The sequence below is a fragment of the Microbacterium sp. RG1 genome, from assembly GCF_005347485.1.
Lineage (GTDB): Bacteria > Actinomycetota > Actinomycetes > Actinomycetales > Microbacteriaceae > Microbacterium > Microbacterium binotii_A.
Window position 1 is genome coordinate 285,927 of sequence record NZ_CP034121.1, and the last position, 56,508, is coordinate 342,434.

56 protein-coding genes, 1 tRNA gene and 1 riboswitch (2 of these 58 running past the window's edge) are annotated in these 56,508 nt (G+C 70.0%); of the genes, 37 read left to right on the forward strand and 20 right to left on the reverse strand.

Annotated features, from left to right (window positions below):
* Both EHF32_RS01280 and EHF32_RS01285 read left to right on the forward strand, forming a co-directional pair.
* Positions 1-618, forward strand: partial view of a tyrosine-protein phosphatase gene (locus tag EHF32_RS01280; protein ID WP_137416441.1) — the 3' portion only. 102 nt of this gene lie to the left of the window's left edge; 618 of the gene's 720 nt are visible here — the last part of the coding sequence; the start codon falls outside the window, past its left edge; its stop codon occupies positions 616-618.
* A gap of 53 nt (positions 619-671) precedes the next feature.
* Positions 672-1,136 (forward strand): SIP domain-containing protein, encoded by a 465-nt coding sequence (locus EHF32_RS01285; protein WP_137416442.1) that lies wholly within the window; start codon positions 672-674, stop codon positions 1,134-1,136.
* Between the two features lie 116 nt (positions 1,137-1,252).
* Here the strand turns inward: EHF32_RS01285 and EHF32_RS01290 are convergent, their stop codons facing one another.
* From EHF32_RS01290 to EHF32_RS01305, 4 genes are read right to left on the reverse strand one after another with little or no spacing between them, the layout of a single operon-like run.
* A complete protein-coding gene (locus EHF32_RS01290) occupies positions 1,253-1,699 on the reverse strand; it encodes a Fe-S oxidoreductase (RefSeq protein WP_238343759.1) in 447 nt (148 codons plus the stop codon).
* Entirely contained in the window at positions 1,696-2,514 is an 819-nt protein-coding gene (locus EHF32_RS01295; RefSeq protein ID WP_137416443.1) for an arginase family protein, read from the reverse strand. Before EHF32_RS01295 ends, EHF32_RS01290 begins: the two co-directional genes overlap by 4 nt.
* A gap of 52 nt (positions 2,515-2,566) precedes the next feature.
* On the reverse strand, positions 2,567-3,361 hold the full coding sequence (locus EHF32_RS01300) for a PspA/IM30 family protein (protein ID WP_137416444.1): 795 nt from the start codon (positions 3,359-3,361) through the stop codon (positions 2,567-2,569).
* A 33-nt stretch (positions 3,362-3,394) separates the two neighbouring features.
* Positions 3,395-5,407: a TPM domain-containing protein gene (locus tag EHF32_RS01305; RefSeq protein ID WP_137416445.1), complete on the reverse strand. Its 2,013-nt coding sequence runs from the start codon at positions 5,405-5,407 to the stop codon at positions 3,395-3,397.
* A 124-nt stretch (positions 5,408-5,531) separates the two neighbouring features.
* On the opposite strand from EHF32_RS01305, the gene EHF32_RS01310 reads away from it, so the two are divergent.
* The 6 genes from EHF32_RS01310 (at position 5,532) to EHF32_RS01335 (ending at position 9,898) form a co-directional block, all read left to right on the forward strand.
* On the forward strand, positions 5,532-6,368 hold the full coding sequence (locus EHF32_RS01310; RefSeq protein ID WP_137416446.1) for a DUF3097 domain-containing protein: 837 nt from the start codon (positions 5,532-5,534) through the stop codon (positions 6,366-6,368).
* 21 nt (positions 6,369-6,389) lie between these two features.
* On the forward strand, positions 6,390-7,118 hold the full coding sequence (trmB, locus tag EHF32_RS01315; protein ID WP_137416447.1) for a tRNA (guanosine(46)-N7)-methyltransferase TrmB: 729 nt from the start codon (positions 6,390-6,392) through the stop codon (positions 7,116-7,118).
* A 1-nt stretch (position 7,119) separates the two neighbouring features.
* On the forward strand, positions 7,120-7,959 hold the full coding sequence (locus EHF32_RS01320; RefSeq protein ID WP_238343760.1) for a CPBP family intramembrane glutamic endopeptidase: 840 nt from the start codon (positions 7,120-7,122) through the stop codon (positions 7,957-7,959).
* A 31-nt stretch (positions 7,960-7,990) separates the two neighbouring features.
* Positions 7,991-8,055, forward strand: a riboswitch (guanidine-III (ykkC-III) riboswitch).
* Positions 8,056-8,064: 9 nt separating this feature from the next.
* Positions 8,065-8,388 carry a DMT family transporter gene (locus EHF32_RS01325; protein ID WP_137416448.1) on the forward strand — a complete coding sequence of 108 codons (324 nt, stop codon included), beginning with the start codon at positions 8,065-8,067 and terminating at the stop codon, positions 8,386-8,388.
* A gap of 193 nt (positions 8,389-8,581) precedes the next feature.
* Positions 8,582-9,778, forward strand: coding sequence for a hypothetical protein (locus tag EHF32_RS01330; protein WP_137416449.1), 1,197 nt, complete (start codon positions 8,582-8,584; stop codon positions 9,776-9,778).
* Between the two features lie 47 nt (positions 9,779-9,825).
* A tRNA-Arg gene (locus EHF32_RS01335) sits at positions 9,826-9,898 on the forward strand.
* Between the two features lie 380 nt (positions 9,899-10,278).
* On the opposite strand, the gene EHF32_RS15955 is transcribed toward EHF32_RS01335, so the two are convergent.
* From EHF32_RS15955 to EHF32_RS01355, 5 genes are all read right to left on the reverse strand, one after another.
* Positions 10,279-10,434 carry a hypothetical protein gene (locus tag EHF32_RS15955; protein WP_202876829.1) on the reverse strand — a complete coding sequence of 52 codons (156 nt, stop codon included), beginning with the start codon at positions 10,432-10,434 and terminating at the stop codon, positions 10,279-10,281.
* A complete protein-coding gene (locus EHF32_RS01340; protein ID WP_202876830.1) occupies positions 10,431-10,886 on the reverse strand; it encodes an HD domain-containing protein in 456 nt (151 codons plus the stop codon). The genes EHF32_RS15955 and EHF32_RS01340 overlap by 4 nt, the downstream gene beginning before the upstream one ends.
* A 105-nt stretch (positions 10,887-10,991) precedes the next feature.
* Positions 10,992-12,326 carry a serine/threonine-protein kinase gene (locus EHF32_RS01345; RefSeq protein WP_137416450.1) on the reverse strand — a complete coding sequence of 445 codons (1,335 nt, stop codon included), beginning with the start codon at positions 12,324-12,326 and terminating at the stop codon, positions 10,992-10,994.
* Between the two features lie 3 nt (positions 12,327-12,329).
* Positions 12,330-12,593, reverse strand: a complete 264-nt coding sequence (locus EHF32_RS01350) for a DUF6458 family protein (protein WP_137416451.1) — start codon at positions 12,591-12,593, stop codon at positions 12,330-12,332.
* A gap of 191 nt (positions 12,594-12,784) precedes the next feature.
* Complete coding sequence (locus EHF32_RS01355) at positions 12,785-13,549, reverse strand: SGNH/GDSL hydrolase family protein (protein ID WP_238343761.1); 765 nt, start codon at positions 13,547-13,549, stop codon at positions 12,785-12,787.
* Between the two features lie 90 nt (positions 13,550-13,639).
* Here EHF32_RS01355 and EHF32_RS01360 point away from each other — a divergent pair, with 90 nt between their 5' ends.
* The 9 genes from EHF32_RS01360 (at position 13,640) to prfA (ending at position 25,065) form a co-directional block, all read left to right on the forward strand.
* On the forward strand, positions 13,640-14,437 hold the full coding sequence (locus tag EHF32_RS01360; RefSeq protein ID WP_137416452.1) for a transglutaminase-like domain-containing protein: 798 nt from the start codon (positions 13,640-13,642) through the stop codon (positions 14,435-14,437).
* A 58-nt stretch (positions 14,438-14,495) separates the two neighbouring features.
* Positions 14,496-16,160, forward strand: coding sequence for an arginine--tRNA ligase (locus EHF32_RS01365; protein WP_137416453.1), 1,665 nt, complete (start codon positions 14,496-14,498; stop codon positions 16,158-16,160).
* A 1-nt stretch (position 16,161) separates the two neighbouring features.
* Entirely contained in the window at positions 16,162-16,971 is an 810-nt protein-coding gene (locus EHF32_RS01370) for an LmeA family phospholipid-binding protein (protein WP_137416454.1), read from the forward strand.
* Between the two features lie 119 nt (positions 16,972-17,090).
* A complete protein-coding gene (lysA, locus tag EHF32_RS01375; protein WP_137416455.1) occupies positions 17,091-18,488 on the forward strand; it encodes a diaminopimelate decarboxylase in 1,398 nt (465 codons plus the stop codon).
* Entirely contained in the window at positions 18,485-19,807 is a 1,323-nt protein-coding gene (locus EHF32_RS01380; protein WP_137416456.1) for a homoserine dehydrogenase, read from the forward strand. Before lysA ends, EHF32_RS01380 begins: the two co-directional genes overlap by 4 nt.
* A 1-nt stretch (position 19,808) precedes the next feature.
* On the forward strand, positions 19,809-20,894 hold the full coding sequence (thrC, locus tag EHF32_RS01385) for a threonine synthase (protein WP_137416457.1): 1,086 nt from the start codon (positions 19,809-19,811) through the stop codon (positions 20,892-20,894).
* Complete coding sequence (gene thrB / locus EHF32_RS01390) at positions 20,891-21,835, forward strand: homoserine kinase (RefSeq protein WP_137416458.1); 945 nt, start codon at positions 20,891-20,893, stop codon at positions 21,833-21,835. Before thrC ends, thrB begins: the two co-directional genes overlap by 4 nt.
* Before the next feature lie 177 nt (positions 21,836-22,012).
* Positions 22,013-23,962: a transcription termination factor Rho gene (rho, locus tag EHF32_RS01395; protein ID WP_238343762.1), complete on the forward strand. Its 1,950-nt coding sequence runs from the start codon at positions 22,013-22,015 to the stop codon at positions 23,960-23,962.
* A gap of 26 nt (positions 23,963-23,988) precedes the next feature.
* Positions 23,989-25,065: a peptide chain release factor 1 gene (gene prfA / locus EHF32_RS01400; RefSeq protein WP_137416459.1), complete on the forward strand. Its 1,077-nt coding sequence runs from the start codon at positions 23,989-23,991 to the stop codon at positions 25,063-25,065.
* Positions 25,066-25,075: 10 nt separating this feature from the next.
* On the opposite strand, the gene EHF32_RS01405 is transcribed toward prfA, so the two are convergent.
* The 3 genes from EHF32_RS01405 to cysK all read right to left on the reverse strand — a co-directional run bounded on the left by EHF32_RS01405 (position 25,076) and on the right by cysK (position 28,094).
* On the reverse strand, positions 25,076-26,473 hold the full coding sequence (locus tag EHF32_RS01405; RefSeq protein WP_137416460.1) for an amidase: 1,398 nt from the start codon (positions 26,471-26,473) through the stop codon (positions 25,076-25,078).
* Positions 26,474-26,580: 107 nt separating this feature from the next.
* Entirely contained in the window at positions 26,581-27,156 is a 576-nt protein-coding gene (gene epsC / locus EHF32_RS01410; RefSeq protein ID WP_137416461.1) for a serine O-acetyltransferase EpsC, read from the reverse strand.
* Positions 27,156-28,094, reverse strand: a complete 939-nt coding sequence (gene cysK, locus EHF32_RS01415; protein ID WP_137416462.1) for a cysteine synthase A — start codon at positions 28,092-28,094, stop codon at positions 27,156-27,158. The genes epsC and cysK overlap by 1 nt, the downstream gene beginning before the upstream one ends.
* A 97-nt stretch (positions 28,095-28,191) precedes the next feature.
* Here cysK and prmC point away from each other — a divergent pair, with 97 nt between their 5' ends.
* The 18 genes from prmC to EHF32_RS01505 all read left to right on the forward strand — a co-directional run bounded on the left by prmC (position 28,192) and on the right by EHF32_RS01505 (position 46,861).
* A complete protein-coding gene (prmC, locus tag EHF32_RS01420; protein ID WP_137416463.1) occupies positions 28,192-29,097 on the forward strand; it encodes a peptide chain release factor N(5)-glutamine methyltransferase in 906 nt (301 codons plus the stop codon).
* A 66-nt stretch (positions 29,098-29,163) separates the two neighbouring features.
* Positions 29,164-29,862 carry an L-threonylcarbamoyladenylate synthase gene (locus EHF32_RS01425; protein WP_137416464.1) on the forward strand — a complete coding sequence of 233 codons (699 nt, stop codon included), beginning with the start codon at positions 29,164-29,166 and terminating at the stop codon, positions 29,860-29,862.
* Positions 29,859-31,025: an MraY family glycosyltransferase gene (locus EHF32_RS01430; protein WP_137416465.1), complete on the forward strand. Its 1,167-nt coding sequence runs from the start codon at positions 29,859-29,861 to the stop codon at positions 31,023-31,025. Before EHF32_RS01425 ends, EHF32_RS01430 begins: the two co-directional genes overlap by 4 nt.
* Positions 31,022-31,519, forward strand: coding sequence for a hypothetical protein (locus EHF32_RS01435; RefSeq protein WP_137416466.1), 498 nt, complete (start codon positions 31,022-31,024; stop codon positions 31,517-31,519). Before EHF32_RS01430 ends, EHF32_RS01435 begins: the two co-directional genes overlap by 4 nt.
* Before the next feature lie 114 nt (positions 31,520-31,633).
* Positions 31,634-32,458, forward strand: coding sequence for a F0F1 ATP synthase subunit A (gene atpB, locus EHF32_RS01440; protein ID WP_192900672.1), 825 nt, complete (start codon positions 31,634-31,636; stop codon positions 32,456-32,458).
* Positions 32,459-32,498: 40 nt separating this feature from the next.
* Positions 32,499-32,735, forward strand: a complete 237-nt coding sequence (gene atpE / locus EHF32_RS01445; protein WP_137416467.1) for a F0F1 ATP synthase subunit C — start codon at positions 32,499-32,501, stop codon at positions 32,733-32,735.
* 28 nt (positions 32,736-32,763) lie between these two features.
* Entirely contained in the window at positions 32,764-33,324 is a 561-nt protein-coding gene (locus EHF32_RS01450; RefSeq protein WP_137416468.1) for a F0F1 ATP synthase subunit B, read from the forward strand.
* Positions 33,324-34,115 (forward strand): F0F1 ATP synthase subunit delta, encoded by a 792-nt coding sequence (locus tag EHF32_RS01455; RefSeq protein WP_137416469.1) that lies wholly within the window; start codon positions 33,324-33,326, stop codon positions 34,113-34,115. The genes EHF32_RS01450 and EHF32_RS01455 overlap by 1 nt, the downstream gene beginning before the upstream one ends.
* 62 nt (positions 34,116-34,177) lie before the next feature.
* Positions 34,178-35,818, forward strand: coding sequence for a F0F1 ATP synthase subunit alpha (gene atpA, locus EHF32_RS01460; RefSeq protein ID WP_137416470.1), 1,641 nt, complete (start codon positions 34,178-34,180; stop codon positions 35,816-35,818).
* An 18-nt stretch (positions 35,819-35,836) separates the two neighbouring features.
* Positions 35,837-36,742: a F0F1 ATP synthase subunit gamma gene (locus EHF32_RS01465; protein WP_137416471.1), complete on the forward strand. Its 906-nt coding sequence runs from the start codon at positions 35,837-35,839 to the stop codon at positions 36,740-36,742.
* Positions 36,743-36,759: 17 nt separating this feature from the next.
* Entirely contained in the window at positions 36,760-38,214 is a 1,455-nt protein-coding gene (gene atpD, locus EHF32_RS01470; protein ID WP_137416472.1) for a F0F1 ATP synthase subunit beta, read from the forward strand.
* A gap of 2 nt (positions 38,215-38,216) precedes the next feature.
* Positions 38,217-38,477: a F0F1 ATP synthase subunit epsilon gene (locus EHF32_RS01475; protein WP_137416473.1), complete on the forward strand. Its 261-nt coding sequence runs from the start codon at positions 38,217-38,219 to the stop codon at positions 38,475-38,477.
* A 64-nt stretch (positions 38,478-38,541) separates the two neighbouring features.
* Positions 38,542-39,291 (forward strand): YaaA family protein, encoded by a 750-nt coding sequence (locus EHF32_RS01480; protein ID WP_137416474.1) that lies wholly within the window; start codon positions 38,542-38,544, stop codon positions 39,289-39,291.
* Between the two features lie 119 nt (positions 39,292-39,410).
* Positions 39,411-40,250, forward strand: a complete 840-nt coding sequence (locus EHF32_RS01485) for a DUF5684 domain-containing protein (protein WP_137416475.1) — start codon at positions 39,411-39,413, stop codon at positions 40,248-40,250.
* Positions 40,251-40,397: 147 nt separating this feature from the next.
* Positions 40,398-41,168, forward strand: a complete 771-nt coding sequence (locus EHF32_RS01490) for a PP2C family protein-serine/threonine phosphatase (protein WP_192900673.1) — start codon at positions 40,398-40,400, stop codon at positions 41,166-41,168.
* Positions 41,169-41,256: 88 nt separating this feature from the next.
* Complete coding sequence (locus EHF32_RS01495; protein ID WP_137416477.1) at positions 41,257-44,034, forward strand: FtsK/SpoIIIE domain-containing protein; 2,778 nt, start codon at positions 41,257-41,259, stop codon at positions 44,032-44,034.
* A gap of 32 nt (positions 44,035-44,066) precedes the next feature.
* Positions 44,067-45,605 carry an APC family permease gene (locus EHF32_RS01500; protein ID WP_137416478.1) on the forward strand — a complete coding sequence of 513 codons (1,539 nt, stop codon included), beginning with the start codon at positions 44,067-44,069 and terminating at the stop codon, positions 45,603-45,605.
* A 14-nt stretch (positions 45,606-45,619) separates the two neighbouring features.
* Positions 45,620-46,861 carry a saccharopine dehydrogenase family protein gene (locus EHF32_RS01505; RefSeq protein WP_137416479.1) on the forward strand — a complete coding sequence of 414 codons (1,242 nt, stop codon included), beginning with the start codon at positions 45,620-45,622 and terminating at the stop codon, positions 46,859-46,861.
* Here the strand turns inward: EHF32_RS01505 and EHF32_RS01510 are convergent.
* Complete coding sequence (locus tag EHF32_RS01510; RefSeq protein ID WP_137416480.1) at positions 46,842-47,831, reverse strand: asparaginase; 990 nt, start codon at positions 47,829-47,831, stop codon at positions 46,842-46,844. The genes EHF32_RS01505 and EHF32_RS01510 overlap by 20 nt on opposite strands.
* Before the next feature lie 47 nt (positions 47,832-47,878).
* On the opposite strand from EHF32_RS01510, the gene EHF32_RS01515 reads away from it, so the two are divergent.
* Positions 47,879-48,352 (forward strand): OsmC family protein, encoded by a 474-nt coding sequence (locus EHF32_RS01515; protein ID WP_137416481.1) that lies wholly within the window; start codon positions 47,879-47,881, stop codon positions 48,350-48,352.
* A gap of 66 nt (positions 48,353-48,418) precedes the next feature.
* On the opposite strand, the gene glpK is transcribed toward EHF32_RS01515, so the two are convergent.
* From glpK to EHF32_RS01530, 3 genes are all read right to left on the reverse strand, one after another.
* Positions 48,419-49,930 (reverse strand): glycerol kinase GlpK, encoded by a 1,512-nt coding sequence (gene glpK / locus EHF32_RS01520; RefSeq protein WP_137416482.1) that lies wholly within the window; start codon positions 49,928-49,930, stop codon positions 48,419-48,421.
* An 85-nt stretch (positions 49,931-50,015) separates the two neighbouring features.
* Positions 50,016-50,774, reverse strand: a complete 759-nt coding sequence (locus EHF32_RS01525; RefSeq protein WP_137416483.1) for an MIP/aquaporin family protein — start codon at positions 50,772-50,774, stop codon at positions 50,016-50,018.
* A 120-nt stretch (positions 50,775-50,894) separates the two neighbouring features.
* The gene (locus EHF32_RS01530; RefSeq protein WP_137416484.1) at positions 50,895-52,604 is read right to left on the reverse strand and encodes a glycerol-3-phosphate dehydrogenase/oxidase; all 1,710 of its coding nucleotides are present in this window, start codon (positions 52,602-52,604) and stop codon (positions 50,895-50,897) included.
* A gap of 114 nt (positions 52,605-52,718) precedes the next feature.
* Between EHF32_RS01530 and EHF32_RS01535 the strand changes: the two genes are divergently transcribed.
* Positions 52,719-53,756: a sugar-binding transcriptional regulator gene (locus EHF32_RS01535; protein WP_137416485.1), complete on the forward strand. Its 1,038-nt coding sequence runs from the start codon at positions 52,719-52,721 to the stop codon at positions 53,754-53,756.
* On the opposite strand, the gene dhaM is transcribed toward EHF32_RS01535, so the two are convergent.
* The 4 genes from dhaM to EHF32_RS01555 form a co-directional block, all read right to left on the reverse strand.
* Positions 53,699-54,436: a dihydroxyacetone kinase phosphoryl donor subunit DhaM gene (gene dhaM / locus EHF32_RS01540; protein ID WP_137416486.1), complete on the reverse strand. Its 738-nt coding sequence runs from the start codon at positions 54,434-54,436 to the stop codon at positions 53,699-53,701. The genes EHF32_RS01535 and dhaM overlap by 58 nt on opposite strands.
* Entirely contained in the window at positions 54,433-55,071 is a 639-nt protein-coding gene (dhaL, locus tag EHF32_RS01545) for a dihydroxyacetone kinase subunit DhaL (RefSeq protein WP_137416487.1), read from the reverse strand. Before dhaL ends, dhaM begins: the two co-directional genes overlap by 4 nt.
* A 7-nt stretch (positions 55,072-55,078) precedes the next feature.
* A complete protein-coding gene (gene dhaK / locus EHF32_RS01550) occupies positions 55,079-56,074 on the reverse strand; it encodes a dihydroxyacetone kinase subunit DhaK (RefSeq protein WP_137416488.1) in 996 nt (331 codons plus the stop codon).
* A 96-nt stretch (positions 56,075-56,170) separates the two neighbouring features.
* Positions 56,171-56,508 carry the final stretch of a lysophospholipid acyltransferase family protein gene (locus EHF32_RS01555; RefSeq protein ID WP_238343862.1) on the reverse strand. The gene runs 388 nt beyond the window's last position, so 338 of the gene's 726 nt are visible here — the last part of the coding sequence; its start codon lies off the right edge, out of view; it ends in the stop codon at positions 56,171-56,173.

Below are 56,508 nucleotides of genomic sequence, written 5' to 3' on the forward strand. Positions count from 1 at the left end.
TCCGGCAACCTCGCGCGCCTGGATGAGCGGACTCGTCGCCGCATCTCCGAGCTCGGCCTGAGGCGAATCGTCGACCTGCGCGACGACGACGAGGTGCGCGCCGATCCGACGTCTCTCGGGCCGGACGGGCCGGTGACCGTGCGTGTGCCGCTGTTCCTCGGATCCGTCGCATCCTTCTTCGCCGAGGACGTCAGTCTCGCCGAGATGTACGACCGGCTCATCGACGACGCCGCACCCGCGCTCGCGACCGTCGCTCGATCGGTGGTGGAGGAGCACCCCGTCCTCGTGCACTGCACGGTGGGCAAGGATCGCACCGGCGTCTCGATCGCGCTGATCCTCGCGGCGGCGGGCGTCGACGCGGATGCCGTGGTCGCCGACTATGCGCGCACCGCCGCATCCCTGCCCGCCGCGCGCAACCGTCAGGTGGTGGCATGGCTGCGCGCGGCCCATCCCGAGGCCCGCCACGCCGTGGAGCTCGCCACGGCGTCACCGGCTCCCGTCATGCGGACTCTGCTGGGCCGGCTGCAGGCACAGTACGGATCGGCCCGCGACTACCTCTCCGCCGCGGGGGTCGGCGACGCCGAGCTCGTCGAGCTGCGCCGCATCCTCATCGCGTAGTGGTCAGCCAAGGTGAGGCATACCTTCCTTGGGAGGCGTATACTCGCCTCATCATGCCCGAGAACGACGTCCACAACGCGAACGCGTGCCGTGCGTCCAAGCACGCCCGCGCGCAGCATCTGGTGACCGCTGACGAGTCGTCGCTCGACGACCTCGAGATGCTGCTCGCGACGCTGCCGATGTGTTCGACCGGTCGGGTGTTCGTCGAGGTTCCGGACGCGGCGCACGTCGCCGAGATCCGGGTGCCTGCGCGCATGACGATTACGTGGTTGACGCGCGACAGCCGCTCCGGCGCGCCCGGCACCGGACGCTCGTGCGCGCCCGGCGAGGCGCTCAGCCGGGCGGTCGTGGCCTGGGCCGACGAGATGCTCTGCGACGACGACGGATGCGGCACCGCGGTCACCCTGCTCGGTGGCTACCTCGGCACCGCCGACATCTTCGACCACCTGGTCGAGCGCCGCGGCATCGATGCCGCCCGCATCCACACGCCCGCGCGCTTCGGCCTCGCCACCGCCTGAGCGCCCCCGCTTCCGCGGCGCGGCGCCCCTCTGCGCAGGAGAAATCCCCTCGACAGGATGATCGGCGCGGAATCATCCTGTGGGAGGGATATCTCCTGTCGAACGGATGCGGGGGGTCAGCGGGGGATGTAGTTGCCGTCGGCGAGGCCCGCTTCGATCTCGAAGCGGTTCTGCAGCGGATCGCGTCCGGCGAGGCTGTAGAGGATCGGCATCAGCATCCCGAACCGACGCCACTGACGCTCGTGCACGGACTCGTGCGCGAGCAGCCTGTCGTCGATGCGGCCGTCGCCGGTGAGGAAGCAGTGGCCAACGCACACCCCGCCGCGCGGGAACGCCCATGACGGCATCCCGCGGAACACGAACAGGCGGCCGCGCCGCTCGACGCGTCCGCGGCTCCAGAGCGTTCCCCAGATCCACCCGACCGCGCATCCGTAGGCGTAGCCCAGCGCGCTGATCGGCGAGTCAAGGAGGAAGGACGGGATCCAACGCTCCACCGCACGAGATCGCGCCACGGCGCGGTCGGCGCGTTGCTGCCACCCGGCGGGCGGACGTGCGGCGCTCACGCGAGGGCTCCGACCAGTCGCAGCAGAGTCCCCATGTCCTCGCTCGCGGCGGCGGGGGATGCGGGTGCGAACCCTGCGAGCGAGGAACCGGCCAGCGGCACCTCCTCGCGCAGCGCCTTCAGCGCCGTCACCAGTTCGGCCAGCGAGGCGCCGAAGGGCTCGGAATCTTTCACGCCGGGCATCTCGGCGGGATCGAGTGCGTCGACATCGACGTGGACGTGGACCGCGTCGACGCCGAGTCGCTGAACGGTCCGGGCAAGAACCGTGGGATCGGAGAGTGCTGCCGCATCGATCACGGTGAGGGAGTGCGCATCGATGTACTCCCGTTCGGCCTCGTCGACGGCGCGCGCAGCGACCAGGACGACGTCGGCCGCGGCGACGGTGCCCGCAGACAGAGCGAGATCGGGAGCGCCTTCTCCGAGCACGGCGCGCAGCGCCATCCCGCCGAACGCGTGCGAGCCGGAGGATTCCGGCGTGTGCAGATCAGGGTGGGCGTCGACCCAGACGACGGCGATGCGACCGACGCGCGCCGAACGCTCGACGGCTGCGACGCCGACGGCGCAGTCGCCGCCCACGGTGAGCGCGCGCTCATCGGATGCGGCGAGAGCCTCGCGCAGGTCGTGCTGCACCTGGCGCAGCGCGCTGTAGCGATGCACACCGGTGCCGAGCGCCTCGCCCGCTCCGAGCGGGACCGGCACGCTCGTGCACGCCGCACGCGGCAGATCGCCCGCGATGGCCTCTGCGCCGTCGACGAGCTGCATCGCGCGCGCGGAGGGCGAGCCCTGCCACACGGGCGTGATGAGGAAGCGTGTCATCTCGACTCCCGGATGGGGGAGGGGCCGCGCTCGGCGCGGCCCCTCCGTCTTCTCACTGCTGGTGCTGCTGGGGCAGCTGCTGCTGCTGACCGAGCTCGTCGCCGGCCGCTCCGGCGCCGAGGGCGCCCTGCGCGGACCCGCCCGCCTTCAGCGCGGCCAGGCGCGCCTCGACCTCGGTCAGCTCACCGACGTCCTCGAGGCTCTCGAACTGCGCGTCGAGGCTGGATGCGGCGAGCTCTGCCTTCCCCGCGGCCAGCGCTTCCTGCCGACGGATCTTGTCCTCGAAGCGGCCGAGCTCGCTCGTGGGGTCGAGGACGTTGACGCTCTTGATCGCGTCATGCACCTTGTTCTGGGCCTCGGCGACCTTCGCACGAGCGAGCAGCTCGCTCCGCTTGGAGCGAAGCTGCTCGAGCTTCTGCTTCATGCCGTTGAGGCCGTCCTTGAGCTTGTCGACGACCTCGGTCTGTGCCGCGATCTGCGGAGCGGAGGCCTTGGCCTCGTTCTCCTCGGAGATCTGACGCTGCAGGGCGATCTTCGCGAGGTTGTCGAACTTGTCGGCGTCGGTCGTGTTGCCGGCGCGGCGCATCTCGTCGGCGCGGCGGCTGGCGGCGAGCGCCTTGCTGCCCCACTCGGCCGCGGCCTGCACGTCCTCCTGGTGGTCGCGCTCGAGAAGACGCAGGTTGCCGATCGTCTCGGCGATCGCCGCTTCCGCGTCGGCGATGTTGTTCGTGTAGTCGCGGACGAGCTGGTCGAGCATCTTCTGCGGATCCTCGGCCTGGTCGATCATCGCGTTGATGTTCGCCCGGACGAGGGTGGAGATGCGTCCGAAGATGGACTGCTTGGCCATCGTGTTTCCTTTCGTCGTGGTTCGTGAAGTCCGTCAGAATCTGCCGCCGCTGCCGCCGCGGGAACCGCCGCCGCCGAAGCCTCCGCCGCTCCCGCCGCGCGAGCCGCCGCCGAAGCCACCGAAGCCGCCACCGCCGAAGCCGCTACCGCCGAAGCCACCGCCGAAGCCGCCGAAGCCACCGCGCCGTCGACCGCCGCCGAGGGCGGAGCCGATGATGATGCCGCCGAGCATCGCGCCGAAGTCGCCCCCGCCGGCGGATCCGCCGCCGAAGCCGGAGACGTCCGACTGGGCGGCGGAGATGGCGTCGGCTGCCAGGCGCGCGGCGCGCGAGGCCGCATCCAGCGCTTGTTCGGGCGCCACCTGCGCCTGCTGCTCAGCCAGGGCGAAGGATGTGCGGGCATCGGCGAGGCGGGTGCGGGCGGTCGCGCCGACCGCGCCGCGACGCGACGCGATGAAGTCCTCCGCGGCCCCGATCTGGGCCTGCGCGTGGGCGAGAGTCGGCGGCAGAACCTGCCGGGCGTGCTCGGCGCGGGCCGCCGCGTCGCGAGCGGATCTCAGCAGTGCGTCGAGTTCGTCGTCGACCCGCTGCAGCGCCGCGAGGGCAGCCACCGGGTCTTCGTCTGCTGCGTCCAGTTGTGCGCGGGCGGCCGCGGAGGCGGCGGCGAGCCGTCCGTCCGGGTCGGGCAGGGTCTCGGCCGCGGCGATGTCGCGCGCGAGTTCGGCGCGGAGCGCGGGGATCTCCGACCGCGCGGCGGCGAGACGATCGCCGTGCGCGCCCACCGCATCCGCCAGCTGGCGTGCCTGAGCGAGCGCCTGCTCGGCCGCGCGCAGCGCGACAGCGGCTTTGCCGGTGTCTCCGGCCGTGACCGCGGCGTCGGTCGCGGCAAGCTGAGCGTCGGCCAGCGCGAGCCGGTCGGCAGCCTGCGCCGCGTTGTCGACGATGGTGCTCAGTGCCGCGGCGGGGTAGGAGGCGGCGAGCTGGGCGAAGCGCTCCTGCGCGGTCTGAAGGGCCGCGGCCGCCTCGGCGCGCGACGACCGGAGTCGTCCCCGGGTGGCAGGGAGATCCTGCTCGATGCGGCGGAGGTCGGCGAAGGCGTCCAGCTGCGCCGTCACCCGTGCGCCGGCTGCGGACGCGAGCTGCAGCGTCTGCTCGTGCCAGGCGCGCACCTGTTCGTCGGTGTCGGGGATCTCATCGTCCAGCTGCTGGCGCACCGTGAAGGCCTGATCCAACTCCGCGCGCGCCGTTGTCAGAGCCTCACGCAGACCTCTCGTCGCCTCCTCGCCGAACTGCGCGGCGGCGAAGCCGTGCTCCTGTTCCGCCTCACGGAGGGCGTCGTCGGCTGAGACGAGAGCCGCGGCCGCGCGCGTGCCGAGATCCTCGGTGCTTTCCGCGGGGCGGGATGCGGCACGCCGGCGAGCCGCGCGGACCACGAAGTAGGCGGCCACGGCCACCAGTGCCACGACGGAGATGACGATGATGACGACGCCCACCGCGCCGCCGGAGCCGGAACCGGAGCCGGAGGAGCCTGCGCCGGGCACGACGACGCCACCGGAGTCGCCACCGCCAACGGTGCCGCTGCGGGCCTCGGCCAGCCCGTCTGCGGCGGCGATCGCGGCCCCCGCCCAGTCACCGTCTCGGAGAGCCGGATACACCCAGTCCTGATCGACGGCGGTGATCTGGTCCTCGCTGAGCGGGCCGGAGGTGTCGCTGGAGAGCCAGTACTGGCGAGCGTCGACGGCGATCGCCAGCAGGTACTGGTTGGGTCCGAGGCCGCCCTGCTCGGCGGTCTGGGTCGCCCAGTCCTTCGCATCCGACGGGCTGCTGAAGCGGTCGACGTAGACGACCCACAGATTCAGGTTGTCGGTCTGGGCGAGCTGCTCGAGGCGGTCCTCGACCTGAGCCCGCTCGGCGTCGCCGAGAACCCCCGCCTCGTCGCTCACATACGACGCGCCGAGTTGCACCGGCGGCGTGGCTGCGGCCGGGCCCGCGATCAGGAAGACCGCGGCCAGCGCGGCCACCAGTGCATATGCCCAGCGCGGTCGCATCGATGGCCTCCCTCGGGGGCGGACGGCGCCCTCGTCCGAGTCTATTGAGGGCGAGTCTGTGTGCGCCATGGATGCGGGTCGCTGCCGGATATGCATCCCCCGGCTGGTTACGCTGCTCGGCGTTATGGATGACCGATACCCCACGGATGTGCTCGCCGCCGGCTGGCGAGAGCGGAATGCGAAGACCCTCGCTGCGGTCCCCGCCGAGCGCGGGACGGTGGTCGAGGTCGCCGAGGACGGATTCTGCGGCGCCGTGACGTCGGTCGAAGGCGGGCTCGTCGAGCTGGAGGATCGCGCAGGTCGCAGACGCATGTTCTCGCTCGGTCCCGGTTTCCTCATCGACGGCGAGGCCGTCCGACTCGTCGCCCCATCGGTCGCATCGACGGCAGCCGGGCGCGCGCGCACCGCATCGGGATCGTTCGCCGTCGCCGACCAGCGCGCGCGTATCGCCCGCCCGAGCCGCATCCTCGTCGAGGGCAAGCACGACGCCGAACTCGTCGAGAAGGTGTGGGGAGACGACCTGCGCGTGGAGGGCGTGGTCGTCGAGTACCTCGAGGGCATCGACCTGCTCTCGGACCTGCTCGAGGCGGAGCCGCCCACGGCCGAGCGCCGATACGGTGTGCTCGTGGACCACCTCGTCGCGGGGTCGAAGGAGTCGCGGATCGCAGCGGAGGTCGCCCGCAGCCGACACGGAGCCCACGTGCGCATCGTCGGCCACCCGTTCATCGACGTGTGGCAATGCGTCACGCCGCGCGCGGTCGGGATCGCGGCGTGGCCCGAGGTGCCGCGCGGCGTCGACTGGAAGACGGGCGTCTGCCGCGGGCTGGGCTGGCCGGCGCGCGACAAAGCCGACCTCGCGCGCGCGTGGCAACGCATCCTCGCCAGCGTCCACAGCTACCGCGACCTGGAGCCTGCGCTGCTGGGGCGTGTCGAGGAACTCATCGACTTCGTCACGGCCTGAGGCGCTTCGTATCCTGGGGGGATGACCGATCACGCATCCGGCGTCTTCCGCGACCGCCCCGTCTCGTTCGTGCGCCGCAGCGGAAGGATGTCGGAGGCGCAGGAGCGCGCCTGGGCCGAGCTCGGCCCGCACCTGCTGCTCCCGGTGGCGCGGGACAACGCCGCCACCTCGGTCGCGGCCGACGCGCAGATCGACGTGGCGACGGTGTGGGGCAGGAGAGCCCCGTTGATCGTCGAGATCGGCTCCGGGCAGGGCCACGCCATCGTGCACGCGGCGACCACGCGACCCGATGTCGACTTCCTCGCGGTGGAGGTCTTCCGTGCCGGGCTCGCGCGGACCATGCTCGACGCCGACCGCGCCGGCGTACGCAACCTGCGTCTCGTCGAGGCGAACGCGCCCGAGGTGCTGGAGCATCTGCTGCCGGCGGAGTCGGTCGATGAGGTCTGGATCTTCTTCCCCGACCCGTGGCACAAGAAGAAGCACACGAAGCGGCGATTGGTGAAGCCGGACGTCGTGCCGACGCTCGCGCGTGCGCTTCGCCCCGGGGGGATGCTGCGCCTGGCCACCGACTGGGAGGACTACGCGCTGCAGATGCGCTCGGTGCTCGACGAGGCGACGGTCTTCGACCGCGCGTTCGAGGGGGACTGGGCGCCGCGCTTCGAGGGGCGCGTCATCACGGCCTTCGAGCGCAAGGGTGCGCGCGTGGGGCGCGCGATCCGCGACCTCGTCTACCGGCGATCGGCCGGCTGAGGTGCCCGCCGCGCAGACGGTCAGTCGCATTCCGCTGCGGACATGGCCGCTCGCGGCCTCGCTGCTGGTGGCGCTCGCCGCGCCGGCCTTCTTCGTGCTCCTGACGCCTTGGCTGGGATGGAGTCTGCTCGCGGCGGGGCTCGTCGCGGCCTGGTGGGCGGATCGCCGTCAGCCGCGCGACGCCTCGCTGCTGCGCGATCTGTCACTGATCTCTGTCGGGATGCTGATCGTCAGTGCCATCCCGCTCGCCGCGGAGCTCGACGACGCCGCGATGGTGCGCTTCACCCTCGCGCTGGGCGGGGCCGTCGCGGTTCCCTATGCCGTGTCGCGGTTCGTCTATCGCGACCGCGCGATACGTTTCCCGTGGCGTGGCGGCGGTCGATGGAGCCGGTTCCAGTGGGTGTGGCTGGTGGCGGTGATCGTGCTCGGGTGGCTGATCCTGCCCTTCTACTTCATCAGCTCGGGGGTCTATCAGAACTGGCCCGTCGTGGACACCCCCGATCTCATCGCGCGGCTGTTCATCGGCGTCGGCGCCGTGGGCATCTGGGACGAGCTGTTCTTCATCTGCACGGTCTTCGCGCTGCTGCGGCGCCATCTGCCGGATCCGGCCGCCAACGTCGTACAGGCGATCGTCTTCGTCTCCTTCCTGTGGGAGCTCGGCTACCGCGCCTGGGGGCCCGTCCTCACCATCCCGTTCGCGCTGCTGCAGGGGTACATCTTCTTGCGCACCCGTTCGCTCGCCTACGTCGTCACGGTGCACCTGCTCTTCGACGCGGTGGTGTTCGGAGTGCTCGTCCACGCGCACAATCCGGGTCTCGTCGACGGCTTGTTCCTTCTCTGAGCTTCCGCTCGGGCGCCCTCGGATAGAGTCATCCCGGGTCCCGACCGGACCCCCGGACGACGGATCAGTACCCGGTGAGCGACAAGACTGGCCGGAAGGCACGTCATGTCGTGGGTCGTCCTCATCGTCTCGGGAGTGCTCGAGGCCGTCTGGGCCAGCGCGCTCGGCCGTTCCGAGGGCTTGTCGAAGCCCTTGCCGAGCATCGTGTTCGCGGTCGCTCTTCTGCTGAGCATGGGTGGCCTGGCGTTCGCCATGCGCGAGATCCCCACCGGCACGGCCTACGCGGTCTGGGTCGGGATCGGAGCGGCGCTCACGGTGATCTGGGCGATGGTCACCGGGGCCGAGCCGTTCACGGTCGTGAGGCTGCTGCTGATCGCCGGGCTCGTGGGCTGCGTGATCGGACTGAAGCTCACCGGCGACGCTTCCTGACCCTGCAGGCTTTTGCTCGGCGCTCGAAGATGGGAGCATCCTGTGGGGGCCGGCATAGCCGCTTCGCCTAGGATCGCTCGCGCCACGCGGGGAGAGGAAAGTCGTGACGGTGACCGGTTCGCAACTGCATGCCGATTCGGAGAACACGCGTACGCCGCGATGGCGCCGCGCGGTGACGGCCATACGTGGCTGGGTGGATGATGCATCCCGACCCGATCCGCGTGTGCGGCCGGTTCGGCGGATCGAACTAGCACAGGTGATGGGCTACTGGGCGATCGCCCGCGGCGTGAACCTCGCGTTCCTGCTCTTCTGGTACATGGTCTCGACGGCCGCCGGCTGGGGTTTCGGTGCGCAGGACCGACCGGTCGGGACGTTCGCCGCATTTCTGACGGGATGGGATGCGGACCGTTACGGCCGCATCTCTCTGATCGGGTATCCGCCCGTGATCCCCATCGGTCCCAACGGCAACGTGCTCGAGAACGACTGGGCCTTCCTGCCCATCTACCCGTGGCTGGAACGCGTGGTCGGCGACCTCGTCGGCTCGGACTGGCGAGCGGCCGGCATCGGACTCAGCATCTTCTTCAGCGCCACCGCGACCGTGCTGCTGTTCCTGCTGCTGCGCGCGGTCACCTCGCCACGTCAGGCCAAGTGGGCGGTGATCTTCTTCTCCTTCGCCCCCCTGTCGTTCGTATTCGTCATCGCTTACGCGGAATCGCTCGTGCTCACGCTGACCTTCGCCGCGCTGCTGCTGGCAGTGAAGCGCAAGTACGTGTGGATCACCCCGATCGCGCTGGTCGCGGCGTTCACGCGACCAGGTGCCCTCGCGCTCGCCCTGGCGCTGGGCATCGTCTTCCTCGTGCGCTGGTGGCGCAGGAGGGTCGATCCGTTCCCGCGCCGTGAAGTGGCGGGGCTGCTCGTGGCCGGGGGTGTCACCGCGCTCGCCGGCCTCGCCTGGTCGTGGATCGCCGATGCCTGGACCGGAACACCCCACGCCTACCTCCTCACGGAGACGGCGTGGTGGCGTCCGTTCGTCGGCAACGGCGAGTTCCTGCCCCTCACCCCGTGGTTCCGATTCATGGGCGAGTACCTGAGCGTGTTCGGCTGGCTGCTCGTGATCGCGCTCATGGTCGGCTTCGCCCTGCTGATCTGGTCGCGGTCGGTGCGCAGGCTCGGCATCGTCGTCGCGGCATACGGACTCAGCTACGGGCTCTACATCTTCGGCGTCTTCCTGCCGCAGGCCAGCACCTTCCGCCTGCTCATGCCGATGTCTCCGCTCCTCGCGCACGAGAAGCTCTCCGCGTCCACGCGCACACGCAACAGCATCCTGATCGTCCTCGTCGTGCTGCAGTTCTTCGCCGTCTACGGGCTCTGGACCCGCGGGTACCCCTGACCCGTCGTCACGGGGTCGAAGCGGGCGGTGATAGTCTCGATCGGTACGCCTCCGTAGCTCAGGGGATAGAGCGCCGGTTTCCGGTACCGTAGGTCGGGGGTTCGAATCCCTCCGGGGGCACGGCGTACAAGAGGCCTCGATCCTTCCGCGGATCGGGGCCTTCTTCATGCCCGACGCGAACGGGGCGACGCGCGGGTGCACGTCGAGGCCCCGGCCATGATCTCGCGGCGCCCATGGGGGCGCGCCGCCCTCGTCGGCGCGCCCCGCTGCCTCGATTCCCCGCGGCCTTCGACGTTACGCTGCCGCGGGACGCGCTGTCTGTCGGCCGCTTGGGGGACGCGATGCGGCGCTCGCCGCCTACTGTCGCCGCATCCGGCACTCGTCGGGATCGAGCGCGCTCGATCGATGGGAGGCGGCGGTGTCGCTGCGGCGCATCGTCGATGCCTCGCGACCGTTCGCGCGGGCCGACTGAGGGTGGAGGCCCACCAGGCTGAGGCGGATCAGCGCACGAGTGAGAGCCAGGTGAGCTCGCCGTCCGCGATGCGTCCGCTCCGCGCGAGCCGTGCCGCGGCGGAGGCGGGCTTGCGTTCGGCCTGATCCCGGATCGCCGCGTCGAACTCGGCGGCGAAATCCGCCCTCGGCAGTCGTGCGATCACGACGCGCAGAAGCTGCGCATCCCACTTCGACCAGCCCGCCCCGCGACGTCCAGGCTCGTCGCGACCTCCAGCAGGTGGCCCTCGATGTCCACGGCCGGATCGACCTCGACCCACATGTGGCGCTCGATGACCTCCTGCAGCCGGGTCCGGCGCTCGGTCGGCCAGCCCGCTCCGGCCGCGAACAGCCAGGCGGCGGCGCCTCCGGCGCTCTCGAACGGCGTCCGATGCGCGTCGAACGGTTCCGCCACACCGATGTCGTGCAGCGCGGCGGCGGCGAAGAGCAGTTCCGCGTCGTAGTCCAGGCCCTCCGCATCCGCGAGCGAACGCGCCCAGATCCAGGAGCGCAGGCTGTGCCGCAGCACGGCGGGGGAGCACCACCGCTCAGCTGCCTGCAGCGCGAGCGCGGCAGTGGCCGACGGCGGGCGCAGGAGTTCTTCGATGTCGTACGGCACGGGAGTCCTCGTCTCTCACCCCCAGTGTCAAGCATCGCTCCTCGGCTGAGCGGTCCTGACTCCGAGGACGGCGGGATCACGTCGGGATGTGGCGTCCCTGCGCCGTCAGGGCCTCTTCCCGTTCCCGGGTCCGTTCCCGTTCCCGTTGTTGTTGCCGGGGCCGCGGTTGGATCCGCTGTCCGATACCGGGCCAGGCTGCGGGTCGGTGACCGGGGCGGGCTGCGGAGAGTCGGTGTCGGCGGGTTGCACGGTCTGGTCCTCTGACTCGACCGTCTCGGCGGGCGTCTGCTCCGATCCGTCGTCTGCCGGGACCGTACTCATCTGCGCGGGGACGACGGACTCTTCGGCCACCGGGACCGGGGCCAGGACGCTCGTGACGCCCACCGCGGTGGCCCCGGCGATGAGGATGCCGGCAGCCGCCGCGAGCGCCACGACCCCCCGACGACGGCCTCGGGGCCGATGGGGCGGCGAAACCGGACGCGGGTGGGCGACCGGCTCCGCAGCCTGCGCCGGGGGAGCCGAGAGCGCGATCGGCGAGGTCGCGACGAGCAGCGCGTCATCCAGGGGGAGCGTCGGGGCGGTCGCCGTCGATGCGGAAAGGACTCGCGCCCGCTCGAGGGCCTCGCTCGCGCTCGGGCGGGAAGCGGGATCGTGCACGGTCATCGCGGTGAGCAGGGAACGCCATGCGTAACCGATCCCCGTCGGCACATCGGGCTGGCGGGTGAGACGTGCCAACAGCATGCTCGCCGCCGGCGCATCCGCGAACGGATGCCGGCCCGTGATGGCCTCGATCAGCAGCAGCCCGAGCGAGTAGACGTCGGACGCGGGAACCGGTGCATGACCGCGGACCTGCTCGGGCGCGAGGTACGCGGCCGTGCCGATGACGTCGCCCGGCGTTGTGAGCCTCGTCGAGTCCACGAGATGCGCGACGCCGAAATCGGCGAGCACGGCCTGATAGCCGACACGGCCGGCCCTCGGGCCGCGCGGGCGGAGCATGACATTGGAGGGCTTCACGTCGCGGTGCACGATCCCCGCCGCGTGGACGGCCTCCAGCGCCGCGGCGAGATCGCTCGCCATGCCGCCGGCCTCATCGAGCCCCATCGGGCCCTCCGCGAGACGCTGACGCAGGGTCGGGCCGGCGATGTACTCCATGACCAGGTAGCTGGGAGCCTCGGTCCCGATGCGTGCGTCGAACAGGGTGACCAGGCTCGGATGCGAGAGCGAGGCGAGCATCGTCGCCTCGCCGACCTTCCGACGGTCCTCGACGCCGTCCGCCTGCTCGGAGTGGAAGAGCTTGACCGCGACATCACGGCCGAGCAGTTCATCCCGAGCGCGGTAGACCGTGCCCATGCCGCCGCTGCCGACGCGTTCGATCAGACGGTAGCGACCGGCGAGGAGTGAGCCGGTCCCGGCGGGAACGGCGTCGAGGATGTCGGACACGTATCAGGCGAGGGGTTCGCCGTTGTCCGTGGTGCGACGTGTCGTGACGCGCTCGCCGCTGGCGGGGTCGACGGCCGTGCGCGAGGTCGACACGCTCGAACGACGACGCATCACGAGGATGAGGCTGATCAGGAAGACCAGCACTCCCGCGCCCATCAGGATGTAACCGATGAGACTCAGGTTGACGTAGCCGCCGAGGTCGACGTTGACGGCGAACGCCAAGATCGCACCGATCACGAAAAGCGCGATTCCGCTTCCAATACCCATGTTGACGACTCCTGCCCCGGGACCAGCCCGATAGGTGGGTTCCCGGACGGCGACGGTGGGGCCGGCGCTCGGGCACGGGCGCGGCGGGTCGCCGTGCCCCCGGCGTTCACGTTAGCCAGCGGACGGGCCGGCGGAGTTCCGGTGGTCCTGCCCCGCGAAAGGGTGCATAATGCCCGCCACTCCAGGAGGGCTCAGTCGGCCTGCAGGCCCTCGAGCGCTGCCGTGAGCCGCTCCGCGAGGTACGCGTGGCCCTCGGTGGTGGGGTGATGGCGCCCGACCGGCCCGCTGTCGATGACCCACGGGTGGTTCTCCGGGGTGATCCACTGCTCGCCGATGGGCGAGACGTATGGCCAGCCGCGTGTCGCCGCCGCCCGGCTCAGCCGCTGGTCGATCTCGGCGGTCGCGGCCTCCACCGGAAGGACCTGGGGAGCGGGACCGAGGATCACGATCTGCGCGTCGGGGTACAGTGCGCTGAGAGCGTCCCAGGCGCCGCGCACGGCCTCGTCGTAGCCGTCGAGGGGAACCTTCCGATCGTTGATCGAGCCCTGAACGACGATGAGGTCGGGCTGGTCGGACGCATCCAACTCGGCGATGCGCTCGGAGAAGGTTCCGCCGTCGATGCCGGGAACGAGGTAGCCGCTGCCTCGTGAACCGTTCACGCTCGTCTCGCCGCCCATGAGCGGACCGAGGAGGTAGGCGTAGCCCAGCGTGGGCGTGGTGGCAGCGGAACCATACGTCCAGGAGTCGCCGAGAACGAGGATGCGGGGGTGCTCGGGCAGCGAGATGGTCGACACCGGGGCGGGCGCGGCACCACCCGCATCCGCTCGACTGACCGGGACCGCTCCGGTCGCCCACGGGCGGGTCAGTGCGAGGGCGCAGATGCACGCGATCGCCATCGCCAGCGCCGCCAGCACGGCGATCGTGCGGCGCGGCGAAAGCCGGGCGGATCGGGTCATGGCACGAGCGTACGGCGCGACGGGGCCGAGCGGATGCACGAGAGGGATGCGGCGGGCCTCGGCCCTCGGTCCGCGTGCGAGGATGGGCCGGTGCAGCGCCAAGTGAGAGCCGAACTCGACCTCGAATTGGGCTCCTCCGTCGACCTCATCCTGCAGATCGCGGTCGCGCGATCGGCGGGGGTCGTGAGCGAGCGGCTGAGCCTGGTGCAGGACGGGCGCGAGCTCCTGCCGAGGGAGCTCGTGGATGCGGCCGGCAACCGTCTGCACCGTCTGACGGGCGAGGCGGGGTCTCTTCAGGTGCGCTACGAGGCGGTCGTCGGCGCGGGCACGGCGCCCGCGACGACGGAGATCGACACGATCGCTGCCCTGCGCCCGAGCCGCTACGCCCAGTCGGACGAGGTCTTCGCCACCGCGCGGCGACTCTTCCGCGGGTTGAGCGGTCGCGGGCTCGCGGAGGCGGTCTCCGAGTTCGTGGCCACGAGTGTCACCTACACGCCGGGGATGAGTCTCGGAACCGACAGCGCGGTCACGACCCTCGCCAGCGGACAGGGCGTCTGTCGCGACTACGCTCATCTCGTCATCGCGCTGCTGCGTGCGATGGACATGCCCGCGCGGTATGTCGCGTGCTACGCGCCCCGGCTCGATCCCATGGACTTCCACGCCGTCGCCGAGGTGCTCGTCGAGGGCGAGTGGAACGTCATCGACGCCACTCGGCTCGCCCCGCGCTCCTCGCTCGTGCGGATCGGAACGGGGAGGGACGCGGCGGACTGCGCATTCCTGAGCTACCACGGCGGGTACGTGGGACTGGAACGGCTCGAGGTGGACGCGACGGTGCAGGGCGAACACGGAACGGTCGACGACCACGCGGCGCTCGTCCCGATGGCCTGAGCGGGTCGGCCCACGCGGGCCGGGGCGTCACGGCGGACGAACGTAGAATGGGACGCCTATGGATCCCGAACAGCTCTCCGCCGCCCTGCACGCCGTCGTCGCACCGATCGTCGAGGCGCGACGCCCCGGTGTCGAGGTCGCGGTGTCGGACATCGTCCTCGAGCGTCCGAAGAACCGAGACCACGGCGACTGGGCGTCCAACATCGCCCTGAAGCTCGCCAAGCAGGTGGGGGCGAACCCGCGGGAGCTGGCAGCGGAGATCGCGGGCCCTCTCGGCGATGTCGCCGGCATCGCCTCCGTCGAGATCGCCGGTCCCGGATTCATCAACATCCGTCTGGATGCCGCGGCCGCCGGGGCCCTCGCCCGGGTGATCGTCGAGGCGGGGGCGGCATTCGGCTCCAACACCAGCCAGCGCGGCAACTCGATCAATCTGGAGTTCGTCAGCGCGAACCCGACCGGTCCGCTCCACATCGGACACACGCGCTGGGCGGCTCTCGGCGACGCCATCGCTCGCCTCCTCCTGGCCAGCGGTGCCACGCTCGTGCGCGAGTTCTACATCAATGACGCGGGCGCCCAGATGGAGCGCTTCGGCCGCTCCGTGCTCGCGGCGGTGAAGGGCGAGCCGGCCCCGGAGGACGGCTACGTCGGCGCCTACATCCAGGACCTGGCCGAGCGCGTGCGTGCGGCGGAGTTCAACGGCCAGCCCGGCGGCGTGCTGTTCGCCTCGGCCGAGGAGCAGCTGGCCTTCACCACTGAGCTCGCCTACGCCCTTCAGCTGGGCGAGATCCAGGCCTCGCTCGAACAGTTCAACGTCCACTTCGACGTCTGGTACTCCGAGCGCGTGCTGCACGCCGGGTCGCCGAGTCTCGTCGACGAGGCGGTCGAGCGCCTGCGGGAGCAGGGGCATGTCTTCGAGCAGGACGACGCCGTCTGGGTGCGCACGACCGACTTCGGCGACGACAAGGACCGCGTCATCCGTCGCTCGAACGGCGAGTACACCTACTTCGCGGCGGATGCGGCCTACTACCTCAACAAGGGCGATCGCGGTTTCGCGCACAAGATCTACCTGCTCGGCGCCGACCACCACGGCTACGTCCACCGACTCAAGGCGCTCGCCGGTGCGGCGGGTGACGACCCCGAGAAGGACATCGAGGTGCTGATCGGTCAGCTCGTCTCGATCAACGGCGCGCGTCTGTCCAAGCGTGCGGGCAACATCATCGAACTCGACGACCTGCGCGCCTGGCTCGGTACCGATGCCCTGCGCTACTCGCTGGCTCGTTACCCCGCCGACTCCCCGCTCACGCTCGACCCCGAGATCCTGCAGAAGCGCACGAACGACAACCCCGTCTTCTACGTGCAGTACGCCCATGCGCGCACCCACAACGTGGCGCGCAACGCCGCCGCATCCGGGGTGGAGCGCACCGCGTTCGCCCCCGAACTGCTCACCCACGAGACCGAGTCGGCGTTGCTCGGCGCACTGCAGGAGTTCCCGCGGCTGGTCGCCTTCGCCGCAGACCTGCGCGAGCCGCACCGGATCGCCCGTTACCTCGAGGAGCTCGCGGGGCTCTATCACCGCTGGTACGACAACTGCCGCGTGATCCCGCTCGGCGACGACGAGGTGACCGACCTGCACCGCACGCGTCGGTGGCTCAACGACGCGACCGGCCAGGTCCTGCGCAACGGGCTGGACCTGCTGGGCGTCAGCGCGCCCGAGCGGATGTGACATGAGCGAGGTGATGGGGCTGTTCGACGACCAGGACGACGCGCCTCGCACCGTGCGCCGGCGCCGCCGGTGGCCGTGGCTCGTCGCAGTGCTGGTCGTTCTGCTCCTCATCGTCGCCGCGTTCTTCGCGGGGGAGTGGGTGGCGCGCGACCTTGTGACGAAGGCCGTCAAGCAGCAGCTCGTGTCGCGACTCGATCTCGCCGCGGACCAGCAGATCGATGTGGACATCGCGGATGCCTCGTTGCTGCTGGATCTTGCGCTGGGTGAGGTGGGCCAGGTGCGCATCTCCGCCGACGACGTGACGATCGGAGACTTCACCGGCAACGTGTCGGTGACCCTTCGCGATCTCGGCATCCGCGCTCCCTTCACGCTCGGCTCCGGAGACGCGACGGTGTCGCTGAATGCCGACCAGCTGCGCCCACTGCTGGCGGAGGCCGCGCCGGTGTCCGTTGACGGCCTCACGATCGCCCAGCCGGACGTGAGCGCCTCGACCCAGCTGTCCGTGTTCGGCCTCGCGGTGCCGGTGGACGTGGTGCTCACCCCGTCGGCGGCTGACGGGCAGCTCGTGCTCACGCCGGTGTCGCTGAGCGTCGCCGGCGCCGAGGTGACCTCGGACGGCCTGCGCGCGCAGTTCGGCTCCGTCGCCGATCCTCTGCTCGCCGGGTATCGGGTGTGCGTCGCGCAGTACCTCCCTCGCGGCCTCACGCTCAGCCGGGTCGCGGTGCAGGGCGATCGGCTCGCTGCCGACTTCGACATCGCGGGCGAGCTGCTCACCGATGCCGGCGCGCGGGAGAAGGGCACCTGCGCCTGACGCATGGCGGGAGCGGCATAGGCGGTGCCCTAGACTTCAAGGGACTCGCGTCGGGGTGTCGTGACGGCTCCGCCGCCGCTGAGAATCCCGCCGCCCTTCACCACCGATTGGGTCTCGTAGTGTCCTCCTCGCACGACCGCGCTGCCGCCGAAGAGTGGCTCCTCGTGCCGGACGACGCGAACGACCTCGCGCCCGTCGTGTGGCCCGGATCGGCGTCGCGCCGCGACGGCCGTCTGCAGATCGGCGGAGTGGATGCGGGAGAGCTCGCCGCACGCTTCGGCACTCCGCTCTACATCCTCGACGAGGACGAGGTGCGAGGCCGCGCCCGTCGCATCCTCGCCGCCTTCCAGCGGGCCGCGGGAAGGCACGGTGCGCAGGCGCGCGTCTATTACGCGGGCAAGGCGTTCCTCTCCGCGGCCGTGGCGCGGTGGGTGCTCGAGGAAGGGCTGCGCATCGACGTCGCGAGCGCGGGCGAGCTGGCGGTGGCATTGGCGGCCGGCGCGGACCCGTCGCTGCTGGGCCTGCACGGCAACAACAAGTCCGCGAGGGAGCTGGCGCGGGCCGTCGAGATCGGAATCGGCACGATCATCGTGGACAGTGTCGACGAGATCGTGCGCCTCGCCTCGGTGACCGACGGCGCCGCTCGCCGCCAGCCCGTGCTGATCCGTGTCAACACCGGGATCCACGCCGAGACCCACGACTTCCTCGCGACAGCGCACGAGGACCAGAAGTTCGGCTTCTCCCTCGACGGTGCACGGGAGGCCGCGGCTCTCCTGCGCGCCATCCCCGGCGTCGAGCTCGTCGGCCTGCACTGCCACATCGGCTCCCAGATCTTCGGGTCGGACGGCTTCGCCGCATCCGCCGAGCGGCTCGTCGCCCTCCACGCGGAGCTCGGCGGTCTCGACGTGCTGAACCTCGGCGGCGGCTTCGGCATCGCCTACACGCGCGATCAGCAGCCCGCCGTGATCGAGGAGCTCGCCGACGCCATCGTGGATGCGGTCGCGGCGACCTGCGCGCGCCTGGACGTGCCCGTGCCGACGCTGGTGTTCGAGCCGGGACGAGCGATCGTGGGGACGGCCGGTGTGACGCTGTACGAGGTCGGCACGGTCAAGCCGGTCCTGCTCGACGACGGTCTTGTGCGCACCTACGTCAGCGTCGACGGTGGGATGAGCGACAACGCCCGTCCGGCGCTCTACGGCGCCGACTACTCCGCCCGTATCGCCTCCCGCGTGAGCGACGCGGCTCCCGCCCTCGTGCGGGTGGTCGGTTCGCACTGCGAGTCGGGCGACATCGTCGTCAACGCCGAGTACCTTCCCGCCGACGTCGCCCCCGGCGACCTGCTGGCGGTGCCGGCGACCGGTGCCTACTGCTTCTCGTTGTCGAGCAACTACAACTACATGCCGCGGCCCCCGGTGGTCGCGGTGCGTGACGCCGAGGCGCGTGTCATCGTGCGCGGCGAGACGGTCGACGACCTTCTCGCCCGCGATGCGCTCCTCGCGCAGAAAGGTGATTCATGATCGACCATCGCCACCTCCGTGTCGCTCTGCTGGGAGCCGGCGCCGTCGGGTCGCAGGTCGCCGCCCTCCTGCTCAAGCACGGCGATGAGCTCGCGGACCGCGCGGGGGCGAGTCTCCAGCTCGCCGGCATCGCCGTGCGCGATGTCGACGCTCCGCGCGATGTGGAGCTTCCGCAGGAGCTCTTCACGACCGACGCGGAGTCGCTCATCGTCGGCGCCGACATCGTGATCGAGCTCATCGGCGGCATCGAGCCGGCGCGGACCCATCTGCTGCAGGCGATCAACTCCGGCGCGGACGTCGTGACGGCCAACAAGGCCCTGCTGGCGACCCACGGCTCCGAGATCTTCGACGCCGCCGACCAGGTCGGCGCGCAGGTGTACTACGAGGCGGCCGCAGCCGGCGCCATCCCGATCATCCGCCCGCTGCGCGACTCGCTCGCCGGTGACCGCGTTCAGCGCATCATGGGCATCGTCAACGGGACCACCAACTACATCCTCGACCGGATGGACACCGAGGGTGCGGAGTTCTCCGACGTCCTGGCGCAGGCGCAAGCCCTCGGCTACGCCGAGGCAGACCCGACCGCCGACGTGGAAGGCTACGACGCGGCACAGAAGGCGGCCATCCTCGCCTCGCTCGCCTTCCACACGGCCGTGCCGCTCGAGTCCGTCCACCGTGAGGGCATCACCGCGATCACGACGCAGATGATGGATGCGGCGCGTCACGCCGGCTACGTCATCAAGCTGCTCGCGGTGTGCGAGCGGCTGACCGGTCAGGATTCGCCGACGGGCGAGGCCATCTCGGTGCGGGTGTACCCGGCGCTGGTCCCGCGCTCGCACCCGCTCGCGAGCGTCCACGGTGCCAACAACGCCGTCTTCGTCGAGGCGGAGGCGGCCGGTTCGCTCATGTTCTACGGCGCCGGCGCGGGCGGCGTGCAGACCGCATCCGCGGTGTTGGGCGATGTCGTGTCCGCGGCGCGTCGCCACATCGCCGGCGGCGTGGGGGTGGGGGAGTCCACGCGCGCGAACCTGCCGGTCCTGCCGATCGGCCACGCGCACACGCGCTACCAGATCACGCTCGAGGTCAGCGACCAGGCGGGCGTGCTCGCGCACATCGCCGGCACGCTGAGCGAGGGGCACGTCTCGATCGCGACGGTCGAGCAGACGGTCATCGCCGAGGACGGCGCAGACTCGGGCCGGGCACGCCTGGTCATCGGAACGCACAAAGCACGCGAGCAGGATCTCAGCGACACGGTCGATCGACTCGCGGACAGCGACGTCGTCGAGCGGGTCGTCTCGGTCCTGCGGGTAGAAGGAGACTGACATGGCACACCTCTGGCGCGGAGTCCTCCGCGAGTACGCCGACCGCCTCGGCGTGACCGACGCCTCCACGGTGGTCACCCTCGGCGAGGGCGGCACCCCGCTCATCCCGGCACCGGCGCTGTCGCACCGCACCGGTGCCGAGGTCTGGGTCAAGTTCGAGGGCATGAACCCGACGGGCTCGTTCAAGGACCGCGGCATGACGGTGGCGCTCTCGCGCGCCGTGGAGCACGGGGCCAAGGCCGTCATCTGCGCCTCCACGGGCAACACCTCGGCATCGGCCGCCGCCTACGCCGCGCACGCCGGCATCACCGCGGCCGTGCTCGTGCCCGAGGGCAAGATCGCGATGGGCAAGCTGAGTCAGGCCGTGGCGCACGGCGGCAAGCTCATCCAGATCCGCGGCAACTTCGACGACTGCCTGGAGATCGCGCGCGAGCTCGCCGCGAACTATCCGGTGCACCTCGTCAACTCGGTCAACCCCGACCGCATCGACGGTCAGAAGACGGCTGCATACGAAGTCGTCTCCCAGTTGGGCGACGCCCCCGACTTCCACATCGTCCCCGTCGGCAACGCGGGCAACTACACCGCTTACACCCGCGGCTACACCGAAGAGGCCGAGCGCGGCGTCTCCACCAAGGTGCCGCGGATGTTCGGCCTCCAGGCCGCTGGCTCCGCACCGCTCGTGCGCGGCGAGGTCGTCAAGAACCCCGAGACGGTGGCCAGCGCCATCCGCATCGGGAACCCCGCATCCTGGCAGTTCGCCCTCGAGGCGCGCGACGCCACGGACGGCTGGTTCGGCGCGATCGAGGACGACCGCATCCTCGCCGCGCAGAAGCTGCTGAGCGAGACGGTCGGCGTCTTCGTCGAACCCGCCTCGGCGATCTCCGTCGCGGGTCTGCTCGACCGCGCCGAGGCCGGAGTGATCCCCGCGGGCGCACGCGTCGTGCTCACCGTCACCGGTCACGGTCTCAAAGACCCGCAGTGGGCCCTGCGCGACGCGTCCGGCGGCGAGGTCGCCCCCACGGTCGTGGACAACTCCGTCTCGGAGGTCGCCTCGGTGCTGGAGCTCGCCCCGCAGGGCTCTCGATGACGGTCGCCGTGGGCCGCGCGGTGACAGTGCGCGTGCCCGCCACGAGCGCCAATCTCGGGCCCGGCTTCGACACGCTCGGCCTGGCGCTGAGCGTCTACGACGAGCTCGAGGTCGAAGCACTCGAGCCGGGCCTGCTCGAGATCGAGGTCGACGGTGCCGGCGCCGATCAGGTGCCGCGCGATGCGTCGCACCTCGTCGTGCGGGCCATCGCATACGCCTTCGCGGATGCGGGTCGGCCCATGCCGGGCCTGCGCCTGCGGGCGCGCAACGTCATTCCCCACGGGCGGGGCATGGGCTCCTCCGGTGCCGCCGTCGTGTCGGGGCTCCTGGCCGCCAAGGGTCTGCTCGAGGGCGACGTGGATCTCGACGCCGACACACTGCTGCGGCTCGCCACGGAGCTCGAGGGCCACCCCGACAACGTCGCCCCCGCGCTCTTCGGAGGTCTCACGATCGCGTGGGTCGACGAGGGCGGTCCGCAGCACAAGAAGCTGCTCGTGCACCGCGGTGTGTCCCCCATCGTCTTCGTGCCCGAGTTCACGATGTCGACCTCGGTCGCGCGGGGCCTGCAGCCCGACCAGTTCTCGCGCGCGGACGCGGTCTTCAACGTGTCGCGCTCGGCGCTGTTGATCGCGGCGCTCACGCAGAGCCCCGAACTGCTCATGGCGGCCACCGAGGACAAACTGCATCAGAGTTATCGCGCCGCAGCCATGCCCGAGACGGATCGCCTCGTGCAGGCGCTGCGTCGCGAGGGGTTCGCGGCGGTCGTCTCGGGAGCGGGGCCGTCCGTGCTCGTGCTCGCCGACGGCCCCGGACGCCGTCTGGAAGCCGCCCAGTTGGTCGCCTCGCACGCGGACACTCCGTGGGAGGCGCTCATGCTCGCGGTCGACTTCAAGGGTGGTACAGTGAGGGACAACGCGGAGGGTGCCACGTCACTGACGTGAATCTGGCCTCCGTCGCAATCTGCGAACCGGCCGCGTGACCCCTGCACTCATACCCGCGACACATCCCCGCGATGCGGTCGCGCGTATCCCGAGCATGCGCTGGGTGTAGACGAATGCCTGTCTGTTGGGCCTTCTGTGCGGTCACGCGCTGACACACGTTTCATCAAGGGAGTACTCGTGGAGTCCATCTCCGAGATCCAGTCCACCGACGCCAACGTCGACGACACCGTCGCCGAGGCCGTCCCCGCCGCCGAGGCTCCGGCCGTCGAGGCGCCCGAGTCCGAGGCGCCGGCAGTCGAGGCCCCGGCGAAGGCGCCGCGCAAGCGCGCGCCCCGCCGCGCGAAGAGCGCCGAGGCAGCCGCTGCGGACGCCCCTGCTGCTGGCGAGGTCGCCGACCAGGCGCCTGCCGCATCCGAGGCTCCGGCCGCCGAGGCGCCCGCCGACCCCGCCCCCGTCGCGGACGAGGCAGCCGCCGAGGAGGCGCCCGCCGCGAAGGCACCGGCCAAGAAGGCGCCGCGCCGGGCTCGCAAGTCCGCAGCCGCTCCGGAGGAGGCGCCCGCCGAGGCCGCTCCGAGCGCCGCCGAGCCGGCAGCGCCGGAGACCGCTGCCGTGTCGACGGATGCGGCGTCGGTCGAGACCGCGTCCGAGACCGCATCTGCCGAGGCAGCCGACACGGCACCCGCCGCCGACGCCTCCGGTGAGAACGCCCCCGGCGCCGAGGGCGAGCAGAGCGGCCGCAGCCGCAGCCGTAGCCGTAGCCGCAACCGCAACCGTCGTGAGAACGCTCAGGGCGCAGCGGGGCAGAACGGCCAGAACGGGCAGCAGAACCAGGGGCAGAACGCCGCCCCCGCCGCCGAGGACGACGAGCAGCAGTCCGGCCGGGGCCGCCAGCGCAACAAGCGTCGCGGCCAGGGCCAGGGCGACGAGTTCGAGACCGAGATCGGCGAGGACGACGTCCTCATCCCGATCGCAGGTGTGCTCGACGTGCTCGACAACTACGCGTTCGTGCGCACGACCGGCTACCTGCCGGGTGCGAGCGACGTGTACGTCTCGCTCGGCCAGGTCAAGAAGTACAACCTCCGCAAGGGCGACGCGGTCGTCGGCGCGATCAAGCAGCCCCGTGAGGGCGAGCAGTCGGGCCGCCAGAAGTACAACGCGCTCGTCAAGGTCGACGCGATCAACGGGCTCTCGGTCGAGGATGCGGCCGAGCGCGTCGAGTTCGGCAAGCTCACCCCGCTCTACCCGCAGGAGCGTCTGCGCCTGGAGACCGCGCCCGAGAAGCTGACGCAGCGCATCATCGATCTCGTCGCTCCCATCGGCAAGGGCCAGCGCGGCCTCATCGTCGCGCCGCCGAAGGCCGGCAAGACGATCGTTCTCCAGCAGATCGCCAACGCGATCGCGCACAACAACCCCGAGGTCCACCTCATGGTCGTGCTCGTCGACGAGCGCCCCGAGGAGGTCACCGACATGCAGCGCACGGTGAAGGGCGAGGTCATCGCCTCCACCTTCGACCGTCCCGCGGAAGACCACACCACGGTCGCCGAGCTCGCCATCGAGCGCGCGAAGCGCCTCGTGGAGCTCGGTCGCGACGTCGTCGTGCTGCTCGACTCGATCACCCGTCTGGGCCGCGCCTACAACGTGTCCGCGCCCACGAGCGGTCGTGTGCTCTCCGGCGGTGTCGACGCCGCTGCGCTCTACCCGCCCAAGCGCTTCTTCGGCGCCGCACGCAACATCGAGAACGGCGGCTCGCTGACGATCCTCGCGACCGCGCTGGTCGAGACCGGTTCCAAGATGGACGACGTCATCTTCGAGGAGTTCAAGGGCACCGGCAACAGCGAGCTGCGTCTGAGCCGTCAGCTCGCCGACAAGCGCATCTTCCCCGCGGTCGACGTCAACGCGTCGAGCACGCGCCGCGAAGAGATGCTGCTTTCGGCGGACGAGGTCAAGATCACCTGGAAGCTGCGCCGCGCGCTGGCGGGTCTCGACCCGCAGCAGGCCCTCGAGGTCGTGCTCGGCAAGCTCAAGGAGACCTCCTCGAACGTCGAGTTCCTCGTGCAGATGCAGAAGTCCATCCCGGCTCCGGCCTCGGGCGGACACTCGCACGGTCACGAGAACAACATCCGCTGATCCCGTCGGCCGTGTCCGATTCCGGCATGTTCGAGTCCGTTCGCGGACTCCTCGACGAGCACAGAGCGGTCCAGGAGGAGCTCTCCGACCCCGCCGTGCACGCGGATGCCGCGCGCGCGAAACGCGTGAACCGGCGCTACGCCGAGCTCTCACGCATCGTGCACGCGTATGAGGCGTGGCAGGGGGCCGTGGAGGATCTCGCCGCCGCCCGTGAGCTCGCGGGCGAGGATGCGGCGTTCGCCGACGAGGTCCCCGCCCTCGAAGAGCAGCGTGATGCCGCTCAGGAGCGGCTGCGGCGCCTGCTCATCCCGCGCGACCCCGACGACGCGCGCGACGTGATCATGGAGATCAAGGCCGGCGAGGGTGGTGCCGAGAGCGCGCTGTTCGCCGCGGATCTGCTGCGCATGTACGTGCAGTACGCGGCGTCGCAGGGGTGGAAGACCGAACTGCTCGAGCGCAACGAATCGGACCTGGGCGGCTACAAGGACGTCCAGGTGGCCATCAAGGGCGCGAGCTCCGATCCCGCGGCCGGGGTGTGGGCCCATCTGAAGTACGAGGGCGGCGTGCACCGCGTGCAGCGGGTGCCGGCGACCGAGTCGCAGGGCCGCATCCACACGTCGACGACGGGTGTGCTCGTCTTCCCCGAGGTCGACGAGCCGGAGGAGATCCAGATCGATCAGAACGATCTGAAGATCGATGTCTTCCGTTCGTCCGGTCCCGGCGGGCAGTCGGTCAACACCACCGATTCGGCCGTGCGCATCACCCACGTGCCCACGGGCATCGTGGTCTCGATGCAGAACGAGAAGAGCCAGCTGCAGAACCGGGAGGCCGCGATGCGCGTGCTGCGTGCCCGCCTGCTCGCCAAGCAGCAGGAGGAGCGGGACGCGGCCGCATCCGACGCCCGCCGCTCGCAGATCCGGGGCATGGACCGTTCCGAGCGCATCCGCACGTACAACTTCCCCGAGAACCGGATCGCCGACCACCGCACCGGCTATAAGGCCTACAACCTCGACCAGGTCATGGACGGTGCGCTGGGGCCCATCATCGACTCCGCCATCGCGGCGGATGAAGAGGCCCGATTGGCGGCGCTCGCGGGAGAGTGAGCGCGCTCGGTCACCAGCCGGGCGGATGCGGCAGCGTGCCGCGGTGGTCCTCGAGCTCTGCCGCCAGCGACAGGATGGTGGCCTCGCCGCCGGGCCGCCCGACCAGCTGCACCGACACCGGGTGGCCCGATTCGGTGATGCTCACCGGGAGCGTCACCGCAGGCAGCCCTGCGACGTTCACGAAGCTCGAGTACGGCGCGTACTCCACCTGGAGGGCGAAGGTCCGGAGCGGATCGTGCCCCTCGTACCAGCCGACCGGACGCGGCGCCTGTGCGAGGGCGGGCATCAGGATGGCGTCGTAGGGCGCGAAGGCGGAGACGGTCTGTCGCTCGAACGCGCGTGCGGCGCTCAGCGTCTCCAGCGCCTCGGGCCCCGACAGGGCGCGCCCCTCCTGCACGAGCCACGCGGTCAGCGGTTCGACGAGACCGCGGTCGGCATCCGTGAGCGGGATCCGCGCGGCACTGACTCGCCACAGCCTGCGGAACATGTCGGCGTAGCCGCGCGGGCGCCAGAGGGCGTCCTCGACGTCGTGCCCGTCGCCGGTGAGCCAGGATGCGGCGCGCTCGACCGCCTCGCGTGCGTCGGGATCCAGGCGGATGTCCTCGTCGTCGTCCCACGGAGAGACCGTGGTGACGCCGATTCGGGCGGGTGGCGGCATCCGTCGCACGACATCGAAGACGCTGCCCGATCCCGGTGCCGCGGTCGCGTAGGGGTACGGCGCGAGCTGCGCCAGGGCGTCGAAGAGGTAGGCGGCGTCGGCGACGCTGCGCGCGAGGGGACCCGTCACCGCGAGCTGGTCGGGGGAGTCCAGGCCCGACCCGATCGGCAGGCGTCCGCGCGACGGCTTCAGACCGACGACGCCGACCGTGGCCGCAGGGATGCGGATCGAGCCGCCGCCGTCGGAGCCCACCGCGGCAGGCAGTAGACCCGCGGACACGGCCACGGCGGCGCCGCCGCTCGAGCCGCCCGCGCCGTTCGCCGTGTCCCAGGGGTCGCGCGTGGGCAGCCCGGTGAGCGGCTCCGTGTAGCCGGTCAGACCGAACTCGCTCGTCGCCGTCTTGCCGAGGTTCACGGCACCGGCGGCATCGAGGGCGATCGCCAGCGGATCCGACACGGCGGGGATGTGATCCGCGCGGGATCGGGAGCCGTACCGGGTGGGGATGCCCGCCCGCGCCACGAGGTCCTTGTCCGCGTGGGGGACACCGTGGAGGGGGCCGCGCGTCGTGGCCCGTGAGAGGTGCTGCGCGCGCTCGAGCGCGGCATCAGCGGTGACCTCGGCGAACGCACCCAGATCCGTGCGCGCCGCGATGCGCGACAGGTAGTGCCGCGTGGTCTCGAGCGGGTCGAGATCGCCGTCGCGCAGCATCCGCGCCACCTCGACGAGGGACAGCTCGTGCAGCTCGCTCATCTCTCGAGCGTACGGGGCCGCGACGTCTGCACGACCAGTGGTGTGCGAGTGCCCTGGTGGGGCGGACGCGGCGCCGAAGTCAGAGCGGGTCGTGCAGGCGGCACGGGCTAGATCGAGTACTCGGGCGCGGTGAGCAGCGCGCGGGTGTCCTCGTTGCCCCTGCGCGGCCGAGCCTTCGCCGGCACGCCGACCAGCACGCTGTCGGCCGGGGCGTCGCGCGTGACCACGGCGTTGGCTCCGACGACGCTGTGCGCGCCGATACGCACGGGCCCGAGGATCTTGGCACCGGCGCCGACCGCGACACCGTTGCCGAGCGTCGGATGCCGCTTGCCGCCTTCGCGCTGGCGGCCGCCCAGGGTGACCCCGTGGTAGAGCATGACGTCATCGCCGACCTCCGCCGTCTCGCCGATCACGACGCCCATGCCGTGGTCGATGAAGAAGCGGCGGCCGATCCGAGCGCCGGGATGGATCTCGATGCCCGTGAGCCATCGCGTCACCTGGGATCCCGCCCGTGCGAGGAAGCGCACGCGCCGACGCCACAGCGCGTGCCAGACGCGATGTGCCCAGATCGCGTGGAGTCCCGGGTACAGCAGAGCGATCTCCACTCCGCCGCGGGCGGCGGGATCCCGCATCCGGGCGGCGGCGATGTCCTCCCGGATGCGGCGAATCACAGCGACCGGCATCAGTCCTCGCGGAGGTCTTCGAACAGTGCAGTGGTGAGGTAGCGCTCGCCCGCCGACGGGATGATGACGACGATGTTCTTGCCCGCGGCCTCGGGGCGTGCGGCGATCTGGAGAGCGGCCCAGATCGCGGCGCCGCTGGACATGCCCACGAGCACGCCGTCCTTGGCGGCGGTCTCCCGGGCGACGCGGATCGCGTCGTCGAACTCGACGTCGATGACCTCGTCGATGATGTCCCGGTTGAGGATGGCCGGGACGAAGTTCGGCCCGATGCCCTGGATCTTGTGCGGCCCCGGGTGGCCCTTGGTGAGGATGGGGGAGTCGGCGGGCTCGACGGCGACGATCTTCACGCCCGGCACGCGCTCCTTGAGCACCTCGCCCACACCCGTGATCGTGCCGCCCGTGCCGATGCCCGCGACGAAGTAGTCGACCTTGCCCTCGGTGTCGCGCAGGATCTCCTCGGCCGTCGTGCGGCGGTGGATGGCGGGATTCGCCTCGTTCTCGAACTGGCGGGCCCAGACGGCGCCGGGCGTCTCGGCGACGATGCGCTTGGCCTCGTCGACCGCGAACGACATGCCCTTCGTCGGGTCGGTGAGCACCAGCTCGGCGCCGAAGGCCTTCAGCAGGATGCGGCGCTCCTTCGACATGGAGGCGGGCATGGTCAGGATGACGCGGTAGCCGCGGGCGGCGCCCACCATCGCGAGGGCGATGCCGGTGTTGCCGCTCGTCGACTCCACGATCGTGCCGCCGGGCCCCAGCTCGCCGGACGCCTCCGCGGCGTCGACGATCGCGATCCCGAGGCGGTCCTTCACGCTGGAGGCGGGGTTGTAGAACTCGAGCTTGGCCAGGACGACGCCGTCGACGCCCTCCGTCACACGGTTCAGACGCACGAGAGGCGTCTCGCCGAACGCGGAGGTGATGTCGGAGTGGATGCCGGGCATGACGCGACCTTTCGAGTCGGGGACGAGGTGCGCCCAGCCTAGGGGAGCAATCCCGCCGGAGGCCGAGTATGACGCAGCGGGTAGGCTGGGCGGGCCCATGTGCCCTTCCACGCCTTCCGACCAGGATGTCCACGCGGCCGCGACATCGCGGATCGACGTCGTCCTCGGCGACGTCTCGGCGCGCTTCGCCCGTGCCGGCATCGTCGACCCGCGCGTCGATGCCGAGCTGCTCCTGGCACACGTGCTGGGGATCGGTCGCGGGGAGGTGCAAGCTGCGGCCATCCGCGCAGCCGAGCTCGACGCCGCCGCGCGCGAGCGCCTCATGCGTCTCGTGGAGCGCCGTGCGGCACGCGAGCCGCTGCAGCATCTGACGGGCGTGGCGCCGTTCCGGCATCTGGAGCTCTCCGTCGGTCCGGGCGTGTTCGTGCCCCGCCCCGAGACCGAGATGGTCGCCCAGCTGGCCATCGACGCCCTGCGTGCCAGTGCATCGCCCGAGCCGGTCGCGGTCGATCTCGGGACCGGTTCCGGCGCGATCGCGCTGTCGATGGCGACCGAGGTGCCGCATGCGCGGGTGCACGCCGCGGAGAACTCCGTCGACGCCTACATCTGGGCCAAGGAGAACTTCGCGCGGGTGAACGCGCCGAACGCTCGGCTTGTCTTCGCCGACCTGTCGGACGCGTTCGGCGATCTCGACCAGAGCGTCTCGGTCCTGGTGTCCAACCCGCCTTATGTCCCCGCGGAGGCGATTCCGCGCGACCCGGAGGTCCGCCTCTACGATCCGCCGCAGGCGCTGTACGGCGGCGAGGACGGCCTCGACGTCGTGCGTGTGCTCGCCCAGGTCGGCCTGCGGCTGCTGCACCCGGGGGGCACGATCGTCATCGAGCACGCCGAGGTGCAGGGGGCGTCGGTCCGCGAGGTCTTGACCACGGCGGGGTGGCGATCGGCCGCCACGCACCCCGACCTCACGCTGCGTGACCGCGCCACCACCGCGATCCGACCCTGATCCCGTGACGTGAGCGCCGCCGCGCTCCCCGGCAGGCGGCCGCCTCGCACGTAGAATGGAGCCGACATGTCCCCTCTCTACGACTGCCGCGACGAGTCGCAGCTCCTGGCCGGTATGCGCGCAGCCCGCCAGGCGATCGCACGCGGCGAGCTCGTCGTCATGCCCACCGACACCGTCTACGGCGTCGCCGCTGACGCGTTCAGCCCCTCCGCGGTCGCTGCGTTGCTCGCGGCGAAGGGCCGGGGACGCCAGCAGCCTCCGCCCGTGCTCGTCGCAGGCCTGTCGACCGTGCGTGCGCTCGTGAGCGACCTGCCCGAGCCCATCGAACGCCTGGTCGAGGCGCATTGGCCGGGCGGGCTCACCGTCGTCCTGCCCGCTCAGCCCTCGCTGTCCTGGGATCTGGGGGAGACGCGCGGCACGGTGGCCGTTCGGATGCCGGCGCACCGGCTCGCCCTGGAGCTGCTCGAGGAGACCGGTCCGCTGGCCGTCTCGAGCGCGAACCTCACCGGCAAGCCCGCCGCGATCGACGCGCACGGCGCGTTCGAGATGCTCGGTGACAGCGTGTCGGTGTACCTCGACGACGGTGCGAGTGATCGCGGCGTGCCGTCGACCATCATCGATGCGACGCCGCTCGCGTTCGGCGGCACGGGACACGCCCGCATCCTCCGCTACGGTGCCGTCGACCGCTCCGAGATCCTGGCGGTCCTGGGCGACCGGCTCGAGCCGGAGCCGGAGCCGGATGAGGGCGCGGGCGACTCCGCGTGACGCAGTACCTGCTGATCGCCGTCGTCACGGCGCTCATCACGGCGGCTCTGTCGTGGACGGTCTGGCGTGTCGCCATCCGGTACAAACTCCACCCGGCGATCCGCGAACGCGATGTCCACACCCGCCCGACGCCGCGCCTGGGCGGGATCGCGATGTTCCTCGGGGTGCTTGCGGCCTTCGCCATCTCCTCCACGAACCCGTTCTTCTCGATCTTCTGGATCGACCCGTGGCCGATCCTCTCGATCCTCGCCGCGACGCTGTTGATCGTGCTCGTCGGCATCGCGGACGACCTCTGGGACCTCGACTGGATGATCAAGCTGGGTGCCCAGTTCGTCGCGGCGGGCATCATCGCCTGGTTCGGGCACATCCAGATCTACGCCTTGCCGATCGGCGGGGTCACCGTGGGCTCGAGCTGGATGAGCATCGTGCTCACGGTGTTCTCGATCGTCATCGTGATGAACGCGGTCAACTTCATCGACGGACTGGACGGTCTCGTGGCGGGAGTGTGTCTGATCGCCAACGGCATCTTCTTCGTCTACGCGTACGTCCTCACCCGCGATGTCGGTGCCAGCACCTACTTCAATCTGTCTTCCTTCATCGCCGTCGTCCTCGTCGGCGCGTGCGCGGGGTTCCTGCCGTTCAACTGGCACCGCGCGAAGATGTTCATGGGCGACTCGGGCGCCCTGATGCTCGGACTGCTCATGGCGACCTCCGCTGTCTCGATCACCGGCAACCTGCCGCCGGCCGCGTTGGATCCCGACCAGCTGGGTCGATCGCAGCTGCTGGGTGCCTTCATCCCGATCCTGCTGCCCATCGCCGTCGTCATCCTGCCGCTGCTGGACTTCGGGTCCGCAGTGTTTCGTCGGATGCGGGCGGGCAAGTCGCCGTTCTCACCCGATCGCAAGCACCTGCACCATCGGATGCTCGACATGGGCCATTCCGACCGCGATGCCGTGCTCATCTTCTACGCGTGGACGGCGATCATCGGGATCACTTTCCTGCTGATGTACATCGCCACCCGTGAGGACTGGTTCGGCCAGTACTGGATCGGAGTGGCCTTCGGCGTGGTCGGCGTCGCCGCCTGCCTCGTCGTCACCTTCCTGCCCGCCCGCCGTTCGAGATCCACCACAGCCCCCGACGAGATCGCCGAGGAAACTCCATGAATGCCCCCACCCCCGTCTCCAGTACGCCCTTCCTGCGCACCGCCCTGCTGTGGTTCGCCGCTGTGATCGGCGTCCTGCTGGTCGCCGGAGCCGTCGGGGGACTGCTCGTCGCCGGCGTCGAGGGACTGATCAGCGCGCTGGTCGGCGTGCTGATCTCCGCCGTCTTCCTCGGGATCACCGCCGGCAGCATCCTCATCGCCAACCGCTGGTTCGGCGACCCGCTGTACGTGCCGATCTTCTTCGGCATCGTCCTGGGCGGGTGGATCCTCAAGCTCGTCGTGTTCGTGCTGGTCATGCTCGCGCTGCGCGGGGCGGCGTGGATCGTGCCGGGCGTCTTCTTCGTGGCCCTGGTGGTGAGCGTCATCGCCTCGCTCGTGGTCGATGTCGTCGTGCTCATGCGACGCCGGCTGCCGCACGTCTCGGACACCACACTGCCCACCGACCCGGAAGAGGGGGAGCGCACCGATGACGCCCACCCGTCGGGGTCGGTGTGACGGGCGACCCTGGGAGTTTGATAGGCTGTTCCGGCACCCGACCACGAGCGCCAGAGTGCCCGAGCGCGGTGTACATCATCCATCGTCGCAACGGTTTAGACCGGTGCCCCGAAGTTGGAGCAAGCGCTGTTTAGTCAAGCTGCGACCCTGATCGTTTCCGCCGAGGAATCCGGCCCCGAGTTCCATGCGCCCTCCATCTGGGAATTCTTCCCGGATGCGATCCTCTTCGAGGGATCTCCCTTCGCGATCACGCGGATCAACCTGATCCAGATCCTGGCCACCGTCGTGCTCGTCGTGCTGTTCCTGGTCGGTACGCGACGGATGCGTCTGATCCCCACCCGCTTCCAGAGCGTCGTGGAGATGGGGCTCGATTTCGTCCGCGTCAACATCGCGCACGACCTGCTGGGCCGCAAGGACGGCAACCGCTTCCTGCCGATCCTCACGACCATCTTCTTCATGGTCCTGTTCATGAACATCACGGGCATCATCCCGGGTCTGAACATCGCCGGCACCAGCGTCATCGCGGTTCCGCTGCTGCTCGCCGTCGTGGCGTATGTCACCTTCATCTACGCCGGCGTCAAGAAGAGCCCCGGCAAGTTCTTCAAGAACTCTCTGATGCCCTCCGGCGTGCCGTGGCCGCTGTACATCATCATCATCCCGCTCGAGTTCCTGTCGACCTTCATCATCCGTCCCGTGACGCTCACCCTGCGTCTGCTGATGAACATGATCGTCGGGCACCTCATGCTCGTGCTGTTCTTCGCCGCGACGCAGTTCTTCGTCTTCGGGCTCAGCGGATTCTGGACGCTGCTCGGCGCCGGAACACTCGCCTTCGGCTTCGCCTTCACCCTCTTCGAGATCCTGGTGGCCTTCCTCCAGGCATACGTCTTCACCATCCTGACCGCGGTCTACATCCAGCTCGCTGTCGCTGAAGAGCACTGATCGGGACGGCACCCGCCGCCCACAACGAAAGGAAACATCCGTGGACGCAACTACGGTTCTCGCCCAGGTGACCGGATCTGTCGCGACGATCGGCTACGGCCTCGCCGCCATCGGCCCCGCGATCGGCGTGGGCATCGTCGTCGGCAAGACGATCGAGGGCGTCGCTCGCCAGCCCGAGCTCGCCGGCCGCCTGCAGGTCCTCATGTTCATCGGTATCGCCTTCACCGAGGCGCTCGCCTTCATCGGTATCGCGACCGGCTTCATCTTCGGCGCCTGAGCCCCATCGACCAAAGTAAGGAGACAGGATGCTGAACGCTCTTGTCGCCCGCGCCGCCGAGGAAGGTGGCGCGGCAGCCCCGAGCCCCCTCATCCCGGCGGTGTACGACATCGTCTGGTCGGCGGTGTGCTTCGTCGTCATCCTGTTCGTCTTCTGGCGCGTCGTGCTTCCTCGGATGCAGGAGCTCCTCGACAAGCGGGCCGCCGCGATCGAGGGCAACATCGCCAAGGCCGACGAGGCACAGCGTCAGGCCGAGGCCGCGCTGGAGGAGTACACCGCTCAGCTCGCCGAGGCGCGCAAGGAAGCCGGTGAGATCCGTGAGGTCGCCCGCGAGGACGGCAAGAAGATCGTCGCCGAGGCACGTGAGGCCGCGTCGACCGAGGCTGCCCGTGTGAGCGCCCAGGCGCGCGCCCAGATCGAGGCCGAGCGCCAGACCGCCCTGGTCACGCTGCGCGCCGAGGTCGGCACGCTCGCTCTCGATCTCGCCGGCGGCGTGATCGGCGAGAAGCTGAGCGACGACAAGGCCGCTCAGGGCGTCGTCGACCGCTTCCTCGAAGAGCTCGAGGCCTCCGAGAAGGCGGCCAACTAATGGGAAGCGCCACCACGCACGCCCTCGCGGTGACCACCACCGCTCTGGGTGAGGCATCCGGTGTGGATCTCGAGGTCGCGGGCGAGCTGTTCCAGGCCGCCCGCGTCCTCGGCTCCTCGTCCGCGCTCGCGGGCGCGGTGTCCGATTCCGCCGCGGCCGGCGACGCGCGCCGCAAGGTCATCGCGGACGTGTTCGGTCCGAGGTTCTCCTCGGTCGCCGTGCAGCTGCTGGAGGCCGTGGTGGTGCAGCGCTGGTCCTCCGCCGACGAGCTCGTCGACGGTGTCGAGGAGCTCGCGGTGCGGGCCGCGTCCGTCGCGGCATCCGACGCGGACCTCGAGGGTGAGCTCTTCGCCTTCTCCCGCACGGTCGCCGAGAACCCCGAGCTCGAGCTCGCCCTCGGCTCGCGCATGGGTGACAACGCCGCCAAGGGCGCGCTCGTCGAGAAGCTCCTCGACGGTCGTGCGAGTGCGGCGACGGTCCGGGTGGTGTCCGGTCTCGTGCAGCAGCCGCGCGAGCGTCGGGTCCGCCAGGCGCTCACGCGTGCCCTGTCATTGGTCGCGGCGCAGCGTGGCCGAGTCGTGGCCACCGTCACGGTGGCGACACCGCTCAGCGACGCGCAGAGCGAGCGACTCCGCTCCACCCTGTCGGCACGGTACGGCGCCGACGTGGCGCTGAACACGGTCATCGACCCGTCGATCGTCGGCGGACTGCGTGTGCAGATCGCCGACGACGTCATCGACGCGAGCGTCTCCGCGCGTCTCGCCGATCTCCGTCAGCGGCTCGCCGGCTGACAAGACTTCCCGCCGCACGGCGGAGACTTCGGGGCCGAGGCCCCATGAACCGAAGGAAGACAATGGCAGACATCTCCATCAGCCCCGACGTCATCCGTGACGCCCTGAAGGACTTCGTCGCAGCATACGAGCCGACCGGCGCCGCGACGGCAGAGGTCGGGTCCGTCATCGACGCCGGCGACGGCATCGCGCACGTCGAGGGCCTCCCCGGCCTCATGGCCAACGAGCTCGTCGTGTTCGAAGACGGCACCCAGGGCCTCGCGCTGAACCTCGACGAGAAGGAAGCCGGTGTGGTCGTCCTCGGCGACTTCGCCGGCATCGAGGCCGGTCAGCCGGTCACTCGCACCGGTGAGGTCCTCTCCGCGCCCGTCGGCGACGGCTTCCTCGGCCGGGTCGTCGACCCGCTCGGTAACCCCATCGACGGTCTCGGCGCCATCGAGGCCGAGGGTCGTCGTGCCCTTGAACTGCAGGCGCCCGGCGTCATGCAGCGCAAGAGCGTGCACGAGCCCCTGCAGACCGGCATCAAGGCGATCGACGCCATGATCCCCGTCGGCCGTGGCCAGCGCCAGCTCATCATCGGCGACCGCCAGACGGGCAAGACGGCCATCGCGATCGACACGATCATCAACCAGAAGGCCAACTGGGAGTCGGGCGATGTCAACAAGCAGGTGCGCTGCATCTACGTCGCCATCGGCCAGAAGGGCTCCACGATCGCATCCGTGAAGGGTGCGCTCGAAGACGCCGGCGCGATGGAGTACACGACGATCGTCGCCGCTCCCGCCTCCGACCCCGCCGGCTTCAAGTACCTCGCCCCCTACACCGGTTCGGCCATCGGCCAGCACTGGATGTACGGCGGCAAGCACGTCCTGATCATCTTCGACGACCTGTCGAAGCAGGCCGAGGCCTACCGTGCCGTCTCGCTGCTGCTGCGCCGCCCGCCGGGCCGCGAAGCCTACCCGGGTGACGTGTTCTACCTGCACTCGCGCCTGCTCGAGCGCTGCGCGAAGCTGAGCGACGAGCTGGGAGCGGGCTCGATGACGGGTCTTCCCATCATCGAGACGAAGGCCAACGACGTGTCGGCCTACATCCCGACCAACGTGATCTCGATCACCGACGGCCAGATCTTCCTGCAGTCCGACCTGTTCAACGCCAACCAGCGTCCCGCGGTCGACGTGGGTATCTCGGTATCGCGTGTCGGTGGTGACGCCCAGGTCAAGTCCATCAAGAAGGTCTCGGGCACGCTGAAGCTGGAACTCGCGCAGTATCGCTCCCTCGAGGCGTTCGCGATGTTCGCCTCCGACCTGGATGCGGCCTCGCGTCGTCAGCTCGAGCGTGGTGCTCGCCTGACCGAGCTGCTGAAGCAGCCGCAGTACTCGCCGTACCCGGTGGAGGAGCAGGTCGTCTCGATCTGGGCCGGCACCAACGGCAAGCTCGACGCGATCGCGGTCGAGGACGTGCTGAAGTTCGAGCGCGAGCTGCTGGACCACCTGCGTCGCAACACGCAGGTTCTCGACACCCTCCGCGACACCAACGTGCTCGACGACGCGACCGTCGCCGAGCTCGAGAAGGTCACTGACGAATTCATCCTGGAATTCACCTCCGGTGGCGCCAAGGCCATCGGCGCCCCCGGCAACGAGCAGTTCGCTGCCGCCGAGGTCGAGGACATCAACCAGGAGAAGATCGTCAAGGGCCGTCGCGGCTGACGTACGGAGCCGTAAATCATGGGCGCTCAACTCAGGGTCTACAAGCAGAAGATCGCTTCTGCTCAGACGACCAAGAAGATCACGAAGGCGATGGAGCTCATCGCGGCTTCGCGCATTCAGAAGGCGATGACGCGCGTGCGCGCATCCTCGCCCTTCGCGCAGGCCGTGACGCGGGCCGTGTCGGCCGTCGCGACGTACTCGAACGTCGACCACCCGCTCACGCGTGAGCCCGAGGTGATCCGCCGCTCCGCCGTCGTGATCTTCTCGTCCGACCGCGGATTGGCGGGGGCGTTCAACTCGCAGATCATCCGGGCGGGCCTGGAACAGGGCGAGCTTCTGCGCAGCGAGGGCCGCGAGCCGGTGTTCTACCTCGTCGGTCGCAAGGCGGTCGGGTTCTTCCAGTTCCGCAAGCTCGAAGCGGCCGCGGAGTGGACGGGTGACACCGACACACCGCACTTCTCGACCGCTGAAGAGATCGCGGACACGCTGCTCGAGGCCTTCCGCCGCGGCGGCGGAGCGGGCGGGGTGGATGAGATCCACCTCGTATACAACCGCTTCGTGAGCATGATGACCCAGAGCCCGGAGACCGTGCGTCTCCTCCCGCTCGAGGTCGTCGAGGCGGCCGAAGAGGCGTCGTCGTCCGCGGCGGCGGTCTACCCGCTCTACGAGTTCGAGCCGGATGCCGAGGCCGTTCTGGATTCCCTGCTCCCGGTGTACATCCAGAGCCGCGTCTTCAACGCCCTCCTGCAGTCCTCGGCGGCCAAGCACGCCGCCACGCAGAAGGCGATGAAGTCGGCCAGCGACAACGCCGACAAGCTCATCACCGACTACACCCGCCTGCGCAACAACGCGCGTCAGGCCGAGATCACGCAGCAGATCGCCGAGATCGTCGGCGGCGCCGACGCCCTGGCGTCCGGCAAGTAGAAAACGAGGAAGACACCATGACCACCACCGCAACGGCCGATCAGGCGTCCGTCGCCGTCGTCGGGCGCGTCGCGCGCGTGACCGGCCCCGTCGTCGACATCGAGTTCCCGCACGACGCGATCCCCGACATCTACAACGCGCTCAAGACCACGATCACCATCGGCGAGGAGTCGACGGAGATCACGCTCGAGGTCGCCCAGCACCTGGGTGATGACCTCGTGCGCGCCATCGCCCTGAAGCCCACGGACGGTATCGTCCGCGGCCAGGAGGTGCGCGACACCGGTGGCCCGATCACGGTTCCCGTGGGCGATGTCACCAAGGGCAAGGTCTTCAACGTGACCGGCGACGTCCTCAACGCCGCTCCGGGCGAGCAGGTCGAGATCACCGAGCGCTGGGGCATCCACCGCCAGGCGCCGAGCTTCGACCAGCTCGAGTCGAAGACGGAGATGTTCGAGACCGGCATCAAGAGCATCGACCTGCTCACCCCGTACGTGCAGGGCGGCAAGATCGGCCTGTTCGGCGGTGCCGGTGTCGGCAAGACCGTCCTCATCCAGGAGATGATCCAGCGCGTCGCGCAGGACCACGGTGGTGTGTCGGTGTTCGCCGGCGTCGGTGAGCGCACCCGTGAGGGCAACGACCTCATCGGTGAGATGGAGGAGGCAGGCGTTTTCGACAAGACCGCCCTCGTCTTCGGCCAGATGGACGAGCCGCCGGGGACGCGTCTTCGTGTCGCACTGTCGGCTCTGACGATGGCGGAGTACTTCCGCGACGTGCAGAAGCAGGACGTGCTGCTGTTCATCGACAACATCTTCCGCTTCACGCAGGCCGGTTCCGAGGTTTCCACGCTGCTGGGCCGTATGCCCTCCGCCGTGGGTTACCAGCCGAACCTCGCCGACGAGATGGGTGTGCTCCAGGAGCGCATCACGTCGACGCGCGGACACTCGATCACCTCGCTGCAGGCGATCTACGTCCCCGCCGACGACTACACCGACCCGGCTCCGGCGACGACGTTCGCGCACCTCGACGCGACCACCGAGCTGTCGCGTGAGATCGCGTCGAAGGGCCTGTACCCCGCGATCGACCCGCTGACCTCGACCAGCCGCATCCTGGACCCGCGCTACATCGGTGAGGACCACTACCGCGTGGCCACCTCGGTGAAGCAGATCCTTCAGAAGAACAAGGAGCTGCAGGAGATCATCGCGATCCTCGGTGTCGACGAGCTCTCCGAAGAGGACAAGATCGTCGTGTCGCGTGCACGCCGTATCCAGCAGTTCCTCTCGCAGAACACCTACATGGCGAAGAAGTTCACCGGTGTCGAGGGCTCCACGGTCCCCATCAAGGAGACCATCGAGTCGTTCGACGCGATCGTCAAGGGCGAGTTCGACCACGTGGCCGAGCAGGCCTTCTTCAACGTCGGCGGTATCTCCGATGTCGAGGCCAAGTGGGCGCAGATCCAGAAGGAGAACGGCTGATCATGCCGCTCAAGGTGAGTCTGGTCTCCGCGGATGCCGAGGTCTGGTCCGGTGAGGCCGACCTGGTCATCGCGAAGACCATCGAGGGCGAGATCGGTTTCATGACCGGTCACGAGCCGGTGCTGGCGATCCTCGCCGAGGGGCAGGTGCGCATCACCGAGCCCGGTGGGAACAAGATCGTCGCGAACGCGCACGACGGCTTCATCTCCGTCGAGCACGACCAGGTCACGATCGTGGCCGGCAACGCGGCACTCGTTTCCTGACCCGCATCCCGCACACACGCCGTCCGCTCTCGCGGGCGGCGTGTGTCGTTCTCCTGGAGTGACCATGCTCGTGCTGCTGCCACCGTCCGAGACCAAGCGTGCCGGTGGCGCGGGCGCACCGTGGAGCTCGGCGGCCCTGCGGCTGCCGCAGCTCACGCCGCAACGCGAGGCGGTCGTATCGGCGCTCGTGGAACTCTCTCGCGACGAGGATGCGGCCGCGAAGGTCCTCAAGCTGAGCGTGCGTCAGCGGGGGGAGGTGGCGGTCAACGCCGCGCTGCGGTCATCTCCCACCATGCCGGCGGTCGACCGTTACACGGGCGTCCTGTTCGACGCCCTCGACGCCTCATCTCTCGATGCGCGGGCGCGACGGTGGCTCGGAGAGCATGTGCTGATCCACTCCGCCCCCTTCGGGCCGGTCGGCGCTCTCGATCCGATTCCGGCCTACCGGCTGGGGGCCGGCGCGTCTCTGCCGGGCCTCGCCCCGCTGCGCCGGCATTGGGCCGAGGCCGCGACGTCAGCGCTCGGGCAGAACGGGGCGCACTTCATCCTGGACCTGCGATCCGAGGCCTACGTCGCGCTCGGGCCTGTTCCGACGGAATCCGCATCGGCCTACGTCCGTGTCGTCACCACAGGTGCGGACGGCGAGGTGCGGGCGCTCAACCACTTCAACAAGCACGCCAAGGGTGCCCTCGTCCGCCGGCTCGCCGAGGAGCGTCCGCGGATCGCGTCGCGTGGTGCGTTCCTCCGCTGGACGAAGGGCGCCGGGATCGCGGTCGCCGACGCCGAGAACGGCGAACTCCGCCTCACGGTATGAGGGTTCATCCCCAACTTCACGCAAGCCCCTGTCAGGCAACACTCAGGCTCGCTACGATGTGAGCCGCGGGACGGGTGGTTCCGCGAGGCGACTCTGCCTCTGACCCGAGAGGATTCCCCGTGAACCCTTATGCGTACGACTATGACTACGGCTATTCCAGCGCCGCGTTCCTGGGATTCTTCGCCGTCTTCTTCGGCGTCTTCCTTCTGATCGGTATCGCCGTCTACGTCGTCTCCTCGATCTTCTACAACAAGCTCTTCGAGAAGGCCGGCGTCGAGGGCAAGTGGCGCGGCTGGGTGCCCGTGTACCGCGAGATGGTGTTCGTGAAGCTCGGCGACCTCAACCCCTGGTGGCTCCTCGTGCTCTTCGGCGCGTCCTTCGTGCTGAGCCTGATCCCGTACATCGGCACGTTCTTCGCCCTCCTCCCCTCGTTGGCATCGACCGTGTACCTGGTGATGGCCGCGTACCGTGTCGGGCAGAAGCTGCAGAAGGAAGGCGCGTGGGTCGTCCTCTACTTCTTCCTCAGCATCGTCTGGCTCGGCATCATGGCCTACGACAAGTCGCGGTGGAACCCGCAGATCCCGCCGGCGCCGTGGGGCCGCAGCTTCCTCGGGGACAACGTCGTGTGGTCCGGCATTCCGGTACAGCCGGGTGCTCCCGCCCCGCAGGGTGCCTACGGCGCCCCCGGTGCGTACCCGCCCCCCGCCGGTTACACCCAGCCCGGCGGCTACCCGCGGCAGCCCGGTGCGTACCCGCCCCCGCCGCAGCAGGGTGGCTACGCTGCTCCCGGTGCGTACCCGCCGCCGGCCCCGCAGCCGGGCGCATACCCGCCGCCGGCGTACACCCCTCCTCCCGCCGACGGCGCGGCCGCGCCGAGCGACCCGGCCGTCCCGCCCACGGCTCCGCCGGCGCCGCCGACCACGCCCGGTTCGGATGAGGCCGAGCCCCCACGCGGCTGAGAGATTCCCTCGGCGAGCCTCCGTTCCCCGTGAACGGAGGCTCGCCGCATCCGGCCCGCCGGGTCCGATCCGCCGGGTGCAGTCGTTAGGATGTGAGGACCGCGCCGACATCGGCGTGCCCATATCCCCCCGATGGAAGGACACCGCGTGCCCGAGGCTGCGACCCGGCGGCGCACTGTGCCGCTGCCGCAGGGATCGATCGAGCTCGCCTGGGCGGCTCTGACGGATGTCGGACGCCGCCGCGAGGTCAATCAGGACGCTGTGTTCGCCGAGTATCCGTTGTTCGTCGTTGCGGACGGTATGGGCGGGCACATCGGAGGGGAGATCGCCAGCTCCAGCACCGTGAACCGCCTCGAGGCGATCGTCGGTTCGGGATCCGTGACGCCCAAGACCATCGAGAAGGCGCTCGCGAAGGCTGTCAAGGACATCGCGTCGCACCCCGATGCCACCGATGACGGCACGGGTACCACCGTGACGGGTGTCTTCCTCGAACTCACCGGGAACGAGCCGCACTGGGTGAGTCTGAACATCGGAGATTCGCGGGTCTATCTGCTCCGCGACGACACCCTCGTGCAGATCACGACCGATCACTCCGTTGTTCAGGAGCTGGTCGCAGCCGGGCGACTCAGCCCCGAAGAGGCCGAGCATCACCCCTACGGCAACGTGATCACGCGTGCCGTGGGGCCGAGCGACAGCGTGCGCCCGGATTACATCCGGCTCGACGTGCTCGATGGCGATCGTTTCGTCGTGTGCTCGGACGGGTTGACCAAAGAGCTCACGGACTACGGCATCCAGCACTTCCTGCGCGAGCACGAGGACCCGGCCGAAGCGGCGGCCGCCATGATGGATGCGGCGCTCGAGAACGGTGGACGCGACAACGTCACCGTGATCGTACTGAACGTCACACGCACCGACTGATCCTCCACAGGCCCTCCGCTGCCGCGAGGCGTGCCACCCGAGCGACCTGGTCGGTCTGCCGCAGCAAACCGCGGTCCACACTGGGGTCGTGTTCACCCCTCAGCCGGCCACCGGTCGCGCCGCTGCCTCGTCGGCGCATCTGACCCTGCCGCCACCGGATCCGCCCCGACGCCGCCAGCCGATCCCGTGGCTGGCTTCTCTCGCCCCTGTGCTGGGGGCGTTCGTGCTCTGGCAGGTGACCGGTTATGCCGGCGTGCTGTGGTTCGCGCTGCTCGGACCCGTGATCGCCGTCGCGGGGGTGCTGGACGGATCCCGGGCTGGCCGCCGCGCCGCGAGAGAGCAGCAGCGGGTTCGCGCGGCGCTGGCGCTGCGCATCCGCGAGGAGATCGACCGCCGCCACGCTGTGGAGCGCTCGGAGGCGTCACGCGCGACGCCCACTCTCGACGGCTACCTCGACGAACCGGGGGAGCTGTGGCGACCGCATCCGTCACGCGGCGGGCTGCTCGTCGTGGGTCGCGGCGACGTCGTCAGCGACGTCCGTGTCAGCGCCGCGGACGATGAGCTCTCCCGCGAACTGATCACGCGCGCCGGGACCGTCTCGGACGCGCCCGTGACGGTCCCGCTCGGCGCGGGAATCGCCGTGCGCGGTCCCCGGGTCATCGCGTCAGCGGTGGCTCGCGCGCTCGTGCTGCAGTTGTGCTGCACGCATCCGCCCGGTTCGCTCCGTGTCGTGACCGAAGCCGCCGATCCGTGGATCGCCGCACTGCCGCACCGCGCCGGGTCCGGGGTGCCGTGCCACCTTGACGTCGACGCCGCGCAGGTGCGTGGCCGCGAGGACGCGGCCGTGCTCGTCGTCGAACCGCACGAGCCGGTGCCGACGCGGTGCGCGGCGGTGCTCACCCTCGACGACATCCACCGCGCCCGACTGGAGTACGCCGGGCGCGCGGTCGACGTGTGTGTCGACGTCCTCTCGGCCGCTCAGGCCGTGCGACTCGCGTCCGCGCTGGGGGAGCGGCACCGGGCGTTGCCGGGGCGGCGTGAGCTGCCGCCAGCGGTCGCGGCGCGCGAGCTCGAGCACCCGACAGCGGGGGACGGTCTCGCCGTGGCGATCGGCGCCGACGGGAACGGACCGGCGATCGTCGATCTCGTCGCCGACGGTCCGCATGCCCTCGTGGCCGGGATGACCGGCTCCGGCAAGAGCGAGCTCCTGGTCACGTGGGTGGCGCAGCTGGCGTCGACGCGCAGCACGCGGGAGGTCACGTTCCTGCTGGCGGATTTCAAGGGCGGGACCGCGTTCGACGCCCTCGCGCAGCTGCCGCACGTCGCGGGTGTGCTGACCGACCTCGACCCGTATGCGACGCAGCGCGCGCTGGAGAGCCTGCGGGCGGAGGTCCGGCGCCGTGAACGTGCGCTCGCCGCGGCGGGCGCGCGCGATGTCGCCGACGCGGGTGTGGAGCTGCCGCGCCTCGTGGTGGTGGTCGACGAGTTCGCCGCCCTGCTGGAGGCACACCGCGAACTCGGCACGCTGTTCGCCGACCTGGCCGCGCGCGGGCGGGCGTTGGGCATCCATCTGATCCTCGGCACGCAACGTGCCGCGGGCGTCGTGCGCGAGTCTCTGCTGGCGAACTGTCCGCTCCGCGTGAGTCTGCGGGTCGTCGACGATGCCGACAGTCGCTTCGTCATCGGCACTCACGCCGCCGCGGAGATCTCGGGAGAGCTCGCATCCCGCGGCACCGCCTTCGTGCGGCGCGCCGGCGATGCGGAGCCGCATGCCCTTCGCGTGGCGCGGACCACTCCCGCGGATGTGGCGACGATCCGCGACCGTCGCCGTGCGGAGCCCGCTCCTCGGCGTCCCTGGCAGCCCCCGCTTCCGGAGCGCTGGCCGCTGTCCGAAGCACCGGTGAGCGCCGACCGACCCGTCGTCGGGCTCGTCGACGAACCGGATCATCAGCGTCAGCGCGCCGCGCGGCTCGAGCAGGACGACGCCGGCGTCCTCGTCCTCGGCGGCCCCGGAAGCGGGCGGACCACCGCGCTCGCTGCGCTCGCCGCGCAGTGTCCCGCGCGGTGGCTTCCGGGCGACCCCGAAGGATTCTGGGACGCGTTGTGCGAGCTCGACGGGGCCGACGATGCTCTCGTGGTGGTGGACGACCTGGATGCGGCGCTGGCCGGTCTTCCGCCGGACTACGCGGCGGCCGCTCTGGCCATGATCGAGCGGTCCTGTCGATCCGCACGCGCCGAGGGGCGGCGCTTCGCGATCTCCGGCGGGCGGGCCATGGGTCCGCTCGCACGCATCGCCGACCTCCTCCCGAGGCGCGTGCTGCTGCGGATGCCGAGCAAGATCGATCACCTCGGCGCGGGAGGCGCGCCCGAGCTCTTCGATGCGCAGGCTCCCGCCGGGCGGGGCGCTCTCGACGGCCGCCCGATCCAGGTCCCGTGGGTCGAGGCCCCGCTCCGGGTGGCCGCCGTGGATCCTCCTCTCTACGCGGGCGGCGCGGGTCCGGTGGGCGTCGTCATCCGCGACGGGATGCAGGCGCGACGGGTCGCAGCAGCTCTCGCCGACCGAGGGTGCGACATCGTCGCCATGGCCGACGTCGATCGCGCGGCCCCGGGCGCCGCGCGTGCGATCGTCGCGGACCCCGAACTGTGGCAGAGATCGTGGCCCGTGCTGCAGATGGTCCGCGCGCGCGGCGATCTGCTCGTGGACGCGGAGTGTGCAGCGGAGTACCGGATCCTCACCGGTGATCGCGCATTGCCGCCCTTCTGCGCTCCCGGGCGCGGGCGAGCGTGGCTCGTGCGAGAGGGCGCCCTGCCCGTGCGTGTGCAGCTGCCGGGCGTCGATGCGGCCCGCGCGCGACGGATCGCTTGACCGCCCATGTGTCCGACCCCTAACGTCTGGGCATGACAACCACCCCCATCCACCTGCAGCGCCCGGACGGGAAGGGGCTCGCGGCGGGGACGCTGGGGCTCTGGGGCTCGACCGTCATCGGGCTCGCGTCCACGGCGCCGGTGTACTCGCTCGTGGCCACGCTCGGTTTCGTGGTGCTCGCGGTGGGGGCCCAGGCGCCCATCGCCTTCATCATCGCCTTCATCCCGATGCTGTTCATCGCCTTCGCGTACCGCGAGCTGAACCGGGCGGTCCCCGACTGCGGGACGACCTTCACCTGGGGCACCAAGGCGTTCGGTCCGTGGGTGGGCTGGATGGGCGGATGGGGTGTGGCAGTCGCCGGGATGGTGGTTCTGGCCAACCTCGCCCAGATCGCCTCGATCTACTTCTGGGCGCTGTTCGGCCTCGAGTTCGAGAACAACGACTGGCGGATCCTGCTGGTCGCGGTGGCGTTCATCGCCGCGATGACCTGGGTGAGTTGGCGCGGCGTCGAGATCGGCGAGCGCATCCAGAACATCCTGCTCGCGATCCAGTACCTCGCGCTCGCGATCTTCGTGGTGGCGGCACTCTGGCAGTTCTTCGGAGGCACAGCCCCCAACCCGACGCCTTTCGACATCTCATGGCTCGACCCCTTCGGGTTCGCCGACTGGAGCGGATTCACGGAGGCGGTGCTGCTGGCCCTGTTCATCTACTGGGGATGGGACACCTGTCTGGCCCTGAACGAGGAGACCAAGGACCCCAAGCGCACGCCCGGGCGCGCGGCGCTGTTGACCACGGTCATCCTGCTCGTGACCTATGTCTCGGTGACGATCGCGGCCATGATGTACGCGGGCCTGGGCGAGGACGGCGTGGGGCTGGGCAACGAGAGCAACGCCGACGACTTCTTCCTCGCCATCAAGGACGGGCTCCTCGGCCCCTTCGGATGGGTGCTGGTCGTCGCCGTCCTCATCTCCGCCGTGTCGTCGACCCAGACCACCATCCTGCCGACTGCGCGCGGCACCCTCGCGATGGGGGTCTACCGCGCGCTTCCCGCGCGGTTTAAGGACGTGCACCCGGTCTATCGCACGCCGTCGTTCTCGACGCTCGTGATGGGGGTGGTCGCTGTCGTGTACTACGTGGGGATGTCGCTCATCAGCGACAACATCCTGCAGGACTCGATCCTCTCGCTCGGACTCGCGATCGCGTTCTACTACGCCATCACTGGATACGCCTGCGTATGGTACTTCCGGCGGGAACTCTTCCGTTCGACGGGTGCCTTCGTCGTGAAGGGACTCCTTCCGCTGCTGGGCGCCCTCATGCTGACGTATGCCTTCATCCAGTCGGCGATCGACATGTGGGACGTCGACTACGGCTACACCGTCCTGTTCGGGATCGGCGGAACCTTCGTGATCGGGATCGGCGCGCTCGCCGTCGGCGTCGTGCTGATGCTCGTCTGGTTCCTCTTCCCGCGCTCGAAGAGGTTCTTCCGGGGCGAGAGCCTCAACCGCGAGACCGAGGTCCTGGTGCCGGACGAAGGCGACTACGGACGCTCGGTCGACGGCGGCCTGATCTGAGACAGGAGAACAGCATGCGCATCCTCATCATCGGCGCCGGAGGTGTCGGTTCGGCGGCGGCCCGGATCGCCGTCCGTCGCGACTTCTACGACGCCGTGGTCATCGCCGACTACGATCCGGCCAGGCCCGAGGCGCTCGTCGCCGAACTCGCCGACCCCCGCTTCAGCGCAGCTCAGGTGGATGCGTCGGATGCGGCATCGGTCGCGGCGCTCGTGCGTGACACCGGCGCCACGCACGTGCTGAACGCGGTGGATCCCCGCTTCGTCATGCCGATCTTCACCGGCGTCTTCGATGCCGGCGGCACCTATCTCGACATGGCGATGAGCCTGTCGAAGCCGCATCCGGAGAAGCCGCACGAGCTCCCGGGTGTGAAGCTCGGCGACGAGCAGTTCGCCGCTGCCGAGAAGTGGCGCGAGGCGGGGCGGCTGGCGCTCGTGGGCATCGGTGTCGAACCCGGGCTCTCGGACGTGTTCGCCCGCTACGCGCAGGACGAACTGTTCGATGAGATCGACGAACTCGGCGTGCGCGACGGCGCGAACCTCGTCGTCGAGGGCTACGAGTTCGCCCCCTCGTTCTCGATCTGGACCACGATCGAGGAATGCCTGAACCCGCCCGTGATCTACGAGAAGGATCGCGGGTGGTACACCACCCCTCCGTTCTCCGAGCCCGAGGTCTTCGACTTCCCTGCAGGGATCGGGCCGGTGGAGTGCGTGAACGTGGAGCACGAGGAGGTCCTCCTCATGCCGCGCTGGACGAACGCGAAGCGCGTCACGTTCAAGTACGGCCTGGGCGACGAGTTCATCCAGGTGCTGCAGGTGCTGCACAAGACGGGCCTCGACCGCACCGATCCGGTGAGGGTGAAGGGCGTCGAGGTGTCTCCGCGCGACGTCGTGGCGGCGGTGCTTCCCGACCCGGCGACGCTCGGCGACCGCATGACAGGCAAGACCTGCGCGGGCGTGTGGGTGCGCGGCACCGGCAAGGACGGCGCGCCGCGATCGACGTACCTGTACCACGTGGCGGACAACGAGCAGACGATGCGCCAGGACAATTCGCAGGCCGTCGTCTGGCAGACCGCGATCAATCCCGTCATCGCTCTCGAGCTCCTGGCGCGAGGGGACTGGGCGGGGGAGGGCGTGCTCGGTCCGGAGGCATTCGACGCGAGGCCGTTCCTCGACCTGCTGGCCGCGCCCGCGCCCGCGGGCTACGGCTCGCCGTGGGGGATGGTGGAGAAGGAGATCACACCGTCGGACGGATGACGCCGACGATCGCGTCGCCGCCGTGAACGGCGAGGGAGAGGTCGCGGCGCGCCGCGTCCGCCTCGGACGTCGCGAGCACACCCGCGCGCTCGAGCAGGCGCAGGCCCACCGTCGCGGTGGCGCGCGAGGAGCCGTCGAGCATCTTGACGGCCACCGTGGTGCCGTCCGGGGCCACCATGACGACGAGTCCTTCGGCGCCCGTCTTCGTGAACACGCCGGTGCGCTCGATGATCACGGTGTCCGGCCGGCCCGGTCCGTCGATCGTCCACGGGTTCTCCCGTACGGCGGCCATGAGCGTCGCGGCGCTGCGGTGCAGGGCGAACGGTGAACGCTCCGACGACGTTCCCATGCGATGCAGGGCGCGCGCCAGCCCCGTGAGCGTCACCGCCGGCACGGGAGCGCCGCATCCGTCGACCGCCACCGCGACCGGACGCTCGCCGGTCAGACGCTCCACGACCTCGCGGATGTGCTGCTGCAGCGGGTGCGCGGGATCCAGGTAGCCGTCGGTGTCCCAGCCGGTCGTGCGGCAGGCGAGCAGCATCGCCGCGTGCTTGCCGGAGCAGTTCATCCGGATGCGCGAGCGCGTCGCGTGGTCGCGCACCATCTCGTCCCGTGTGGCCGTGTCGCCGGGCCAGGCCGGCGGGCAGCCGAGGTCGTCCTCGGTGCAGCCGGCGTCCTCGAGGATGGAGCGCACCACCGCGACGTGACGCTCGGTTCCGGCGTGGCTGGCTGTGGCGAGTCCCAGCCGCTCACCCTCCAGCGCAGCCCCGGCGGTCACGCAGGCCAGCGCCTGGAGCGGCTTGAGGGTGGAGCGCGGCAGCACCGCGGATGCGGGATCGCCGTGCGAGGCGAGGACACTGCCGTCGGGTGCGAGAACCACGGCGGAGCCGGTGTGACGCGACTCGACGAAACCGCTGCGTTCCACGACGGCGAGCTCGACGGCGGCGGTGGCGGAGAACGTCTCGGGCATCCTCTCAGCGTAGTCGGCGACCGCATCCGCCATGACAGACTGTGCCCATGCCTGGCACCCACCACTACCGTCTGAACGCTCGTTGGACCGGCAACCGCGGCACCGGAACGAGCGGATACCGCGACTATGACCGCGACGTCACCCTGACGGTCGACGGCAAGCCGGAGCTGCGCGGATCCGCCGACAAGCCGTTCCGTGGCGACCCCGAGCGGTGGAACCCCGAGGACATGCTCCTCGCTGCGCTCAGCGAGTGCCACCTGCTGTCGTACCTGCACGCGTGCGTCGTGGCGGGGGTCGTCGTCGTCTCCTACGAAGACGCCGCCGAGGGGACGATGACCGACGACGGATCAGGAGCGGGCCGCTTCACGGACGTGCTGCTGACGCCCCGCGTGGTCGTGGCGGATGCGTCGATGATCCCCGCCGCCGAGGCCGCGCACGCCACCGCCCACGAATGGTGCTTCATCGCGAACTCGGTCAACTTCCCGGTGCGCCACCACGCGCAGATCACCGCAGCCGGCTGAGAGCCGGCATGAACGACGAGATGCCCCGCGGGTCGGAACCCGCGGGGCATCTCGTCGTTCAGGGGATCAGCGCACGTCGTCGTCGACCCAGTCCATGGACTTGGTGACGGCCTTCTTCCACAGGCGCAACTGACGGTCGCGCTCCTCGGGATCCATGTTCGGCTCCCAGCGCTTGTCCTCCTGCCAGTTGGCGCGCAGATCGTCGAGGTTGTCCCAGAAGCCGACGGCCAGGCCCGCAGCGTACGCCGCACCCAGAGCCGTGGTCTCGGCGACGACCGGGCGTACGACCGGGACGCCCAGGATGTCGGCCTGGAACTGCATGAGGGCGTCGTTGGCTGTCATGCCGCCGTCGACCTTCAGCTCGGTGAGGTCGACGCCGGAGTCGGCGTTGACCGCGTCGAGCACCTCGCGCGACTGGAAGGCCGTCGCCTCGAGCGCGGCACGGGCGATGTGGCCCTTGTTCACGTATCGGGTCATGCCGACGATCGCGCCGCGGGCGTCCGGGCGCCAGTACGGAGCGAACAGGCCGGAGAACGCCGGCACGAAGTACACGCCGCCGTTGTCGTCGACGCTCTCGGCGAGTTTCTCGACCTCGGGCGCGGACGAGATGATGCCGAGCTGGTCGCGCAGCCACTGGATGAGGGAACCGGTGACGGCGATCGAGCCTTCGAGGGCATAGTGCGCCGGACCGTCGCCGAGCTTGTATCCCAGGGTCGTCAGCAGTCCGTTCTTGGAGCGGACGATCTCCTCTCCCGTCTGGAAGATCAGGAAGTTGCCGGTGCCGTAGGTGTTCTTGCTCTCGCCCGGGTCGTATGCCGCCTGACCGAAGGTGGCGGCCTGCTGGTCGCCCAGGATGCCGGCGACCGGGGTCTCGCGCAGCAGCGACGAGGACTCGGCGGTGCCGTAGACCTCCGACGAGGAGCGGATCTCCGGCATCATCGAGCGCGGCACGCCGAAGTCGGCGAGGATGTCGTCGCGCCATTGCAGCGTCTCGAGGTCCATGAACAGCGTCCGGCTCGCGTTGGTGACGTCCGTCGCGTGAACGCCGCCCTCGGTGCCGCCGGTGAGGTTCCAGAGCACCCACGTGTCGGTGGTGCCGAAGATCAGGTCGCCGGCCTCCGCCTTCTCGCGCGCGCCCTCGACGTTCTCGAGGATCCACACGATCTTGGTTCCGGAGAAGTAGGTCGCCAGCGGCAGGCCCACGATGTCCTTGTAGCGGTCGGTGTCACCGTCCGCGAGACGGTCGACGATCGACTGCGTGCGGGTGTCCTGCCAGACGATGGCGTTGTAGACGGGCTTCCCGGTGTTCTTGTCCCAGACCACGGCGGTCTCGCGCTGGTTGGTGATGCCGATCGCGGCGATGTCGTGACGGGTGATGTCGGCGCGGCTCAGCGCGAGACCGATGACCTCCTGGGTGTTGCGCCAGATCTCGGCGGGGTCGTGCTCGACCCAGCCGGCCTTCGGGAAGATCTGCTCGTGCTCCTTCTGCCCGACGGAGATCACGCTTCCCTTGCGGTCGAAGATCATCGCGCGCGTCGAGGTGGTTCCCTGGTCGATGGCGAGGACGTAGTCAGCCATTGGATGGACTTCCTTGTCTATTGGTTCGGATGGTGGGGAGGGTGGGCGGCGCGCGGGTGCCCCGCCCACCCGGGAGTGGGTCGGATCAGGCGACGACGAAGCCCAGCAGGGCCGGTGCGAGCAGGCCGGCGAGCGTGCCACCGATGAGCGGACCGACGACCGGCACCCACGAGTAGGACCAGTCGCTGGAGCCCTTGCCCTTGATGGGCAGGATGGCGTGCGCGATACGCGGGCCCAGGTCGCGGGCGGGGTTGATCGCGTATCCGGTCGGGCCACCGAGGGAGGCGCCGATGCCGACCACGAGCAGCGCCACCGGCACGGCCGCCAGACCGCCGAGGCCGCCGGGGACGCCGATGTCGGCGACGCCGTAGTTACGGAATCCGAAGATGACGAACACGAGCACGAAGGTCGCGATGATCTCCGTCATGAGGTTCCAGCCGTAGGAGCGGATCGCCGGCCCCGTGGAGAACACGCCGAGCTTGTTCGCCGGGTCGGGCTCTTCGTCGAAGTGCTGCTTGTAGGCGACCCAGCACAGGACGGCGCCGATGATGGCACCCAGCATCTGGGCGAGCACCGCGATCCCGAACTGCGCGACGCTGATGTCGCCGTGCACGAGGAGACCGATGGACACGGCCGGGTTGAGCTGTGCACCGGAGTACGCCGAGACGATGACGCCGGCGAAGACCGCGAGGCCCCAGCCCCAGTTGACGAGCAGGAATCCGCCGCCATTGCCCTTGGTCTTCGCCAGAGCGACGTTCGCCACCACACCGCAACCGAGCAACAGCAGCATGGCCGTTCCCACGGTCTCGGAGAGGAAGTACAAACCGAGATTGACTTCGTTCATGTCTTCATTGACCTTTCAGTGATGCCCGCCTGTCGCCCCTTCGTGCGGCGGGATATCGGGTTGCTCTGAACCTAGAGCGGGTGTGCGGGCGCGCACCAGAGGACGCGCCCGCACGTTCTCTCAGGAAGCCAGCCGTCCGCCCTCCGCGAGGTCGATACGGTGGTCGTCCCGAAGGATCTGGGTGGCGTGAGCGATCTCCTCGCTCACCCGCTCGTCATCCCAACCGAGCGGCTCGGCGATCGCCTCTGCGGCCTCCTGGAGGGTGGCCGTGCTCAGCCCGCCGACGAAGGCGATGTCTGTACGGCGCAGCAGCAGGTCGATGAGGTGCACGACCTGCTCGGTGCGCGCGAGGTAGGCGAGTTCTTCGCGGAAGTAGCCGTGCGCGTGCTCGAGCTCGGTCGGCTGGGCCGGGAGGTCGGCGAGCACGGCCTCGGCGCGCGTGCCGTAGCGGTCCAGCAGGCTGAGCACAAGGGATGCGGAGTGACGGCCGCTGCGCTCGGCGACCCACGCGCGGCGCGCTTCCGGGGTCATCGGGTACCCCTTGCCGCCGCCGATCGCCAGGCCCTGCGTGCTCACTCGGTGCGTGCGGCCCAGTTTCTCGAGCGCGCGGGTGCTGAGGTGCTCCGCCAGTGCGCGGAAGGTCGTCCACTTGCCGCCGACGAGGCTGAGGGTCGGCGTCTTGCCGAGCGTGCCGTCGACGATGCGGTAGTCGCGGGAGACGAAGCCCGGAGCCGTGTCGTCGTGACGCGGCAGCGGACGGATGCCGGAGAAGGTGTAGACGATCTGAGACCGGTCGACCTCGATCGTCGGGAAGACGTGGCGCACGAGGTCGAAGAAGTACTGGATCTCGTCGTCGGTGCAGGTGACCTTCTTGGAAGGGTCGGCGTCGATGTCGGTGGTGCCGACGAGGACGCGGCCCTTGAGCGGGTAGATCAGCACGATGCGCCCGTCCGAGTGCTCGAAGAAGATCTCCCGACCGCGGGTGGCCGCCAGCAGTTCCGGGTTGTCGAGCACGATGTGCGAGCCCTTGGTACCGCCCATGTAGCGGGTGGGGGTTCCGAGGGCGGCGTTGGTGAGGTCGGTCCACGGCCCCGACGTGTTCAGGACGACCTTGGCCGCCACGGTGAACTCGGTGCCCGTGACCTCGTCGCGAAGCAGCACGCCGTTCTGGTCCGCGCCGATCGCCGTGACGTAGTTCGCGGCCATCGCGGAGCCGTCCTCGAGGCCGTCCGAGAGGACGTCCAGAGCGAGGCGCTCCGGGTCGTGCATGGAGGCGTCGTAGTACGTCGCCGTGTAGGCGAGCCCCTCGTTCATCTTCGGGAAATCGGCGAGCGACTTCTTCTTGCCGACGAACCGGTGCCGCGGGACGGAGCCGCCGTCGCGCGAGAAGGTGTCGTAGATCACGAGGCCGATCTTGATCAGCAGCGCGCCACGCTCGTTGGGCTTGCCGCGACGGTGTGTGACCAGCAGCCGGAAGGGCGCGGACAGGATCCCCGAGAAGGTCTTGAAGATGGGGATCGTCGTCGGCAGAGGCCGGACGTAGTGCGGGGCCGTCTTCAGCAGCGCGTTGCGTTCGGTGACCGCCTCCTTCACGAGGCGGAACTCACCGTTCTCGAGGTAGCGCACGCCGCCGTGCACCATGTGGCTGGATGCGCTCGATGCGCCGGAGACGAAGTCCCCGCGCTCGACGAGGGCGGCCTTGACCCCCTGGAGCGAGAGGTCGCGGAGCGTGGCGATGCCGTTGATCCCGCCGCCCACGACGAGAACGTCGAGATCCTGAGCGTCGCGGATCTGTGCGACCTGAGGCCGTAGCGAGGGAGAGAGCGACATGTCGTCGTCGACCTTTCGTATCGATGGAACCTTGGCAGGTTGCATGGAAATGGGAACTCGTCGCAAGTTCTCTGCACAAACGTGCAGAATGGGGGGACGGGCGAAGGGATGATCATGGCGGAGGCCGGGTCGATGAAGGTGCGCGACGCGTTGCGCGCAGCACAGCTGTACTACCTGCAGGACCTCACGATGGAGGCGATCGCGCGCGAGATGCACACCTCGCGCTCCTCGGTCTCCCGGCTGATCTCCCATGCGCGCGACACGGGCCTGGTGTCGATCTCGGTGCACTCCCCGCTCGCGGCGCGCAGCCAGATCGAGGAACGGCTGGCGGAGAGGTTCGGCATCACGGTGCACATCGTGCCGACCACGAGTCACATCGGCGAGGCCGAGCGTCTCGATCGCACCGCGTTGTCGGCTGCGCGCATCCTGAGCGAGCACGTCGACTCGTCGATGACCGTCGGCATCGCCTGGGGATCTACGCTGTCGGCCATCGCCCGACACCTCCCGACCAAGCGCACCCACGACACGCACGTGGTGCAGATGAACGGAGCAGCCAACGGACACACCTTCGGTGTCCCGTACGCGGGCGAGATTCTCTCACGATTCGGCGCCGCGTGGTCCGCCTCCGTGCACCATTTCCCGGTGCCCGCGCTCTTCGACGAGGCAGCGACGAAGGAGGCGATGTGGCGGGAGAGGTCGGTGCGCGCCGTGCTGCAGATGCAGCGTCGAGTCGGCCTGTTCGTGTTCGGACTCGGATCGCCCCGCGCGGCCGTTCCCTCGCACGTCTACTCCGGCGACTACTTCGATCAGCGCGACCTGGCGCTCATCGAGCAGGAGGGTGTGGTCGGCGACTGCGCGACGATGTTCTACCGCATCGACGGATCCTCCGACATCCCGTCGCTGAATCTGCGATCCAGTGGCCCCGATCTCGATGACGTCCGCCGCATCCCGCGCCGCTTCTGCGTCATGTCGGGCCTGTCGAAGATCGACGCGCTGCAGGGCGCCCTGGCGGCAGGCCTCATCACGCACCTCGTGCTGGAGGAGACCGTCGCCCGGCGGCTCATGAGCCTTTCGCGCATGAACCCCCGGGCGGCTCAGGCCTCGCCGAAGCCGTCTTCGACGAGGGCGCGCAGCGCGTCGATCGCGGGCTGAGCCTCGCGTCCGCGCGCACGCACCCGGATGCGTGCTCCGCGCCCGATGCCCAGGGCGATCAGTGCGAGCAGACTCGCCGCGGAGACCGGACCCGATCCCGCGTCGACGTTCTCGATCTCCACGAGGGCGTCGAACTTCGCCGCGGTCTTGACGAACGTGGCTGCGGGCCGCGCGTGCAACCCCGAGGGGTTGACGACGACCGCCTCGAATGAGGCCTCGTCCTCGGCGGAGGTTGATTCGGGCGCAGGCGGTAACGGCGCCGGCATCGGTTCGCCGGACCCGGTCTCCAGGTGGCGCGCCTTCTGCGCGTATGCGCCGCCGAGCTCTGCGTGGATGCTCGTCCAGTCGGCCCCCGTCGCCGCGAGCACGACGGCCGCGACGAGTCCTTCGACGAAGGGCGCGGAGCTCAGGTGGACGCGGTCCGGGTGCTCGACGAACTCGAGCGCCATCTCGGCGCTCAGCACGGCCGAGCCGAGATCCATCAGCACGACGACGTCCTCGGTCGCGTCGAGCCGGTCGATGGATGCGGCGATCGCCGCCGCATCGGTGCCGAACCCGCCGTCCGCCGAGCCTGCGGCGATCTCGATCGGGGGCGGGCCCTCCGCCACCATCTGGGTGGCGAGGGCCACGGCGGCCTCGGCGAGCGGGCGGCTGTGCGAGACGACGACGAAACCGATCATGCGGCCGTCACCGCATCCCGCAGCGTCGTGAACAGCAGCGCCGTGGATGTCGCCCCCGGATCCTGATGACCCGCGCTTCGTTCGCCGAGATAGCTCGCCCGACCCTTGCGCGCCACGAGCGGAGTGGTGGCGTCACGACCGGCCTCGGCCGCATCGGCGGCGGCGGAGGCGACGGCCGCGAGATCCGAACCCGCGGCCGTCGCCTGCTCCCACGCGTCGACGGCGGGGAGCATCGCATCCAGCATCGTCTTGTCGCCGGGCTCGGCCTTGCCGCGTGTGCGAACGCCCTCGGCGCCGGCGCGGAGCGCCGTGCCGAGGGTGGCGGCGTCCATCGCGTCGGTGGCGCCCGCCGCGCCCCCGAAGCGGAGGAAGAACGTGCCGTACAGCGGCCCGCTCGCGCCACCGACGGTCGAGACCAGCGTCATCCCGACGGTCTTGAACAGCGCCGCCGCATCCGCCGGCGGAGTCGCCTGCATCGCCGCCACGACGGCCTCCATTCCACGCGCCATGTTGGAGCCGTGGTCGGCGTCGCCGATGACGGAGTCGAGCTCGGTGAGCTCGGCCTGGTGCTGGACGATCTGATCACGGAAGCCGGAGATCCAGGCGGTCAGCGTCTCGAGGGTGGCTGCGGTCATCGCACGCTCACGCTCCCCAGCGCAGGCCCGGCGTGACCACCGGAGCGTCCCACAAGCGCACGAACTCGTCGTCGGCACGCACGACGGTCAGTGAGGCGCCGGCCATGTCGAGACTCGTGATGTAGTCGCCGACCAGCACGCGCCGCACGTCGAAGCCCGCGTCCGCCAGCAGGGGCGCGATCTCGCCGTACAGGAGGTACTGCTCGATCAGGGGAGTGGCGCCGAGGCCGGAGAGCAGCACGATGGCATCGCCGCGTGCGTCGCCGAAATCGTGCACGATCGGATCGACGAGCATGCGGGCGATCTCGTGGGCGGTGGCGAGCGGCACGCGCGAACGTCCCGGTTCGCCGTGGATGCCGACGCCCACTTCCATCTCGTCCTCCGGGAGGTCGAACGTCGGCTTGCCCGCCGCGGGCACCGTGCAACTGGTCAGCGCGACGCCCATGGAGCGCCCGCTCTCGCTGACACGGGTCGCGAGAGCAGCGAGGGCGTCGAGGTCCATGCCCTCCTCGGCGGCGGCGCCCACGATCTTCTCGAGCACGACCGTCGTGCCCACGCCCCGTCGCCCCGCCGTCCAGGTGGAATCCTGCACCGCGACGTCGTCGGCGACGACGACGGATTCGACGCGCACGCCCTCTGCCGCGGCGAGCTCTGCCGCCATCTCGAAGTTGAGGACGTCGCCGGTGTAGTTCTTCACGATGTGCAGAACGCCGGCCCCGGAGTCCGCGCCCACGGTGGCCGCGAGGATCTGGTCGGGAGTGGGGGAGGTGAACACCTCGCCCGCACAGGCGGCGTCGAGCATCCCCGTCCCCACGAACCCGCCGTGCATGGGTTCGTGGCCGGAGCCGCCGCCGGAGACGAGCGCGACCTTGCCGGGGCGCGTCGCTTCGCCGCGGAAGATGACGCGGTTGGCGGAGTCGACGCGCAGTTCGGGATGCGCGAGTCGGATGCCGGTCAAAGCGTCGGAGAGTACCTGGGCCGGGTCGTTGATGAACTTCTTCACGGATGCCTCCTCATTGTGGCTTCGCAGACGCTCTGAATCTCCACCCGGTGGGGCTGAGCGTCAAGTGCCGGAAGCCGTGAATGAGAAAGTGTGCCGTCAGAGGCGCTCGTGGGGCAGGACCCGCTTGATGCGTTCGATGGCGCCGTGCGCGGGCACCTCGTTGTATGTGCCCGCCAGCTCCTGCTCCGAGAGGGCGTGGATCGCCGCCATGAGCTCGTCGGTCGCCGCGCGACGCGCGCGCCCGGAGCTGGCGGGACCGTGCGCCGAGAGATCGAGCGGCTCGCCGAAACGGATCGTGACGCGCGGCTTCGTGCGCGGGAACTTCGCCCCCACGGGCATGGCCTCGTTCGTGCCGATGAGGCCGACGGGCACCACCGGTGCGCCGGTCTGGAGGGCGAGGAAGGCGACGCCGGTACGTCCCTTGTAGAGCCTGC

Bases quoted from the DNA above. Each gene is read 5' to 3' on its own strand.
- trmB (WP_137416447.1), top strand. From the start codon at position 6,390: ATGACCGATCACGCATCCGGCGTCTTCCGCGACCGCCCCGTCTCGTTC.
- thrC (WP_137416457.1), top strand. From the start codon at position 19,809: ATGGCACACCTCTGGCGCGGAGTCCTCCGCGAGTACGCCGACCGCCTC.
- EHF32_RS01530 (WP_137416484.1), bottom strand. From the start codon at position 52,604: ATGTCGCTCTCTCCCTCGCTACGGCCTCAGGTCGCACAGATCCGCGAC.
- EHF32_RS01510 (WP_137416480.1), bottom strand. From the start codon at position 47,831: ATGCCCGAGACGTTCTCCGCCACCGCCGCCGTCGAGCTCGCCGTCGTG.
- EHF32_RS01295 (WP_137416443.1), bottom strand. From the start codon at position 2,514: ATGACACGCTTCCTCATCACGCCCGTGTGGCAGGGCTCGCCCTCCGCG.
- atpA (WP_137416470.1), top strand. From the start codon at position 34,178: ATGGCAGACATCTCCATCAGCCCCGACGTCATCCGTGACGCCCTGAAG.
- EHF32_RS01310 (WP_137416446.1), top strand. From the start codon at position 5,532: ATGGATGACCGATACCCCACGGATGTGCTCGCCGCCGGCTGGCGAGAG.
- EHF32_RS01365 (WP_137416453.1), top strand. From the start codon at position 14,496: ATGGATCCCGAACAGCTCTCCGCCGCCCTGCACGCCGTCGTCGCACCG.
- EHF32_RS01525 (WP_137416483.1), bottom strand. From the start codon at position 50,774: ATGAACGAAGTCAATCTCGGTTTGTACTTCCTCTCCGAGACCGTGGGA.
- EHF32_RS01535 (WP_137416485.1), top strand. From the start codon at position 52,719: ATGGCGGAGGCCGGGTCGATGAAGGTGCGCGACGCGTTGCGCGCAGCA.
- EHF32_RS01350 (WP_137416451.1), bottom strand. From the start codon at position 12,593: ATGGGTATTGGAAGCGGAATCGCGCTTTTCGTGATCGGTGCGATCTTG.
- glpK (WP_137416482.1), bottom strand. From the start codon at position 49,930: ATGGCTGACTACGTCCTCGCCATCGACCAGGGAACCACCTCGACGCGC.
- EHF32_RS01500 (WP_137416478.1), top strand. From the start codon at position 44,067: ATGACAACCACCCCCATCCACCTGCAGCGCCCGGACGGGAAGGGGCTC.
- EHF32_RS01285 (WP_137416442.1), top strand. From the start codon at position 672: ATGCCCGAGAACGACGTCCACAACGCGAACGCGTGCCGTGCGTCCAAG.
- EHF32_RS01515 (WP_137416481.1), top strand. From the start codon at position 47,879: ATGCCTGGCACCCACCACTACCGTCTGAACGCTCGTTGGACCGGCAAC.
- EHF32_RS01455 (WP_137416469.1), top strand. From the start codon at position 33,324: ATGGGAAGCGCCACCACGCACGCCCTCGCGGTGACCACCACCGCTCTG.
- EHF32_RS01435 (WP_137416466.1), top strand. From the start codon at position 31,022: ATGAATGCCCCCACCCCCGTCTCCAGTACGCCCTTCCTGCGCACCGCC.
- EHF32_RS01370 (WP_137416454.1), top strand. From the start codon at position 16,162: ATGAGCGAGGTGATGGGGCTGTTCGACGACCAGGACGACGCGCCTCGC.
- EHF32_RS01475 (WP_137416473.1), top strand. From the start codon at position 38,217: ATGCCGCTCAAGGTGAGTCTGGTCTCCGCGGATGCCGAGGTCTGGTCC.
- dhaM (WP_137416486.1), bottom strand. From the start codon at position 54,436: ATGATCGGTTTCGTCGTCGTCTCGCACAGCCGCCCGCTCGCCGAGGCC.
- prfA (WP_137416459.1), top strand. From the start codon at position 23,989: ATGTTCGAGTCCGTTCGCGGACTCCTCGACGAGCACAGAGCGGTCCAG.
- epsC (WP_137416461.1), bottom strand. From the start codon at position 27,156: ATGCCGGTCGCTGTGATTCGCCGCATCCGGGAGGACATCGCCGCCGCC.
- thrB (WP_137416458.1), top strand. From the start codon at position 20,891: ATGACGGTCGCCGTGGGCCGCGCGGTGACAGTGCGCGTGCCCGCCACG.
- EHF32_RS01480 (WP_137416474.1), top strand. From the start codon at position 38,542: ATGCTCGTGCTGCTGCCACCGTCCGAGACCAAGCGTGCCGGTGGCGCG.
- cysK (WP_137416462.1), bottom strand. From the start codon at position 28,094: ATGCCCGGCATCCACTCCGACATCACCTCCGCGTTCGGCGAGACGCCT.
- dhaL (WP_137416487.1), bottom strand. From the start codon at position 55,071: ATGACCGCAGCCACCCTCGAGACGCTGACCGCCTGGATCTCCGGCTTC.
- EHF32_RS01355 (WP_238343761.1), bottom strand. From the start codon at position 13,549: ATGACCCGATCCGCCCGGCTTTCGCCGCGCCGCACGATCGCCGTGCTG.
- EHF32_RS01450 (WP_137416468.1), top strand. From the start codon at position 32,764: ATGCTGAACGCTCTTGTCGCCCGCGCCGCCGAGGAAGGTGGCGCGGCA.
- atpD (WP_137416472.1), top strand. From the start codon at position 36,760: ATGACCACCACCGCAACGGCCGATCAGGCGTCCGTCGCCGTCGTCGGG.
- EHF32_RS01405 (WP_137416460.1), bottom strand. From the start codon at position 26,473: ATGAGCGAGCTGCACGAGCTGTCCCTCGTCGAGGTGGCGCGGATGCTG.
- EHF32_RS01305 (WP_137416445.1), bottom strand. From the start codon at position 5,407: ATGCGACCGCGCTGGGCATATGCACTGGTGGCCGCGCTGGCCGCGGTC.
- EHF32_RS01425 (WP_137416464.1), top strand. From the start codon at position 29,164: ATGTCCCCTCTCTACGACTGCCGCGACGAGTCGCAGCTCCTGGCCGGT.
- EHF32_RS01380 (WP_137416456.1), top strand. From the start codon at position 18,485: ATGATCGACCATCGCCACCTCCGTGTCGCTCTGCTGGGAGCCGGCGCC.
- prmC (WP_137416463.1), top strand. From the start codon at position 28,192: ATGTGCCCTTCCACGCCTTCCGACCAGGATGTCCACGCGGCCGCGACA.
- EHF32_RS01465 (WP_137416471.1), top strand. From the start codon at position 35,837: ATGGGCGCTCAACTCAGGGTCTACAAGCAGAAGATCGCTTCTGCTCAG.
- EHF32_RS01325 (WP_137416448.1), top strand. From the start codon at position 8,065: ATGTCGTGGGTCGTCCTCATCGTCTCGGGAGTGCTCGAGGCCGTCTGG.
- EHF32_RS01505 (WP_137416479.1), top strand. From the start codon at position 45,620: ATGCGCATCCTCATCATCGGCGCCGGAGGTGTCGGTTCGGCGGCGGCC.
- EHF32_RS01300 (WP_137416444.1), bottom strand. From the start codon at position 3,361: ATGGCCAAGCAGTCCATCTTCGGACGCATCTCCACCCTCGTCCGGGCG.